This window comes from Stenotrophomonas sp. STEN023, assembly GCF_056760135.1.
In genome coordinates this window covers 57,672-113,249 of the sequence record NZ_JBRREF010000003.1, presented here as the reverse complement: position 1 = coordinate 113,249, position 55,578 = coordinate 57,672, and the positions used below count along the sequence as shown (strand labels likewise).

Here is a 55,578-nt window from a genome sequence, read left to right as displayed (position 1 = left end):
GGCAACATACCCCCGGCGGAAGCGGAGGCGGCGTACTACGCCGGCAACACGGGTCACGCCATCGCGGCGTGACTCAAACGAAATGGCCTCCGGAGAAGCCGGGGCGATTCATTTCCGGGAGATGGTCTTCATCGGAGCTCCTTTGACACCGCATGGCCTGAATGATGGAAAATCGAACTTCCCGGAATTCCACAATGTCTATGTCCAGCCGGCGGCGTTCAAGGCATACCGGGAAACCGGAAAGTGGCCGGAAGGCACGATGATGATCAAGGAACTGCAACTGGTTGACGATCCCAAAGGCGATTTCCCCGATGGCTCGCGCGTTTTGCCTTCTGGTCGCGGCTACTTCCCAGGTGCGGTTAATGGTCTGGATGTCTCCGTGAAAGACAGCAAGCGCTTCGCGGATACAAACAATTGGGGCTACTTCAACTTCAATCACGCACCCCCCCCGTATCTTGCGGAAGCAGCCGTCAAGCCGGTTGGTGAGTGCGCTGGTTGCCACATCGCCAACGCCGACGAAGACATGGTCTACGTCAAACTCTACGAATCGATCCTCGCCCCGCTACCTCTGCCTGTCGCTGCGAACTGACATGCATCGTCCATGCGAAGAGGGCTGTTATGGACTGCCCTCTTCGCGGGATGGGGAGCGCGCGGGAACGAAGTGGGGGCGAGTCGCATGAGCAGAATCGGTTTGCGGATGGCAGCGGGGAGCATTGTCGCGATCGCCGCACTGCTTTGCACAGGGGGGTGCAAACAGAGTGACCCCGTACAGGCGGAACTGGACCCGTACTCGTCTTTCGTCAGCAAAACAGGAGACATCGGGTTTCCGGCCAATTTCCCAAGCGGGTTTGTGTTCATTGGGTCCTGGGCGGTCACGGGTGATGGCGGAGTGGCAGACATCCACTCCGTCTATGCACGCCCCATTGACGTGGTTAACTTCAACGAGACCGGCAGATTCCTTGATGGCGCCGTGCTGGTTAAGGAAGTCACGTTGGCCGTTGGCTCCAAACATACAACCGGTAACGCGTTCTGGGCCAATGAGACCAAAACGTGGTTTCTGATGGTCAAGGATGCAAACGAACGCTTTCCATCGAATCCGCTGTGGGGTGATGGTTGGGGTTGGGCAGAGTTTGATCCAGCCACCAAGAAGCAGATATCGACCAATTACCAGGCGGATTGCAAAGGTTGCCACGTTCCGGCGATGCAGTCGGATTGGGTATATAGCTACGCTTACCCGGCGCTCGGCCCCAACGCCCAGGCAACGGTTCCAAAGGACATCATCGTCGGCGAGCCTGAAGCCGGTGCCGCCAGGCACGGCGGCGCCGGAGCGCAGGAGGCGGGCGGCGACGTCGTCGGCGTAGCGCAGGATACGGACAGCGACGTGGCAGCCGGCAAGGTCACGTTCGAGATTTATTGTTCCTCTTGCCACTCAATGACCCCAGGTGAAAGCGGGATAGGCCCTTCCCTGGCAGGCGTGGCGGGCCGAAAGGCCGGGACATCAGCCGGATACGCATACTCCCCTGCGATGTCGAGCTCCGAAGTGATTTGGACCGCAGAGAACCTCGCCAGTCATATCGAGAAGCCCAAGGAACTTATTCCTGGAAATCGAATGGGCGGCCTTTTCCCGCGGGGAGTTCAAGACGCGAAGAAGCGAGGGGAGATTGTCGCGTATTTGCTGGAAGCGAGGTAACTGCGCACTCCGCGCAGCGCATCTTTCCTGCACCCGCAAACTTCGGCACTGCGAAGGAAAGGGGCAGTAGGCGCCACCTTCATTCATTGGGACGAGAGATCGTGAAGACTCCAGACTTGGGCCCAGCGCCCCATGCGTTCGATCTCGAGAGTGAGACCATCAATAATCCGAACTATCGTTCGGTGAGATGGAGTGGCAGCTATCTGCAGTTGACCCTGATGTCCATTCCACCGGGAAGCGACATTGGCCTCGAGATGCACGCCGATACCGATCAGTTCCTCCGGCTCGACGGTGGACGGGGTCGGATCCAGATGGGGCCGCAGAAGGATGAACTCACCTTCGACCAAGAGGTGTCCGATGGATGGTGCGTGCTGGTGCCCGCCGGGACCTGGCACAACATCTCCAATATCGGCCAAGCGTCTATGCAGCTCTACACCATCTACGCACCGGCGCATCACAAGCCCGGGACAACGCACGCTACGGCGGACGCTGCTGGCGAAGACACGGGTCACTGACCAACCGCCTGGTCGATGCAACGGGCAGTCACTACGTGGCAAACGGGCAGCTAGTTCAGATTCCCTGCAAGACGCGCGGCTTGGGCAGCAGCTCCGCGTCCACGAGTCCTCACACGCTAAGGACAGCGCAGCGGCACATAATTGCGCGACCTCATTTCAGCGCTGCCCCTCATAGGCCATCCGCGCCGCCGCAATTTCCAAGTGCCTGACAAGCCACGCCTTGGCGCACTCATCTCGCTACGCCCTGATCTGATTCGGATCTGAAGCAAACCGTTACCCGGTTCCGCCGCGTACAGGAGGCAATGCCCCCTCCTTCCTCTTAGCAACTGGCTGCGTAATCCGCCGACCTGGTGGTCGGCCTCCCGAGGGCAGGGGGTCTGGCCAGCGCCCGTCCTCCGACGGGTCCAGTCATCGTTCGTATCTATATGCGGCGTGCATATAGTGTCTGGAGTGGATCAGGAGTCCATAGCTGATAGGCATTGCCAATACCAATCGCATCGGACGGGCTGGTCTCCGCGGGGTCACCCAACTCACTGTTTATATGCACAAAAGACAGGACGCATACGCTTAGCCCCTGTTCCCGGATGCCCTAAAAGCATCACTATTCCCTTGCAGTCTATGCGCGGTGGACATATATATGGTCTCCATGACTCAACTCCAAGATCGCAATGTCTTTGGGGCGTTCGCGCTGATGATCAGCGACGACGTCATTCGCGCCAGTTCTTCGCGTGCGCCCGAGGCAGGCCCCACCGCCTCGGCGCTGGCACTGCTAGCGCACAAGCCAGGCCTGTCAGTAGGTATGCTGGCCGCGGGCGTGGGTCTCTCCCATGCAGGAACGGTTCGACTTGTTGACCGTCTGGTCACGGAAGGCTTGATCGAGCGCCGGGAGCATCCCACTGACGGACGTACACGCGCACTTTATCTAACGGGTGCTGGCAAGGCGGTCAGCGACGACGTCTTGAACTCAAGGGACCAAATCATCGCCGAGGGACTGGCCGTTCTGACCCACGAGGAGATGAAGATCCTGGGCCAGCTCTCTGCACGTGTCCTCCGCGCTCGTCTTGAGAGTCTTGAACACTCTTACCGGATATGTCGCCTCTGCTGCCATGAGGGGTGTACGGACTGTCCCGTCGACGCAGAGTTGCTCGATCGAGGTATTGCTGCCGGTCGAGAGGTGTGAAATTGCAGTCGCGCACGTGCCCCATTGAGAAATAGGTCCAGCTAAGGAAGTACGGTAGACGCAAACTACATCCGTAACCCACTTGGCGTAAAACGGCCGTGTTAATGGACGCAGCCGGTAGGCGCTTGTTTCAGTCTGGCGCGGGTACCGCAGTCTCAGTGCCGCTTGAAAGCTCCGTCTGAACGTCAGAACCCCGGACTAGGGTCAGATCAACCGGGCATCGATCAGCGATCGCGAGAATCCGAGCACGCTGATCATCGTTCAGCGGGCCATCGAGGGTGATGGTGCGGGTAAATCGGTCGGGCGGCATCATGCCCGGCACCCTCTCGTGCTGCACAGTCGTGCTCGCCCGTTCGAGCGGAAAGCCCTTGCGAATTGCGTAGACACGCATGGTCATGACCGTACACGCCGCCAAGCCGGCAGACACAAGCTCGTAGGGAGATAGTCCGGTTCCTAGACCGCCGACCGACGCTGGCTCGTCGGCGAAGAACGTATGCTCGCCGCTACGGATCTCGAGCTGGAATTTTCCCGCAAGGGTTTCGGTGGCGACAACTCCCTTCGCAACCTCGACCTGCGGAAGATCAGTCTTGAGAAGTGGAAGGAAGCGGCTCGCCCAGGCGGCCACCATAGCCGAGGCGTAGTTCGCGTCGGCAGCACTCGTAAGCAGGTGATCCGCTGTGTCGAGCGAGAAGAAGCTCTTGGGATGTTTGGATGCGACGAAGATGCGCGACGCGTGGTCGATGCCGACCACCTGATCCAGCGGAGAATGCATGACCAGCACAGGACGCCGGAGCGATGCGATGGATTTCTCGATGTCAAACGCCTCAACCGCCTGTAGGAAGCTGCGGCGAACCACGAAGGTTCGGCCAGCAATCTCTGCTGATGCCTCGCCCTCGCTGGCGATGGTATCCAGGTCAATCGGCCGGAAAAAACGCAGGATATGCTCTAGGTCGGCGGGAGCGCCGATCGTCGCCACCGCCGCCACGCCAGGCAGCTCGGCCGCGGCCACGATCGAAGCGGTTCCACCCAGGCTGTGCCCAACAAGCAAGGAGGGCGGCATCCCCGCCTCCGTCATCGCCATTGCGGCTAAACGAATGTCCTCGACGTCCGACGCGAAGCTGACGGGCTCTACCGACCCGGCTCCAATGCCGGCGAAATCAAATCGCAGAACACCGATACCAGCACGAGACAATGCGCGAGAGATGTAAACGGCAGCGCGGCTGTCCTTTCCGCACGTAAAGCAGTGCGCGAAGATTGCCCAGCCACGCGGCGTTCCCTCCGGCGGTTCAAGATGCCCGGAAAGCTGGGAGCCGCCCACGCCAACAAACGCAAACTTAGTCTCCGCCATACCAACGAACCTCCTGCAGACGGCCGGCGGTTGCGCTCCCAAGGCACCCGAAGAGCCTCATCGGGGCGCTCGCCAAACCTGTGATGGTCAACTCAAGGTATCAGCAGCGGGCGACCTGCGGCGAACAAAAGTGAATCAGATCGCGAAGTGCTTCAATGCTATCGCCGCGATACGTTGCACGTATTGGATAAATCCAAGGCGCGCTGCGATAGTCGTCGCACTGACTAGGAACACAAACGACAGTTTGGCTGCCCCACTGGATGCGTAACGGAGGCTATCGTGAAGTTTGAAAAGTCAAAGACAGCGTTGGACCGTCTCACCCCGGAGCAGCATTGGGTCACCCAAAACGCGGGTACCGAAAGGCCATTCACGGGCGAACACAACGACAACAAGAAGCCTGGCATCTACGTCGACGTCGTGTCTGGAGAGCCGCTCTTCGCATCGACGGACAAGTTCGATTCTGGCACCGGCTGGCCCAGCTTTACCAAGCCGATCGTTCAGGCCAACGTGAACGAGGTTCAGGACGGCGCCCATGGGATGAGGCGGACGGAAGTCAGGTCGGTACATGCCGACAGTCATCTTGGCCATGTGTTCCCGGATGGTCCGTCCGACCGCGGCGGCCTTCGGTACTGCATAAATTCCGCGTCCCTTCGGTTCATCCCGCGTGACGAGATGGCCGCCCAGGGATACGGCGAGTATCTCGATCAGATCAAGGAGGCTTAACATGCATCAGCGCGCAGTTCTCGCGGGCGGATGTTTCTGGGGCATGCAAGATCTCATTCGCAAGCAGCCGGGCATCGTCTCGACACGTGTTGGTTACACCGGCGGCGATGTTCCCAACGCCACGTACCGCAATCACGGCACGCATGCCGAGGGGATCGAGATCATCTTCGACCCGGCAGTGACCAGCTACCGGAATATCCTGGAGTACTTCTTCCAGATCCATGATCCGACCACAAAGAACCGCCAGGGCAATGATCGCGGGCTCTCTTATCGGTCGGCCATCTACTACGTCGACGCGGAGCAGAAACGAGTCGCCGAGGACACGATCGCCGATGTGGATGCCTCCGGGCTATGGCATGGCAAGGTGGTCACCGATGTCGAGCCGGTGAGCGATTTCTGGGAGGCCGAGCCGGAGCACCAGAACTATTTGGAGAATCGGCCAGGCGGCTATACGTGCCACTTTCCCCGTTCCAACTGGGTTCTTCCCAAGCGCTAAAGCGGGGGGCTTGTGCGGGCATCGGCCGGGGCTGAGGCAGAACCGTCTTCGCGGGTCGCGACCTGAGCCCCCGCCCTCCTCGCAGTCATCGATAACCGCGCCCTTCTTCGGCGCGGTTATCGAACCCAGTGCTGATAGGGTTGAGTTCTCCAGTCCCCAGCCATCGCATCACCAGGATCGCAGAACCATGTCAGATCTCTCGTCCTTTCCGGTCACGAAGCGCTGGCCGGCATCTCATCCCGAGCGCATTCAACTCTACGCATCTCCCACGCCCAATGGCGTCAAGGTCTCGATCATGCTGGAGGAGACCGGCTTGCCGTACGAGCCCCACTTGGTCGATATCTCCAAAAACGAGTCAAAAGATCCGGCGTTCGTGTCCTTGAATCCGAACGGCCGGATCCCGGCAATCATCGATCCTGCAGGGCCTGGCGGGAGCCCCATTGCGGTTTGGGAGTCCGGTGCCATCCTCATCTACCTGGCCGAGAAAACCGGCCAGCTCATCCCAAATGCACCCGCCAAACGCTACGAAACTCTGACGTGGGTGTTCTTCCAGATGTCCGCCATCGGGCCGATGTTCGGCCAGCTAGGCTTCTTCCTGCGCTGGGGCGGGAAGGACTATGAAGATAAACGCCCACAACAGCGCTATATCGACGAATCCAAGCGACTCCTAGGGGTGCTTGATCGCCAGCTGGAAGGGCGCGAGTGGATCGTCGATGACTATTCGATCGCGGACATCGCAACGCTGGGCTGGGTAAATGCGCTGGTTGAAACCTACGCTGCCGGCGACATCGTCGGCCTCAGCGAATATTCGAATATCCAAGCCTGGCTCGGTCGTGGGCTAGCTCGACCAGCTGTACAGCGGGGTCTGAAGATCCCTGCGAGGCCGGCATGAGCATCGTTGCCGCCTGCTATTACAACGAAGGTAAGCGAATCAGGGACGTCGCGCTCGACGAGCACGTTCAATGGGATAAGAGTCGATCGGACTTCTGTTGGATCGCGCTACACGACCCCACTGCCGAGGAGCTTCACGCGATACAGACGACCTATCAGCTCCATCCGGTGGCCATCGATAATGCGATGCACCCGCTGTGCCCGCCCAAGCTCGAGGTCTACAACGATGAGCTGTACGTCGTCGCCCAGACCGCCGAGCTGGTAGGCGACACGATCCGCTACGGAAAGATGGCAATTTTCACCGGTCACAATCATCTCATCACCGTAAGGCACGGCCACGCCGGAGAGCTAGGTACCCTTCGAAAGCAACTCGAGGCTTCGCCGGCGCTGTTGGGAAAGGGCGTCGACTACGTGTTGCACGCGATCCTGCACCGGATTGTCGACCAGTATCTGCCCATCTTTGAAATGATCGAGGATGACGTCCTGGCAATGGAAAGGCGGTCACTTGGCGACTTTCTCGGACGAGAAGACGTCGCCCGCATCTTTGCACTGAGATGCGAGCTCACCCACTTCCAGCGTACGCTCGGAGCGATGGCCGAGTTGGTCAGAAAGCTGGTTCGCGGGCACTTTCCCTGCATCAGCGCCGATGTGAGGCCGTACTTCAACGATGTCGCGGACCACGTTGATCGCGTGCAGACCATGGTTAACGGTCTGCTTCAGGTCCTGTCATCTGTCTTTGAGTTCAGCAGTCTTCTGGAAGCGCAAAGGATGGGTAGGATCACCCGCCAGCTCGCGGCTTGGGCGGCTGTACTGGCAGTTCCGGCAGCAATCGCTGGAATATATGGCATGAACTTCACGCACATGCCCGGCCTGAATGCGACCTACGGATTCTTCGTCGTGATCGGGCTCATTGCGACGTCCTGCCTCATCCTCTTCTTGCGCTTCAAGAAGGCAAAGTGGCTTTGAATTCTGTACCCCAACATCTCCGCCGTCCTCCGGCAGTCCACAGCACGCCCCGTGCGGGCGCACGCTCCATTCAACGCGAGATGAAGGCGCCTCAATGAACACCCAAGTGACCGATGTCATAAGCGCAGTGCAGTCGTACGTCGCCAAGGGATACGACCGCGAGTATCGTGTCAAGGATGGCCATCTCGTCGATCTCGAATTCGGATCGAAACTGGATGCTTGCTCCATGCGTGTGGACGCTGCGCTGCGCCTGGAGAGTGGGGACGATGCGGAGGATGCTTCAAACATCTACGCGATCACGGACCCAAATACGGGGCACAAGGGACTGCTGATCGACGCATTCGATGTGTTCGACGAGATTTGCCATGCGGACTTTTCCGAGCAGCTTTTGGCACATCGAGAAACGGTGCCGACAGGGGACCAGGATGTGCCGAGCAAGCACGGTCTGCGCAAGGTCTACAAGCGCGAGTTTGAACAAGAACCCGAGCGTTACGTCCTTCGGGAAGGCTTCCCCGACTTTCCCGCATGTCCCTTCGGCGGTGCCTTCAGCATCCTTGGATTTGATACCGCAGAGCAAACCTATGTTTGGCTTGTCACAAGCATCATCCGGGACCCCAGGTTGATACGAGCTCCTTATCAAGGAGAGGACTTTGTCAGCGATGAATAGCCGCGTGGGCGGGGTGACAAAGCTCAATTACGCGGCGGTCCCCGGCGAGTCCTGACGGGCAGACGGCTCCAATAGCGATACAAGGCGAGGTGATTGTGAACTGGAACAAAGACCACATCAGAGAGACGATGCTGTCGTTGGAAACGGCGGCCTTGAAGAGCGCTCGAGACACGTATCTAGGCTACGTGTCGACGGCTCGGCTTGATCGAAGCGAGCCAATCGAGAATGACGAGCACGCTCAGGCGGAAATCGCGAGCGACCTCGCGGAAGGGCTTGATGACAAGCTCCATGACTATGCGGACAAAATTGAAAAGCTTGAAACAATCGATTTCGGGCCGAAGTCTACCGTCGTCGAGGGCGCTGTCGTTAAGTTGTCCGGCCGCTACTTTGTGGTTGCCGTTTCAACGAGCCAGTTCAATTGTCATGGGCAGGTGCTTATGGGCATCTCCACCATGGCGCCGATCTTCCAGGCCATTGAAGGCGCACGTGCGGGCGAGACCGTGCAGTTCAACGGCCGGAAAATCACCGTAGAAAGCGTCGAGTAGGTCGACTCCCAATCTGCTGCCTGGCTCGTGCTGAATCCGGGGCGAGCCCTCTGAGAACCAGCTATCCCAGGCCGGGGTCACACCCCGGCCTGCGGGATCCGACACGCTTGTCAGCCTTGATCATGACGCGAGGCCTGGTACTCCGCGGCACTGATGAACTGGCTGAATGATTCGCACCAGATGACGACCGTGTTGTAGTCGCGAACATCAATGCCGGTCGGCACATCCACGAGAAAGCCGTTGAACGTCTTCACATCGCCCACGCGGCGCGATACGTCTTTGACCCGGAGAAAAGCTTCCTCCGTGTCGACAAAGCGTGGGGCGAGATAGAGCTTGTAGTCGGGGCCTGGGGCTAGGCGCCCAAAGTGCGCAATGTGACTGCGCGATACACGCACCTCGCCTTCGCCCCAGTGGAGTCCATTGCTGCCTTTGAGGTCGCGCACGAAGCGCCCTGCGTAGAGCGTTTCCGCGGCGACCCGATCAAGTACCTCTTCATCCGGTGCTTCCGGAGCTGTCAGGATAGGCAGGGCATAGATGCCGCCGCCAAAACCTAGCGCGAGCACCGCTAGGTGGGTAGTGGTCAGGGTGAGCCATCGCCGCATTGACTATCCCTGCTCCAATGCCTTCACGAGTCGACCCACATCCAGGCGGAAGTCCGAGAGAATAATCCGACCACCCGCGTCGATGACCGTGAACCATGGCGTTCCTCGGGTTCGGTAGTCCTGCATGAACGTCGGATGCGTCGATCCCGCCGGGGGCTCGTCGTGACCAAATGCGACAGGAAGCGCGTACTCGACCTGGTTCGGTCGCAATCTCTCGAAGGTGTTCTCGTGCGCTCCTTCAAATACGGTTTGGATCACAGCAAATCCGACGCCCTGGTCGCTCAAGACGGCATGCAGCGCTTGGAGTGTCGGGAACCCATGAGAATGGCAGCCACCGCACCAGTCTTGGAATGCGAACAGGATCTTCGGTCCTGCACCCAGATCCGACAGTTTGAGAGGTGCGATTTTCTCTCCGTCGGCGCCAATCCATCGCTGCACTCGAAGCTCAGGTGCTTGTCGTTCGGACACGTTCATTAGATTCTCCACCGCTGATGTAGATGCCTGGCAAATGTCCGAGCGAGCAGCCCTAGCCGATCGCTCGAAGGCCCCTGCGGTTTGTCTCACGTACGCTTGATCCGCCAAGTCGGCACTTAAGCCGAGGCGTTCTCGGGAATCGTAAGAACCGCGCCTGAGACTATGAAGGTAAGCGCGAAACATTTGAAATAGCTTCGCGACATAGGCTCCATGCCTGATTGCCGCAAGGCGACGGCGCAGTTTGGTCAGCGGCGCGCCATCGAGAAATTCAGCTTTGCACGGCGCTGCATTGACCGAGCGTCCACGCCGGGGCGGAACATCAGGGGCTGTGCGGCATGAGCGACATTCCCCCGTTCCATACCGCCAAAGGAAAGGGACGCTGTCGGCTGTTAAGACGCTGACCGGGGATAGGCCACAAATCCCTGCCTAGGCTATCGAATACATAGCCCGTCGCTATTGGGCAATGGTGTCGATCGGATGCTACGGTTTCCAGGCGATGCGCGTGGCTCGCTGCGTCGGGGGAAGGTAGCTACTGATATTTGGCATCCGCTATTCTGGCCCTCACCCGGTTGCCCGTCCGGCAGCGACCTGTGCGAAGGGAATGCACAGTGGTTCGTGATGAAACCGGTTCCTTTCTGTCGTGACACGTAAGGAGGTTCGCCATGGTCACCAGAGGATTCACTGGCCGCGGTTCGGGCAGCAATCAAGCGGATCGGGTTCCGCCTGGGCAGCATCTCGAGCAAGGCTTTCCGGTCCTGTCAGCCGGACCCACGCCGCTCGTTGATACTGCCGATTGGAAATTCACCGTCAAGATCGGCCCGAAGCCCGCCAAGGTGTGGAACTGGAACCAGTTCAACGCCCTGCCGAAGACCAAGGTGACTCGGGATATTCACTGTGTCACGTCTTGGTCCAAACTCGATACCGAGTGGGAAGGCGTGCTGATCGAGGACGTTCTTGCGGACGCCGGCCTTGACCGGCCCACGGACTTCGTACTGGCGCACTGCTACGACGGGTACTCGACAAATGTTCCGTTGGTGGATCTGCTTTCGGGAAAGGCGATGGTTGCGCTCAGCTACGCCGGGAAGCCACTGCCACGCGACCATGGGGGGCCTGCGCGGCTTCTGGTGCCGCACCTTTACTTCTGGAAGTCAGCCAAGTGGGTGAATGCTCTGCAGTTCACAACGCGTGACGAGGCCGGTTTTTGGGAACTGCGCGGCTATCACATCTACGGCGATCCGTGGCGCGAGCAACGGTACAAAAATGACTGACAACGGCGATCAGCAGATACCGTGGCAGTCGTGCGTGATCGTCGGGATCGTGCAGCGAACGCCGACCATCAAGAGCTTGTTCCTTCGGCTGAGCAGATCATTTGTGCACATCGCAGGGCAGCACGTCGACGTCAAGCTGACCGCGCCCGATGGCTACAGCGCAATGCGTAGCTACTCGATCGCGTCATCTGCAAATGCAAGCTCGATCATAGAGATCGCTATTGAGCTTTTGCCCGATGGTGAGGTGTCGTCCTTTTTCCACGACGTCGCAGCCGTCGGGGACGAAATAGAACTTCGTGGTCCGCTGGGAGGCCATTTCCTTTGGCCAGAGCCTGCCGCAGACGCCGTGCTGCTGATCGGGGCAGGATCTGGCCTCGTGCCGTTGATGGCGATGATTCGTCAGCGCCGCGCACTTGCCCAAACGGTTCCGACAGCGTTGCTCCTCTCCGCGCGAACCGCAAGGGACGTTCTCTTCTCGGAAGAGCTTCATTCGATCGAGTCCAGCGATCCGGCCTTCCTTATGGCTTTGGCAATTACGCGGGAGCGACCGGCCCGCGGCTTGGACTATGGGCGACGGATCGACGGCGCCATGGTCCAGGAGACCCTGGCTCGGCTCGACCGAATGCCTACACACGTATTCGTCTGTGGATCCAACGGCTTCGTCAATATCGCGACGGATGCGGTTCTGCTGGCAGGCCTGGATGCCTCCAATGTCAGAACCGAGCGTTACGGCGGCTAGTGGGGGATCAAATTCAGGCTCTCTGGGTCTGGACGTCTAGCTCAGGATTCAGGCTGAAAGTTCTTGCCGATGGCAGATGCAGATTGCCGTTCCCATTTTGAAGAGGCTCAAACAGATTCTCCGGTGCTGGCAAATAAAGTTCAGATAAACGATCCCTGGACCCGTTGCACCCGCGTAAGCGCTTAGTACCTATCTAGTCGCACCTGATGCATCCAACCCCTCCGCAAGTTCAAGAACGTGGGAGACCAACATGACTCGCTTCGCCGGACCCGTTTTCGTAGCCGCTGGCCTTCGAACCCCCTTCGGCCGCGGTGGAGGGGCGTTGTCTGCCTATGACGCTGTCTCTCTGTCCGTTCCGGTTGTAAAGGCGATGGCAGCCCAGGCGGAGCCAGATTTGCTGGTCTGGGGGACCGTGATCCCAAACATGGGCTGGAGCAACATCGCCCGCGAGACCTGGCTTGACGCCAAGCTCAGTCCGACGGTACCGGCGTTCTCAGTCGTCCTGGCCTGCTCTACCAGCATGACGGCCACCTTCGCGGCGGCGGGGATGCTGGGCGGGGGGACGGAACTCACGATGGTCGGCGGGTCCGAAGTCATGAGCCGCCCTCAAATCGCCCTGACGGCAGATGCATCAAAGCGGCTCACGGATCTGTTTGCGCGCGATCCCGCGGCTGCACTTGGCGCCCTCCAGGCCCTTACCCCACGCGACTATCTGCTGCCCACCAAGGGCTGGGCCAACCGGATCACCGGCCGGACCATGGGCGACCATATGGAGGAGACGGCCAAGGCTTGGCAGGTCACACGCGAGGCGCAGGACGACTGGGCGCTCAAGAGTCACCAGCGCGCCGTGGCGGGATGGGAGCGTGGCTTCTTCGACGATCTCGTGATCCCGCTGCCGGAGCTGGCGCGCGATGCGAATCCCCGGGCTGATACGTCGCCCGAACGGCTTGCCGCACTCAAGCCGGTCTTTGATCGCGACAGCGGAAAGGGGAGCCTGACGGCGGGCAATAGCTCCCCGATCACCGATGGCGCTGCCGGCTGCTGGGTCGCCACCAAGGCCGGACTGGCCCGACTCCCCACGGGCACGCCCTACGCGCGGCTCGTGGACTACGAGGTGTCTGCGGTGGATTTCCATACCGAAGGTCTGCTCATGGCGCCGGCGTATGGGATCCCTCGCCTGCTCGCCCGGAATCGACTGAGCTTCGCCGACATCGGGCTCTGGGAGATCCACGAGGCCTTCGCGTCCCAGGTCCTGGCGAACGTGGCGGCTATTTCCGACCCGGAGTGGGTGCGCACAAAGGCCGGCGTCCAGGCGGCTATGGGCGATTTCAATTGGGACCGTGTCAATCCCAACGGAGGCTCGGTCGCCATTGGGCATCCGTTTGGCGCGACCGGCGCGCGTGACCTGAGCCAGGCGGTGAAGGAGCTCTGGGCCATGCCTCCTGGCTCGCGCGCGATCGTCAGCATTTGCGCCGACGGCGGTCAGGGCACGGTTGCACTCCTCGAGCGCCCATGGATGGGAGATCAGTAAATCGACCGCGCAAGCATGCTGACGACCGCCGACGTGCTGGCGGATAGCCCAAAGTGGTCCAACGGCTGAGGTGACATGCGAACGACCCGCTAGCGGCATCCCGGAGTGACTTTGGGTCTGCGAGCTGTGAGATGCCGTACGACGACTCCACGGCAGGTCTATGACTAACCCCCGGGTCTGGGCGCGACAGGCCCTGCCTCCACTATCGACTAAGGGATACGTACCGTGAAACCAGACGTTCTCGTGTACACCAAGAGCTGGTGCCCGTACTGCCGACGGGCCATGGAGCTGCTTAAGGAGAAAGGCGTGCAATGGAAATCGATCGATATCGGGTCGGATCCAACCCGCCGGCAGGCCATGGTCGAAGCATCGGGCCGAGGCACCGTGCCGCAGATCTTCATCAACGGCACTCATGTCGGTGGCTGCGACGACCTATTTGATCTTGATGCCGCGGGCGGACTTGACGAGCTCCTCGCGCGGCCGCCACCTCAAGACTGAGCAACTGCAGTCCGGGCCAAGCAGTTCGCAAAGACCGTTTCGGCTGTCCGCAGTGATGGGATAGTCCAAGGGGATGGGATGTCTGCCAGGAAGGCACGACTGCAATGGGCTTGGCCCCTGCCTCTCGGCTGGAGGGCTGCCCCCGGTTTACTCTGCTACAGCTGCCACGAGTTCCTAGAAGCAATGTGCGTTCTGACGATCAACACGAGTGAGCTGAGATGGAGCACACCGAGTTCGATGCCGCCTTCAAAGCGATGCGGGAGGGATACGCCGAGGGCGCGTACGAAGGCCGCCGTTTCGGCGTGACCGTTAAGCGATCCGAGGATGGTCGTCGCAACAGCCTCTTTGCAAGGGAGTTGGCGGGGACAGACATTGTCAGCTTCAATCTCTATCGGGTTGCGTCAGATCAGACGTCACTCAAGCCCTGCGAAATGTCCACCCAAAAGGTCGTGGCATTCGTGCTGGGGTTTCGTCCTGACCCCTGACGGGCGATAGGACGCCCAGGCCACGGGTCCGCATGAAGATGCCAGCGCACCACGGCGCCGCGTGCCGCCAAGGGTATAGAAGGCATAGACGTTGGTTATTGGACTTCGGACGGATATGAACCCATCGTCTAAACGTTGCCGTCGCTGGGCGGAGCGTCGCGTTCTGCCCCTGCAAGCCATAGTTCAGAAGGAATAAGCGATGACGCACAGGCGTCCTGCCGCCGGTCCGAGAAATGATCTGCGCAAAGCCACGCGTCGAATTGCACCGAGGTATGAACTGTGACCATCGCAAAGGCTGGCTTTGGCGGGGGATGCCATTGGTGCACCGAAGGCGTGTTCCAATCGTTGCGCGGCGTCAGTCAGGTTGACCAAGGATTTGTCCAATCAGACGCGCCGGCAGATACCTGGGCAGAGGGCGTAGTCGTCACCTTTGATCCGACAGTAATTCAGTTGGAAACGCTTTGCGAGGTGCACCTCAGAACGCACTCCGCGACGAGGGCGCGCTCCCCTCGAGGCAAGTACCGCAGCGCGATCTACCTCTTTGACGATCATCAGCGGCTTGAGGCCGAGCGAGCTATTGCCAGTTTCGCCGACCAGTCAGGCAAGCCCGTGCATACCCTCGTGATTCCGTTCAGAAGCTTCAAGGCGTCGGACGAGCGTTTCCAGAACTACTATCGAACCGATCCGAGCAGACCCTTCTGCCGCCTCTACATCGACCCCAAGCTGGATCTGATCCGCCAACACTTTTCGGAGTTGGCACTCCCTGGAGCGACCGCGCCGCAGGCCATTGAAGGTGGCGATGGCGCGTAGGTCCAAAGCGGGTATTCGGTGCGCGAAAGGCCATGAGTCTGAAGCGCAACCGAGGGAATAAACATGATTACTTCGAAACGCGCCACAGTTCTTCCTACTGCAATCGCACCTTAATCAAGCTGGAGACACCCATGAAAGCAGTCGGTTACAAGGTTCCGGGACCCATCGCCGAGAATGCCTCGCTGGTTGATATCGACTTGCCTCGGCCTGTCTCTGCGGGACACGACATCCTGGTCGAGGTGATGGCCGTCTCCGTCAACCCAGTTGACTACAAAGTTCGCGGCAGCTCACCGCCCGCGGATGGTGATTGGAAGGTGCTTGGATGGGATGCCGCCGGGATCGTGCGCGAGGTCGGCTCGGACGTGACGCAGTTCAAGGCCGGCGACGAGGTCTATTACGCCGGATCGATCACGCGGAGCGGCACCAACGCGCAGTTCCATCTCGTCGACGCCCGGATTGTCGGTAAAAAGCCCACGTCGCTGGACTGGGCAGAAGCGGCGGCGCTGCCGTTGACGACGTTGACGGCATGGGAGGCGATGTTCGATCGCCTGGATGTGGCGAAACGGGTTCCGGGTGCCGCCGCCGCGATCCTCATCATTGGCGGCGCCGGCGGCGTCGGCTCGATCGCCATCCAGATCGCCCGTCAACGCACGGACCTCACGGTCATCGCCACCGCCTCTCGGCCGGACACCCAGGCGTGGGTGAAGGGGCTCGGGGCACATCATGTCATCGACCATTCCCGACCCCTCGCGGCCCAGATTTCCGAGCTCGGCATTGGCGCTCCCGCTTTCGTCTTTTCGACGACGCATACCGAGAAGCATGCCGCCGACATCGCCGAACTGATCGCCCCGCAAGGACGGTTCGCACTGATCGACGACCCCAAGGTATTCGACATCATGTTGTTCAAGCGCAAGGCGGTGTCGATTCACCACGAGCTGATGTTCACAAGGTCGATCTATGGCACGCCCGACATGAGTGAGCAAGGCAAGATCCTCGATGCGATGGCCGTGCTGGTGGATGACGGCAAGATCCGAACGACGCTGACCCGGAAACTGTCGCCGATCAATGCCGCCAACCTGAAGACAGTTCACGCACTCATCGAAAGTAGTACGTCAATTGGCAAGATCGTCCTCGAAGGCTTCTGACGACTACCCCCAAATATCCTTCCAACCCAAATAGAGCCGGCCGGATCTCCCGCCGGCTAAGGAAATCAGATGGCCAAGTCCATTGCTACCGCATCGATCAACCGCGAAACCGCAGTCGCACTCATTGCGGCGGCGCTCGCCGCGGCACGCTCAATAGGTATCCCAGCTGCCGTTGCCGTCGTCGACGCCACCGGCAACCTGCGCGCGTTCGAGCGCACCGACGACGCACCGTTCCTCACCGTTGATGTTGCCATCGACAAGGCCTGGAGTTCCGCCTCGTTCGGGTACCCGACTCATATCTGGAACGACTACGTGACCAAGGATCCAAAGGTGGCGCCGCTGGCCTATCGCCCCCGGATGGTCGCTGTCGGCGGCGGCTATCCGATTCTGGAAGACGGGAAATTGATCGGCGGGATCGGCATCTCCGGAGGAAACTATCAGCAGGATCAAGATGCTTGCGTCGAGGCACTCAAGAAAATCGGTTTCCAGATACCTGCCTAATGACTGTGAGGCCATCGCCGGTGGCGATGGCCGACAGATCCGACCTTCAAAGTACCGGGGTCATGGCTCGCCATGGCGCTACGACTGCCCTTGAAATTGCTATGTCTCGCTCTTCGCAATCGATCTTCAACGTGGATGATGGTTCGCTGGCGCCCGGGCAACGCCCGGGATCGTCTGTGGGAGCGTAGGTCGTTGCGAAGGCCTCCCGACCGCCCCGTCGACGCGACGCCGCGAGCAAGTCGCTTGCCGTTGGCGGACACGGTTCGTGTTCAAGAGGACGCCCTGCGTGCGGCTGCGTTCGTCGAGGTCTTCGTCAATCCGGTGAGGGGTCAGATTCTCATGTTCGCAGCCCAGCACCCTGGCCTGACGATCTCGGATTTGGCCTCGCTCACCGGGGTAAGTCTGTCGACTGCTTCGCTGTACGTGACCCAGCTTCGCGCAAGTCACTGGCTGACCGTGGATGTGCTTGGTCGCGAAAAGCGCGTTCGCGTTGCCCTGGAGCATCGGCAAAAGTCCATCACGGTCCTACGGCAGATGGCGACTCGGTTCGCGTCTGAGGGTTAGCACGGGTGTCCCGAAGCGCGGTCGTGCAAATGAAGGAGCTGCCTGAAGGCGACGCCACCTATGAGCTGCGCTGGCTAGGCGCGCTGCAACTGGCTGACTCCCGTCAACGGCCCCTTGAGATCCATGCGCTGCTGGCGGCGGAGTCAGGTCAGAGGGTGAGACTTTGGCTGCCGCTGGACCGCATGCCCCTTCTGATGCTCGGTTCGCGGTGGCATCGCAAGGCCGCTGTGGCCGCGGCCGACGCGCCTCGGGATATCGAGCCTCTCTTGTCGATTGGCGCCACCTGGGTCTGCCCTGACTCGGCTGGCGACGTCGTGCCGGAGGACTGGCTTGGCGGGCGATTTCCCCACCCGTCCGGTGGCTGGCAGTTCTGGGCTGCGGACGGAGCGCAATACGTTCTCCCCGTCAGCGAGCTCATTCGCACGCACTACGTCTTCGACCCTCGATTGCTGCCCAGCATTCTGGGTGGGGTGAGCGAGAGCATGGCCCTGACGGGTCGCTCGCGCCAAGCCTGGCATCCCGATCAGTGCCGGTGGATGGATGGGCCGGGCGGCACCGCCCAGTTCCGGATCTCGCGCTTCATGAGCAATGAAGGCGCCTTTCGGCTGGCCAGACTATGGTTCTCAGAGCCGGGACGGCGCGGGCTCTCCTTGCTGTTCCACGCCTTCCGCCGATTGCGCGTCACCGGTTCGTCGCCCGCACCTGGCTCCCAGCGTACCGGCCTACCCCGGGTGGAGATTCCGTACGCCGGGACGGCGAAGTGGAAGGTGATTACCCGCGAGCTGCCGGGTGCGCCGGGAGGGCCACGGCGCTACCTCATCGTCGCGTTGACCCAGCACAGCGCCCAGCCGCCCTGGCGGGAGCTGGTAATTGACGATGGCATTGTGCGCCGCAAGCCGGCAGGCACCGAGGACCCGGGCGCGGCCGTCTCCCCGCCTTCGTCCGGCGTCCCCTTTCGGCTCGAGCCGATTCCCAAGCCGAACGTGACGGTCGCGACCTCAGCCACCGATGGTCGCTACAACCCGCTGCGCGCCAGAGACGTCCAGACCCTCGATCTGGAGGCCGATGCCTTCAGGTCCACCCGCAAGACCGCCAGCGAAGTCGGCCCGGGCGCCGCCGACCCGCGACGGCCTGGGTTTCGGCCGGTCGACAGTGGTGGGACCGATGTTCCCGGCAGCCACGCGGCCAACATTCCCGTGGTCCTGCCCGGAAATCAGATGTCTCCCCTCCCTGGGGACTACGCCGTCCCGTTCGGCCGCGATCTGCGCCCCGTCTTCGAAAAGGTCCTGACACACCTGCAGGACACGGTCGATCCCCGCTGCGTGGGGCGCTTTCTCCCCTCCCGGGAGAAAGCCCATCGTTTTGAACTCAAGGCCACCAGCGCGAAGACACCCCAACGGCCCGCCACCACGCCGGATCGGCGCATCAAACCCAGGCAGCTGCTCATCTTCGAGCTGAGGTGCCGGGACAAATGGCTGTATCTGATCGAGCCTACGCGGCGAAGCCGCAGCGAACGATTCCCCATCGGAATCGTCTATCGCACCGACTGGGTGGGCTTCCTGACTGGGGACATCGTGGACGTCGCGAGCGCCTTCGAATTCGCGATCCGGACCCGGCGCGGCTGGATCAATCATCTCTGTGAATTCCACTCTGTGCTTCGTGCCATTGGCGTTGACCATCCCCCTGCCGACCTCGGATGGGATGCCCGAGAGCCTGGTCTCGTCGACAGGCTGGTGGGAGCCATCGCCGGAGCGATCCAAGAGGACGACTAAACCTGATGACGGGCAACGCCCGCTACGGGCCGGCAGCGGCGTCCTCACGGGCGTGATCTGCCCGCTTGCGGTGCCGCTCTACTCCCCAGGAAATAAACGAGGTCATGCGAAGCAGAAGCCACGAGAGCATCAACAGCCCATTGTTATGGACGGCGTCACCGGTGAGTAAGCGATGGCTATACAGATTACGAAGGCTCAAACCGGCCTCCTCGGTCAGCCGTTGGGATTGAAGGCAGCAACCTCTCGGCGCCGGGAGTAGGGAGCACGCCCCTTGAAACGCGAATTGGGCATCCCCAAGCGATTGGGTGTCACCCCAGGCCAACGCCCCACCCCTTGGGGACGGCTGTCTCAGGCGGTGCGACGTCCGTGGGTTACCGTCATTCTGCAATTCGCCGACTCGGCCCCGGGAGGGCCCCATGAGCAGCAAACATCAGGTCATCTTCTACCCCGTCGGCAACGGCGATACCACCCAGATCGTGCTCGCCCTCGGGCGGCGCATCCTTTTCGACTTCTGCCACCGCTACAAGGCGGAGGACGAGGCAACGCCGGAGATTGATCTCAACAAACGACTCAAGGCCGACCTTGCTGCGGTCGATCGCGACTACTTCGACGTCGTTGCGTTCACCCATGCCGACGCCGACCACATCAGCGGCAGCACCGAGTTCTTCGAGTTGCAGCATGCCGCGCGATACCAAGGCGACGGGCGCATCAAGATCCGGCAGCTCTGGGTGCCGGCGGCGATGCTGTTGGAGGAAGCTACCCGGGAGCAGCAATCCGAAGAGTTCGTGCTCCTGCGACAGGAAGCCCGCCATCGCCTGCTCGAGGGACGCGACATCCTGGTGTTCTCCAAGCCCCAGGCGCTGATGGACTGGCTGGAGCCGCTGCTCAGGGCCCGGGGCGAGTCGCCCTCGGCACGCGACCACCTGTTCGTCGATGCCGGCACGCTGGTCCCGGGTTTCTCGCTCGCCGTGGACGAGGTTGAATTCTTCTGCCACTCGCCCTTCATCAAGCATTGCGACGACGGCGACATCATCCGCAACTCTGCCGCGCTCGTGTTCAACGTGCGCTTTGAGGTGGACGGCGCGTACTACGACTATCTCGAGGTGGGCGACGCCGAGTACGGCGATATGGAAGAGATCATCGAAATCAGCCGATACCACGGCAATGAAGACCGGCTTGAATGGGACCTCTTCAACATCCCCCACCACTGCAGCTACCGGGCCCTGGCGGACGAGAAAGGCGATCAGGAAACCACGCCGACGCCGCTGGTAAAGGACTTGTTGCGCAAGGGACGGGCCGATTCTTACATTGTCAGCTGCAGCAAGCCGGTGCCTGACATCGCCGAGTCGTACCACCAGACGCAGCCCCCTCACATCCAGGCGCGCAAGGCGTACGAGCGCTACCTGCGCGAAGTTGGCGGGCGTTCCTTCCTGGTGACCATGGAAGAGCCGAACGCCTACAAGCCGCAGCCCATCGTTTTTGACATCGAACGCGGCGGCATCACTTGGCAACGCGCTACGACGCTTGGCGCCGCCGCAATCATCGCCTCGCGGCCGCCGCGCGCAGGTCGCGGCTGAAGTGGAGTTCTACACGCTGGACCTAGGTAAGGTACTCGCGGGTCCGGAAGCTCTGACCTTGGCACGCGCCATCGCCCTCCAGGAAGCGATGTTGCGCCACCGCGACTTCGTACCCGTAGGCTGGTTGCGGTTCCCGCCTAAGGACCGCGTGGCCCGCGAGGCCGTGCTTGTCGACGTCCAGACCCACGGCGTGCCAAAGCACAATGCGTACGGCCTGAAGTTCCAGGAGCGACTCGCGATCGTGGTCACCGACGAACCTGGCGCGCTTCCCATGGTGTACGCATTGCGCAAGGGGTTTCCGCGCCTTGCGCACCAGCACCAGGAGCCGCAGGGCTCCCCCGCGCAGCTGTGTCTGTACTTTGAACCCCCGGAGACCGTGCTGCGCACGTGGACGCCGCAGCAGTTCCTCCGCCGCATCCAGTGGTGGATGGAAAAGAACGCACGCGGCGAACTGCACTTGGCGGACCAGCCGCTTGACCGTCTGTTTTTCACCTCGAAGTACGAGCTGGTGTTGCCGTGGAACTTCGATGCACTTGTCAGCCAGGGCACGAAGTTCATGCTGGTTCGTGCCGCCAGCCGGCCCGACGGCGGCGACACCCTGCGCCTGACCCCCAAGACTTCCGAAGCGCGTGCGACCGGCCTGCTGGTGGATCTCACCTTGTCGCCGATCGTCGGCGGCGCCGTCGAGTTGAATCCGGCTACGCTCGGTCAACTTGAGGACTTGGTCGTGATGCGCGGGGCATCGCTGCTTTCGGCGTTGACACCTCAGCTCCAAGCCTTGGTCGATGCGCAGGGGGTCGTCACTCCCACCGAGAACGCATTCACCGTCATCTTGCTCCATGTTCCTTTGTGCCGCGAGGAAGGTGCCGCTCCAGAGCGCATCGATCATCGCGCATTCGTGCTGACGGAGGATGCGCTGGAAATCGGCCTAGCCACCGGAGCGTTGATGCGCCACGAGGGCAAGATCTTCAGCGCCATCGGTGTTCTCGGCCAACAGCCGCCAACGACCTGGCGTGACCTGCTCGTGCAGCCCCTGGAGGTCCTCAACGAGAACACGCCCCACCTTGCCCGCGCCCAGTCTGGCTTGGCCTCCAACGACGATCCCTCGGGCGTACTCGTCGGTGCGGGATCGCTGGGAAGCGCGCTCGCGATGCTGTGGGGCCGCGCGGGATACGGCCTGTGGACGGTCGTAGATAAGGATCACATTCGTCCTCACAACTTGTCGCGTCATACCGCGGAAGCAGATCAAATCGGCCAATCGAAGGCCGCGGCCGTCGCCCTGTTGCAGGCGTGGGCCGACCATGGAGCCGGTCCGATGACTTCGCTGGTGGCGAGCGCCAGCGATCCGCAGCGCAAGGACGTCCTTGGGGCCCTGCGGACGGCCGACTGGGTCGTCGATGCATCGGCGTCGCTGGATTACCCCCGGTACGCGAGCACCCTGGAAGGTGTGGCGCGACATGTGTCTGCCTTCTTCACGCCCAGCGCCGGCAGCGCGATTGCCTTGGTAGAAGATGTGGCGAGATCGATCCGCTTGCGAACCCTTGAGGCGCAGTACTACCGCGCCATCATTCAAAGCGACTGGGGTCGCGAGCATCTGGGAGGCCACCTCGGTGCATTCTGGAGCGGCGCGGGGTGTCGTGATATATCCATGGTGCTGCCCTATTCGCGGGTGATGCTCATGGCAAGCCTACTGGCCGACGATCTGCCCCGCTTCAGGGCGCAAGAGGGCGCGGCGATCCGGGTTTGGAACCGCCGGGCGGATGGCGGCGTGGACGTCCACGACGTCCCGACCTTCCAGGAGCGATCGTTTGAGGTCGGAGACCTGCAGGTTTATCTGGATGCCGGCCTGGAGCAGGAACTTCGCACTTTGCGCATTGGTGCCCTACCGAACGAGACTGGCGGGGTACTGCTGGGCTACTACGACTTCACCGTCCGGGCGCTGGTCCTGGTGGCCGCGCTTCCGGCGCCGGCCGACAGCACCAGTACGGCAGGATCGTTCGAACGTGGTGTCGACGGTCTGAAGGAGGCCGTCGGGGAGGCATCGCGCCGCACAGCCGGGGTCGTCGGGTATGTCGGTGAATGGCACAGCCACCCTCGGGGCCACTCGGCGGCGCCCAGCTCGGACGACGTGTACCAACTGATCCACCTGGCATTGGGCATGGATGCAGATGGCCTGCCCGGGGTGCAGCTGATCGTCGGCGAGAACGACATCCGGGTGCTCTCGGGAGCCGTCGGCTAATGCGGTGGCCTCCGACGAAAGACATCGCCCTCGTGCTCTCTGGCGGAGGGATCCGCGCCATGGCCTTTCACCTCGGCGTGCTGCGTCGCATGGCAGAGCAGGGCCTCCTCGAGCGCGTCTCGCATCTGTCGAGCGTGTCTGGCGGCAGCCTCATCGTCGGCCTGGTGCTGTTGGAGAACGACCTCAAATGGCCGAGCTCGCAGGCGTTTCTCGATGAGATTCTGCCTAGGTTGCGAGTCAGTCTCTCTCGACGAAGCTTGCAGTGGGGCGCCCTCCGGCAATTGGTCCGACCGCGGAACTGGCGCTTCATCGCCTCGCGCGCCAACCTGCTCGCGGCGGCGCTAAAGCACGAGTGGGGCGCCAAGATGCCCCTAGGGGACCTGCCCGCATGCCCGGAATGGTCCATCAACGGCACCAATGCCGAGAATGGTCGTCGATTCCGCTTTAAACGCCATGATCTCGGCGACTATCTCACCGGCTACGCGGATGCGCGGCGCTATCCGTTCGCGGACGCGATGGCGGTTTCCGCGGCGTTCCCGGGCGGCTTCGGCCCGCTGAGTATTGAGACGAGCAAGTTCACCTGGAACAAGCGCGAATGGGATGCCCCGAAGGGGAGCGAAGCCCCGGTGCCACCGCTCTTTCAAACGATCCATCTATACGACGGCGGGGTCTACGACAACCTCGGCCTTGAGCCGTACTTCGATGCCGGACGTAACGCCGCCAAGGTGGAAGACCTTTACATCCTGGTCTCCGATGCCGGGCTTCCCCTTGGTAGCAATGCCCTCGGCCGCGCAATCAATCCTTTCCGTCTCAAGCGCGTGGCCGACATCATGTCTGACCAAGCTCGCGCACTGCGGGTGCGAACGTTCGTAAATTACATACAGCAAGCCCCCGAGCGAGGGGGCTTCGTATTCATTGGCTGCCAAGTACAGGGGATGGACGCGGCCCTGGCGGATCGCGCCAAGGCCTTCCCCACGACGCTTCGTCGCCTCAACTTGACGGAGTTCGACGACTTGGTGCGCCACGGCGCAGAAGCCGCCGAAAACGGCCTGGGGGCTTAGTGGGCTGGGGCGGAATAACCACTGCGTGCCTGCACGGACGAACATCCGACACAGGTGCGCACAGGACTGGAAAGTCTAGTCCCGGGGTCGGACACGTGGGAACCGAGGATCGCAACCATTGCTGCGACCGGCCTACTGCCTAACCCGGGGTGACACTTGAGGGATTCCCCAACTGTTCGTTGGATTGGCCCCGATAGCCTGCTCTAAAGGACAAACCTGGGATTCAGGGAGGAACCGATTTGCTTCCGAATTAGCAGATAGGCGGCAAGTGGAACTCACATGGCCGGAATTGCCGCGGAAGCCGTAACTTGAAAGTGGGAGGTCACAGACCCGAAGCTCCGCAGCAGTTGTGCCTAAAGTCGATGCCTGAGCTGCGCACACAACTGACGCACGGACTGATTGAACCATCGAAGCAGGGGAAAGGGATGGACTTTGAGATTGACTTCTTGCCCGTAGGGGAAGGGTCTGGGGATGCCATCGTAATTAGGTACGGCGAGGCTGGTACCGGATATTGGCTACATGTTGTCGATGGCGGTAGCACAAAAACTGCTCAGACAATCATCAATCACATAGACACGTACTATCCAGGCTATCGCATCAACCACATGGTGCTTTCGCATGCGGACAACGATCACGCAGCTGGCCTGGTGGGGGTGATGGAGAGGTTTGAAGTCGAGCATTTGTGGATGAACCGACCATGGCTCTACGCTGACCAGATTCTTCACCATTTCCACGGAAACTTCACGCTCCAAGGGCTGATTGACGACATCAAAGAGCGGCATCCATACCTGGTTGAAATTGAGACGCTAGCAACTCGCAAGGGCACCGTCATTCACGAAGTGTTTCAGGGGCAAGTGATCGGAGCGTTCACAGTCCTTTCGCCGACCAAGGACCGCTATGTCAACTCGATACCAGATTTCGGGAAGACACCGGACAGATACACAACCGAAGCGACGGCTTCACTCTCCGTGCCACTGCTTAAGTCCTTGCTCGCCCAAGCCAAGAGAGTTCTTGAGACCTGGGACATTGAAACACTTGCGAACAACTCGGTGACAAGTGCATCCAACGAAAGTAGCGTTGTGCAGTACTCCGCGCTCGATGGAGATGCTGTCCTGCTAACGGCCGACGTCGGCCCCTTGGGGTTAACGGAAGCCGCCGATTACGGTCATCAGCTTGGCCTCGCTAGGCCAGTATTCGTGCAGGTCCCACACCATGGAAGCAGGCGCAACGTTACCCCTTCTGTCCTGGATCGGTGGCTCGGACCAAAGCGGACCAAGGGGACAATCATCGGGTCCGCAATTTGCTCAGTGGGGTCAAGCAAGACTGAATATCCCCGAGCTCAAGTCACAAACGCATTCATGCGGCGAGGATTCGCGGTTTTCTCGACTCGAGAAAAATGGCTGTCATGGTCAAAAGGCGGCGGCCATGCTGGTGCAGTTCCGGCAACTGCGGAACCCTTCGCTGATGAAGTGGAAGCGCCTTGATGGAGCCAACTAAGTTCTTTGACGCGTACTCCATCCGTGCACGGCTTTTCCCGGCCGTCATCGCGGCAGCTCCGGCGCTTGCAGCCATTGCATTGCTGGTTTCATGGAGCACACTTGGATTATCTAACGCCATCGCGTCTATTGGCATGCTTGCGCTCATGTTCGCGATCGCGGACCTTTCGCGCGCACGCGGCCGAAAGCTCGAGCGCCGACTATATGCTGACCATGGCGGCCTGCCATCGATCACCATGTTTCGGAGAAGTGACAAAACCATAGATTCTGGTTTGAAGGATCGGTACCGAACATTCTTGGCCGACCAGCTCGGGGTACAAGCGCCCGATGCAGAGGTTGAGCTGCTGGATAAGTCGGCCGCAGATGGCTTCTACGATCAGTGTGGGGCGTGGCTCCGCCAGAACACTCGCGATTCGAAGCGGTTCTCCATCCTATTCGCGGAAAACATTACGTATGGGTTTCGCAGGAATCTTCTTGGCGTCAAAACTATCGCGCTATGGCTAAACGCCATCGTCGTCGGCGTTTGCCTGCTGTTTCTCTGGCGATTGGGATTCGATACAGCTGGCCCTGTAGGTAGCAGGGTGGGCTTGGTTTTGATCGTTGCGGTCGCACACGCTGGCTATATGCTTCTTGCCGTCACACGAGGGGCTGTCTGGGATGCTTCTCAAGCTTATGGCCGGGAACTGATACTTAGCTGCGAGTCCTTTCTTGCTCAACCTAAGGATGCACGTTAGGCGAGTTGATAACGATCTCGTGCAGGCCAAATCATTCGTTACGTCAGCACGCGCACACGCTGTATTGATACTGCGTTTGTGGAGGTCCATTTCATGCCAAAGAACATCTTGATTTTTGCGGATGGTACCGGACAAGCCGGCGGAGTCCGTCCGGACCAGCAACTGAGCAACATCTACAAGCTGTATCGCGCTACTCGTGTGGGGCCGGACAGTCCAATTGACCCCGCCGAACAGGTGGCGTTCTACGACCCGGGGCTCGGTACAGCCATGGCGGGTGGCGATATTCGCCTGAGCCTGTGGCAGAGGCTGAAATCGATTGCAGGTTTGGCCGTAGGACTCGGCTTCAGCAGCAACGTTATCGAATGCTATGAGGCCATCCTGAAGCGATATGAGCCTGGAGACAGGATTTTTCTTTTCGGATTCAGCCGAGGCGGCTACACCGTGCGCTCTCTGGCAAATGTACTCAATCTGTGTGGCGTACCGACGACAGACGGGCAAGGGAGGCCGCTGCCTCGAGCAGGGCGGAAGCTTCGCGCAATAGCCAAGGAGGCCGTCGTACGCGTATATGAGCATGGCGCCGGAAGACCGCGGAATAAGTATGAGGCCCAGCGAGAGGCATTGGCGCATCGCTTCCGCCTGAAGTACCAGGCTGGAGAGAACTCCGCCCGAGGCGACGTGTATCCGGAGTTCATCGGCGTGTTTGATGCGGTTGCGGCACTCGGGTTGCCTTGGCCGGCACGGATTGCCTTGGGATCTGCAGGCATGATCGCGATGGCCGTTGTCACAGCCGCCCTCAGCTGGATCAGCTCTGCGTGGTTGGAGTGGAACTTCGAGGCTGTCTTTGGCGCTCTTCTGGGTGCCGGCTTGCTCGGCGTAGCGTTTACCTACATCCACTCCACAATCCGATGGCTGCCATCAGACGTCCATGGAATGGGCTCTCGTTGGCATTTTGCGTTGTGGAACTCGGATAACTACGATCGATTCCTCGATCCTCGAATACCGCAAGTCCGACACGCCTTGGCGATCGATGAGACGCGGTCGCAGTTCGGGCGCGTGACGTGGGGCGGAACGCTCAATAGGCAACAAGCTGAAGAGAAGAGGTTCAAGCAACGATGGTTTGCCGGCAATCACTCTGACGTCGGCGGAAGCTATCCGGAGGACGAGTCGCGGCTGTCGGATGTTGCGCTGATGTGGATGGCTAGCGAGGCAGTAGCACTGACTCATCCGCTACTGGTCGATTGGAGCAAGCTCCATCTGCACCCAGATCCGCACGGCACCCAGCACTCCGAGATATTTTCCCAGCAGCAAGGTCCTTGGTGGGCGCGAATAGTTCCCTGGCCCAACGAGCCTCGCCAGATCAACCCCGAGGCAGAACTGGATCCGTCGGTATATGAGCGTTTTAATGCCACCTGCATACTAGATTGCGATCGAAAGATCCCCTATCGCCCGGAAGCGTTGCGCCATCATCTCAGCGTGCAGCACTACTACCCATAGCCGGCAGCAGCACAGGCAGAACAGTGCTGGCCATGGACTTGTCTATACATTGCATCTTGACCAAAAAGTGACCCGATGAAGAAGTCGTTGGCGCCAAGGAGATTCGAGTGAGCGTAATAAAGAGCTTTGCCGTGGGTAATGGGGACATGTTCTACATCATCCATGGGTCAGACAACTTTACGGTCATCGACTGTGACCTTAGTGACCAGAACGCTGCGACGATTATTGATGAGATCAAGACTCAGTCTGCAAGCAAAGGTATCTATCGCTTCATCTGTACGCATCCGGATGAGGACCATTTCGGCGGCCTTCATTTACTTGATGACGCCTGGCCGATACGGAACTTCTACGTGGTAAAAAATCAAGCGGTCAAGGACACAGATACGAAATCCTTCAAGCGCTATTGCCAACTGCGCGACGACGCCAAGAAGGCCTTCTATATTTCGAAGGGATGCGTGCGCAAGTGGATGAATCAAGGTGACGATTCAAGGGGGTCGTCAGGGATCAGTGTGCTCTGGCCGGATCTTGACAATGCTTGGTTCAAAGAGGCGCTTGCGGCCTGTGACGCGGGCGAAAGCTACAACAACACCTCGGCAGTGCTTCGATACTCCATCGGCAATACCAGTGTGATGTGGCTGGGCGACCTGGAGACTGAGTTCATGGAGGACATTACCGAGGACATCGATCTAAAGAAGACAACTGTCGTCTTCGCTGCTCATCATGGGCGTGACTCGGGAAAGATTCCGCATTCGTGGCTTGAAAAGCTCGATCCGCAGATAATCATTCTCGGAGAAGCTCCGTCGCGCCACCTCAATTACTACACTGGCTATCAGACCATTACACAGAATTCGGCCGGTGATATCACTATGGAATGCGATGCCGATCAGATCCACTTCTTCGTGAGCAATCCCAACTATGAAGGACCCGAGCTCGACGATCGGAAGGTCGATGGTCCCGATAACTATTTGGGGAGCCTCACGGCTGAGACCAAGTACACGCTGTGAACCCGACGTCCCGCGGCCCGCGGGCAGGTGACGCGGATGCTGGACGTCCGGCCCCACCTAAGGGTGACCATGTGCTTCCCGTCCGAGAGCCGAATTCTAGCCGCTCTATCTCTACTCCCCAGCGCAAATATGTCTGGTCGAAAGGGGGGAGGTAGCGCCGTTCCAGCAGGCTGCGGCGTAACACTCCAGCCGCCGTCCGTGCCAACACCGCGCCCCCCGAGGAGCCACCATGGCCCGCCTTACGCTTCAAGAGAAAATTGACACGGTCACTCGGCTGCACACCGTCCATGAGTCCCTGGGCGAAGTGGATCCGGACGTGATCCAGCTCCAGCATGATGTCGATGAGCTGCTAGCGCGAGGACTCTGGCTGCTGTCTACGGAAGCTAATGGCCCGTGACGACGAACGAGGGCTCTCGTAAGGATCAGCGCCCGCCACACCGGGATTGGCATGGGTCACACCAGGAGTGGGGCTATCGACCCCAGGCATTCCGTTGGGAAGGCCATAAACTGGTCGGCATCAACTTCATTCCGCTGGCGCGGGAGATGCGGGCTTGGCTGAAGCAGGAAGGTCAACTGCCGCTGCTGTCGAATGCGGACGTCACGACCAAAGGCGGGTACACCAACCCCTTCACGTTTAGCGGCGGGTCGATAGCCCTGATCCTAGCCCGGGTTGTGAACGCCTACTATGATTACTGCACGGTGCCCTCGGCGCAGGACGACCCGATCGATGCCGAAATCGAGCGGCTCAGGCTGTACAACGAGGTGGTCCTCTACACCGCACGAATGTGCGAAACCACGATCAAGCAGCTGCTCTACTGCACCCAGTTTCCCGAATCTAGATACATGAAGAAGGCACTGGGACAACTGCTGGAGGCGCCTTGCACCACGTGCAAAAAAGAGAACGGTAAGAAGCCGCACTTGATCTCCCTGGTAGGCTCACTGGCGCACCCCTTCCATCTGTGCCTAGAGTTCGATCATTGCGCCATGGACCACATGGCGCTCGTCAACACGTTGAGGAACTCACAGGCCGCGCATTCGGGTATTCAAACCTTGAACATCCGATCCGCTGATGCGTCCAAGGCGGACCTTCGTGAGGGTTGCGACGAGGTTATGCAGGGATTCATCCACATGCTGTCGCACTTGGAAAAGGTCGAGGAGGCGATGTTGGACGACCTGGCAAAAAAGGGGGCGGCGATAGAACTCCTGCGGCGCAACGGTCTTCCCGCGGAGGAGGCCAACTTTCGCCTGATGCCTGGCGAACCCTTCCACCATGATGCCAGGGCAGAACCACCTCCGCCCTAGGACCGCGTGCTGGCAGCCGGCGATCTGCCGTGGTCAGCTCATTCGTCCCGCCCGGCTCGGCGATTGCTCAATGGGGCAAGGAACAACTGGATCGCTGCGAGTTCGTCTACTGTCTGATGTTTCTCCTTAACTATGCGTTCCAACTCTGCTCGGAGCCAGTTCGTATCGAAGAGGTCGAAGTTGTTGCCGACGTGCGCAACTCCTCATGTGAATGCCTTGCCACCCGGGCCGTTCCCAGATTGACTGGAAAAGTACAGGGTTGCGGCAGCGCCCACCCGTAGGGGCGCGAAGCCGGCAATGGGGTCCTCAAAACTGCTTGAGAACTCTTCAACTAATCTGATCCCGGGCACATGCATTCTGAGCGCTCAGTGAATACGACGGACACCCAGGAGCGCAGCATGGCGGCAACGCTAGTCACCCACGACCTCACCCCCCCCTGGCAGAGGCATGCGGATCTCCTGGAGTTCCTGAAGAAGAACTTTGGCTGGGCCTGACTTTCGGAATCGCCCTATGCCATCTCGACCAACAAGACGCAGGCGCAGGGGTGCGCGCAACTTTGGACTGCGCCACCACCGTCCCGTCGTGCGGTCGCTAATCTTCGAGCGTCCGGGCGGTGCTCGAACTGCCGTTGACCTGGAAAGGCCCTAACCAATTTGCGAGGACGTGGGATGGAAGTAGCAACATCGTCGGTGCGCTCAAGGCTTTCGGCATCCCTTCGCGCGTGGTGGGAAACCGCATCGCGACCGCTGCGCATCTTTACCGTCGGTGGGAGCACGGTGGGGGTCTCAGCACTCCTGATCCAGGTCTCGGGCCCGGACCGGCTGATCTTTGGGCTGATGGCCGCGGGCGGGATTATGTTGACGGCAGCGTTCCTGCTCGACCTCTACCACGCGGCGCTACGTGCCTGGGAGTGGCCGCTGGGCAAGATCGTCGGCACCTTGGGCGCGACCATGGTTGTTGCGGTCTCCATGGCGCTAGCTTCTGTGACGGTGAAAGAAGCGACAGGCATTGATCCCGAGCACCTGAGTTATGCCGTCACTTTCCTGGCGCCATTGATGGCTGGGTTCCTGCTTACCGCGGGAACCATGCTGGTGGTCGTGGGCGTGTTCGTTTGGTTTGTCATCGAGAGCGTTTGGGGCGTACTGCGCTGGCGGTTTGGCTCGGGAACCGACGCCAAACCGGTGAACACGGACAAGGTGCTCATCCGCCTGGTCGGTGTCTTTGCGTTGGCGCTGACCACCGCAGTTATTTTCGACATCGGCCAGCACTCCTACAACGGGGTGTTGACCACGACCGCCCGCCGCTTCACGTACCATTTTGAAATGTATCCCAACGATGCCTGCGCCTTCGGTGGCGAGCGCGTCCGTCGTCTCACGGACGACATGGTTGCGGTCGGCCGGAGCACGGATCAGGGGTTGGTGTTTGAGCAGCGACCCTGTGCGTTGGGAGAGACCGCCCAAGGCACCTTGGGCCGGGAGTCGGCTGGAACCGACCCTGCGCCCGAGGCGGCGACGAACCCGCCCGATGGCCGCGTCGACGGTGATGAGGCGTTGTAACTGAGAAGTGCCCCGGGCCGCCCTCGATGGGTGGGCGGGCCTAGGCTCATTTGGAGGAAGTCGACATGACGGGATCGAGCGGGAGTGGTTACGGGGGCGGATTTCGCGACACGGCCGTGGCCTGCGACGCCTTGGTGATCGAAACACAGATCAGCTCGCCCAAGGCCGACGTGATCAAGGATCTGGTCCGGGGCGCCATCCTCAACGTCGCATTGGCCCAAGTCGGTGGCGTCAGCACGGTGGTGCTCACACACCAGGGCCAGGTGGCCGGCGGCATCGCCGATCCGAGCGTCCAGCGGCTGCGCGAATGCCTGACACAGGGCACCCAGTACACCGCGACCGTGCGCACCGTGAACGGCGGCTTGGTGACGGTGCGCATCGCCCCGGTCCCGGGCACCTGAGCGCGCTTCCGGTGATCGAGGTCGTCGGCGGCGTCTACCGCGAGCTTTGCATGCACCCCCGCTGGGACCGCTACCTGGGTTCCGCGGGCCGAGGCGCCAGCGTCATCGCCGCACTGGGCGGGGAGACACGACTGCATTGCTGCCTGTGTGACCTGTCTGGTCCCATCATCGAAGGCGCCGCAGCCCTCGAGGGGTTCGAGTTGCGGGCCACGGCCGTAGCCGATGTCGCCGGATTCCACTACACCCATTGGCTCTCCAGGCCCGTTATCCACCGGCCTCCCACGCCGCCACCAACACTCCTGGTGGAGGCCGAGCGGGTCCTGCAGTTCGGTATGCTGGAGACGCAGGCCACGGTGCACGCCAAACAGGTTGTCTACGACCCGCAGAACGTCGAGCACCCGGAATCGTTCCGTGCCTCGGGCTCCACCGCCGAGCGTCTTGCCTTGGTGATCAATCGCCACGAGGCAACGGCGCTGCTGGGGCGTGCCGATACCCCGGAGCGAATGGCCGAGGCCTTGGCCCAGCAAGAGAATGCCGAGGTGGTGGTGATCAAGCGCGGCCCCTTGGGGGCCTTGGTGTGGGATCAGGGGCGGGTTCACCATGTTCCGGCCTACGACACGCTGGGCGTGTGGAAGATCGGCAGCGGCGACGTGTTCGCGGCGACGTTCGCTCACGCCTGGATGGCATTGGGGCTGGACCCCGTCGGCGCCGCGGACCAAGCCTCTCGTGCCACGGCCTACTACTGTGAGAACCGCATCTTTGCGACGGCCCCCACGCTGGCCAAGTTCAGCCCGATGGCGCTGACGGCATCCGAACGGTTCCGAGACGGGTGGCGACCGACCGTGTACCTTGCCGGCCCGTTCTTCACCCTCGCCCAGCTCTGGGTGGTGACCCAAGCGCGTGAGGCGCTGCAGCAGATGGGCCTGAAGGTGTTCTCGCCGTACCACGACGTCGGCCACGGCTCGGCGGAAGACGTGGTCGACAAGGATCTTCAGGCGATCAAGGACTGCGACCTGGTGTTGGCCATCGTGGATGGCCTGGATGCGGGCACGCTGTACGAGATCGGTTACGCCCGGGCCCTCGACCGGCCCGTCGTTGTGTACTGCGAGCAGGAGAAGCGCGAGGACCTGAAGATGATGGAAGGTTCGGCGTGTCACCTAGTCGCCGATTTCACGTCCGCCATCTATCGCACGGTCTGGGTGGGAGCGGCGTTGTGACGCAAGCGCTGCTTCTCTCGGGAGGTATGGACTCCATTTCTGTGGCGTGGTGGCTTCGGCCCGCTCTGGCGTTGACGATCGACTACGGCCAACTCGCCGCGGCCGCGGAGATCCAGGCCGCGCGGGCGGTCTGTCTCCAACTGGAGATACCCCACGAGGTCATCACCGTGGATTGCCGTGCCCTGGGTTCGGGCGATATGGCCGGACAGCCCGCCGATGAATTGGCCCCGGCCAGCGACTGGTGGCCCTACCGCAACCAGTTGCTGATCACCCTGGCCGGCATGCGCGCGGTATCGCGCGGCGCCGAAGCGTTGCTCGTGGGCGCCGTGGCCTCTGACGGTACACATCAAGACGGCACTCCCGCTTTTATGGCGGCCATGGATCAGGTCATGCGGGTGCAAGAGGGCGGACTGACCGTGCGCGCACCAGCCATCGGCCTGACCACTGTGGAGCTGGTGCGGCAATCGGGCATTCCACGCTCGCTGCTCGCTTGGGCGCACAGCTGTCATCGCTCGCACGTTGCCTGCGGCCAGTGCCGCGGTTGCAACAAGTACTTCGAGGTATGGCGGGAGCTCGGCGATGACGTGGACTCCACTGCCTGAGCCGCGGCCACGGCCGCAGGTCCAGCCTTACACGCCGTATGTGTGGCCCCATGGCACCTTCGTGGCCCTCCCGCAGCCTGCCGAAGGCGGCGGCCCCCCGATGTTTGAGGCGCTGGCGCAGCGGCGCAGTGTCCGGGAGCTCAAGGCCTTGCCGGTCGAATCACTCGGAGCGCTGCTCTGGCACAGCCAGCGCCGTCTCGCGTGGGCCCCGTCTCCCTTGGGGTTCGAGCTCGAGCGTCGGCCCGCACCGTCGGGAGGAGCAATCCATCCCATCCACGTGCTCGCATTTGATCCGCAGACCGGCGCGTGGGGGCGGTACGACGGTGTCCGTCATGGTCTGCACGATCTCGCGGACCAGATGCCGATGCTAGAAGGCCTCGTCGAGCAGGCGCGATCGATCGTGGCTGACCCGGAGGCGACGCTGCTCTGGTTGGTGGCAGAGCCGGGCAAGACGGAAGCCAAGTACGAGAATGCGCAGAGCGTCGTGTGGCGAGACGCTGGGGTGCTCCAGGGCTATCTGGTGGCGGTCGCCGCCGGCTTGGGCCTGGGCACGTGCCTGCTCGGCATGACCGGCCAGGCCTGGGCAGCGCGCTTAGCGGATCAGGGCCAGCTGGCGGGCGTGGGGGTGCTCTGGGTTGGCCGGCGGCCGTGACGGCGCGTGCCGAGCCTTGAAGGCGCTCTCCGGCATCGCAGAGAGGATCTGCGCAACTGAGTTCCGCGACGCCATCATCTCGTACCACATCAACGCATCGAGCTCAGAGGCGCGGACGCCCAGCCCCGCGCTGAACGCCAGGAACTGATCCTCCAGTTCGCGGTAGTGACGCTCGACCGTCAGCTCGGCATCGAAAAACCCGGCAAGCACGCCGGCGCGCAGGATATGGATGTCCAGGATCGCCACATCATCAGCGTCCAGCCAATTGCGGGCGACCCACGATGCGGTCTTGAAACCGATGCCGGGAATCTTGGTGAGCCAGTCGCGCAGGATGCGCCCAGACTGCTGAGGCGCGGCCTCCGCGGCCAAGGTCTCCAGGGCGGCCGACAGGTACCGGGCCTTCTGGCCGGCGAAGCGGTAGCGGATGGAGCGGTCTTCCATCGGCATGGGCTCGGAGAGCCACGCGAGGAGTGTCTCCGCCGGCGGCGGCTGGTCAGCGAAGGCGCCGCGGCGGCGCAGGTGCTCGAAGGCCACAACACCGACTTTGGCAGGTATGCCGTGCCCGCCTAGCAGGCAGGCGCCGACTTCTTCCTTGAGGCTGGTCCCCAGGCGATAGCGGATGGCATTGCGCTCAATGCGGCGAGCCATGACCTGGTAGGCCCAGTAGGCCGGAGTGGGGAAGGCGGCGACGTCGCCCCAACGGACGCCCGGCATCACTTCAGCCTCCGGCTCCGGAAGCTCGATGTTGACGTTCACCGATCCCAGCATCACGCAAGCGCGCTGCATGGCTTCTCCCCACACCTTCCGGCAATTCCGTTGCCTCTCACCGCCCGGCCATCACAACGCGCGGGCGGCGCCAGGACCATCCTCGCATGCCGAATCGAGTCCGGCAGCGGAGGGCTCTTTCGCTCTTGCACAGTCTATTGCAAGTTTGCACAATGTCAACATGAATCGAGACCGTTACCTGCAGCTCATTGCGCGACTTTTGTCAGCCCGAGTCATCACGCAAACCGCCATTGGCGAGGCTTTGGACATCCATCCGTCCCAGGTCAGCCGCATCTGCGCAGGCGACTTCAAGCGGCTGGACGGCAATGCACTGCGGGTATGCAAATATGCACAGCAAGTTGCAGCCAGGACCCAGGCGGGGCGCGGACCCGGCAGGGTGGCCGGGGAGCTGGAGGGAAAGCTCACCCAACTGCTCGTGGCCAGTCCCGATGCCGCATTGGCGGTCGGCGCCCTCATTGATGCTCTGCTGGCGACCTCCCCTGCGGATACCGCCGCGGCTGGCGCCTGAGGCGCGTCGCGCCCTGCATCGGCGCCGCCAGCGCTAGCTCTCGCTTGGGGTCCGCCGATAGAAGGGCGCAGGGTTCAGCGCCAGCTTCCAGTCGGGAACCGGGTTCTCGGGAAGCAAGGCCATTAGGCTCAACGGGACGGTGGTCAACTGGGGCTGGGACTGCAGTTCAGCCAGGATCGCCCGACAGGCGCGGTCTGCCTGGGCCTTGGACGTTGTGACGGCGACCACCCAGTTGGGGTGATCCAGATGGGGCTCAAGCCGCATGTCGACCAGGTAGGCCTCTTCCACGTAGGGAAGCTTGGCCAGGATCTGCCGAAAGGTAGCGAGCAGCGCGTCGGGAACATCCACGGGATGATCCACGGCAATCTTCGGCCCACCCGCGTAGTCGTCAGTCTCCACGACGGCCATTGTCCCGTTCGCGAGGAGCACGCGAACCTCTTCGGGGTAGAGCTTGCACCAGTGGTTGTTGGGATTGAGGATGAGGGTGGCGCCGAGCGAGAGCTCGAAGAGCTGTCGACCACTCAACTCCACGATCCGGACGCGACCACGGCCTGCGGCCTTGGCCTTTCCCATGTCGGAAAAGAAGGGAAGTAACAGCTCTCCGTCCGGGGCATTGAACTGGATGAGCCGAAGACGACCGGTCGTGTCAGCCAACGGCGCGTGGGCAAACACGCGCGCGTCGAGCAGTGCTCGGAAGAACTCCGGCTCCAATCGCTTGTCTGCGATCGATGCCTCGAGCAAACGATTGAGTTGCGACGAAGGAGTGCGCATACGCCGAGCACGAGCAAGCAACTAGGGGCCCATATTTTCGCGCAACCTGTCCAGCTGCGGGAGTGGTCCGCTGCATTACCCAGTCGCACGCACTTGTGACTTCGCGCCTTGATCTTTTCTTTGTGTTCAGTTTCATTCACGACTACGCCAACGGATTGCTGCGGCAGTACCTGCCGCACGGAACGGACCTGTCGGTCCATTCCCAAGCCGCGCTAAACAAGATTGCATTAAGCTCGTATCAGCGTCCCAGGGAAACCTTGGGCTTCAGAACGCCGGCCTATCGGCTGAGCGAGTGTGTTGCGTCGACCGATTGAGACTGCCGTCTGTTGAAAACAACAAAGTCCGTTGGTGTCTATGAAGCCCGGGGCGATTCAGGGATGGCACGGCTTTGCGTCTTCTTGCTGCTTATGCTGGCCGGCTGCAGCCAGACGACGAGGCCCGATTTTGCGCGGCTCTACGCTGATACAGGCAGCCAACAGCCCCCCGTGGTCGTCATACATGGCGTGCTTGGCGCGCGCCTGGCCGATTCCGAAGGCCGCGAGCGCTGGCCGGGTGGCGTGGGTCGGCTAGCCCTGTCGGACTACGACGATCTCGCCCTGCCGATCGACCCGGTAAGCCTGCGGCCGCGCGACGATGGCCTGCGGCCCACCGACATCTTCGAGGGTGCCGCCGGGCTCGATTTCTACGGAGCCCTGCTGCGCACCCTTGAACAGGGTGGCGGTTACCGCCGCGCCAAGGTTGGCGCGCCGCCGCCGGCCGGCCGGCACTACTACGTCTTCACCTACGATTGGCGGCAGGACAACATCGACAGCGTCCGTGCGCTGGATGCGCTGCTTGCGCGGATTCGCGCCGACCACGGCGATCCTGGCCTGCAGGTCGACCTGATCGCACATTCCAACGGCGGATTGATCGCCCGCTACTACGCCCGCTATGGCGCCGTCGACCTGCTGGACGGCAATCAGTTCGTCGTCACGCAGGCCGGAGCCCTGCGGATTCGCAGGATGGTCCTGCTCGGCACGCCGAACTTCGGTTCGGTCGGTGCGCTGCACGGCATGATCGTAGGCCGGAAAGTGGTCTTCGGGAGCATGATGCCCGAAGTCCTCATGACCATGCCGTCGCTCTACCAGCTGTTCCCGCATGCGCTCAACACTTGGCTGATTGGCCACGACGGCCGGCCACTGGACAGGGATCTTTTCGATGTCACGATCTGGCGCCGGTTCGAATGGGCGGTGTTCGACCCCGAGGTGCGCGCGCGCATCCGCAAGCATCATTCCGGGGACGATCCCGAACGGTACCTTGCCACGCTGGAGCGATATCTGGGCCACCACCTCGAGCGCGCGCGCCGCTTTACCTGGGCGCTTTCGGTTCCCGAGCCGACGCCAGGTATTGAACCCATCGTGTTCGGTGGAGACTGCGAACTGACGCCGGCGCGAATGCTGGCCGAAGAAGTGGCGGGAGAAACCGTGCTGCGGCTCGATCCAGGCGAAATAAGGAGGCCGCTGCCTGGCGTTGATTACGACCGGCTGATGCTGGAGCCCGGTGACGGTACGGTCACCAAGGCCTCGCTGCTGGCGCGCGATGTGCTTGACCCGTCCCGTCAGCGCCATGCGTACAGCCACTTCCCCCATGACTACGCGTTTTTCCTCTGCGTCGCCCACGACCAGCTGACCGGCAACACCAGCTTCCAGGACAACCTGCTGCACGCCCTGCTCAGCATCGACCGGTGATCAAGACCCGTGGGGGTCCGGCTACTTCCTGGCGAGCGCCCGGCCAGCAGGATCGCCACGACGACATGCGGCGCGGCCGCAGGCCACCACAGAATCCCGACGGATCCATGCGTGATGCCGACGAAATCCATGTAAACCGCGGCGAGCGCGCTGTAGAGCGTCATTCCCTGCAGCCCTCGCCCGGTGCTGCCGGGCCGGCACGCCGACACGCCCGACCAGGTCGTGCCCAGCGAGACCTCGGCCAGAGGGGACTGCAGGCGGGAAACCACGGGCATCCCTTGCAAGGCGGGAAGCGACGGGGTGCCGCTGTGCCTTTGGCCTGGCCGGCAGGGTTCCTGGATCGGTTCTGGGGCCGGGGCGTGTACCCGAGCGTCCGCTGGCCGCGGTCAGCCTCGAACCGCTGGGTGGGCGGGCATTCGCAGGGACTTCTGGTTGGTCGCACTCACTTCTGAATCTGTCAGCTGCTTCCAAGTCGCGGAAGTCCGGCTCTACGCCGGTGAAGCTCACATTGAAGGTGTCGTATCCGTTGAACATGGTCTTCAGGTCTTGGAACAGCTGGTCCACCCAAAGCTGCATGCGCAGCCTAGTGCAGCGGTGTAGGCGCGCACCGTCTGTCAGCTCCACCCCATCAATCAGGAAGGTGGTTTCAACAGTGAAAGGATTGTGGATGATGTCTACTTGGGTCATGGCACTCACGGGTGGGCAAGGCAGTGGTGAATGATGTCTTCCATCGCGCTGATACCGCTGGCAATGACCGAAGCGGCAAGCAGGGAACGGGGAAGTTGCCGAAGTGGCGGGCTTTCATGAAAGGCGTTCCAGTGCGGAGCCTGCACCTGCTGCAGCAGACGCGAACGCGCGCGCTCCGGCACGTGGGCAGCGGCCGCCAGGGCCTGTGCACTCGCCGGGAGTAGCGGCACCATAGTCTGGTAGTGCATGGACTGGCGCGCAGACACGGCAGCGCCAGCCATCTTCATCCGTGCCACTAGCCCAACCCGCGCCATGGTGGGTACCACCCAGGGGGCATCAAACCCCAACCGTGACAGCCGCTGTCGGGCATTGTGAACTACGGTTTCCAGCGGCCCATCACTGTTGGGGTCCACTTCATCAACCTTGTTAAGGAGGAACAACAACCTGCCCTGGGGGCGTGAAGCGGAAATGGCGTGGACGTGCTGTAGAAGCGCATGCTCGTCGGTAGTCCCCGGTGCGGTGGCGTCCAGCACGAAGCAGAGCAGTCGCCATGGCACGGTGGCTAGGGCTCCAGTCGCAAGGTGCCAGTGCTCGCTGTCCAGGCTGTTATTGGCCCCGGGAAGGTCGTGCAGATCCAGCTTGCCGCGAGCACCGGCTACATACCCAAGATTGCCGGATACATGGATGCGTGCCACCTGGGCGTGCGCATTCCATCGCCGGTAAAGCGCGGCATTCATGCCACGATGGAAGTCGACCAGTGCGCCATTGCGGCTGTAACTACCGCAGACCACGCGAGGTGCGTGGGGCCGGTGACGAAGAACGGTGTGGCTGGCCGTAGCCGGCTCATTGCTTGAGTGCAGTAGCTCACGCCCAAGTAGTGCATTGAGCACCGTTGTCTTGCCTGCACTGACCGTACCGGCTACCGCTAGCGTGAACACATCACCCGCTGGTACCCCAGCGTTTGCAGCTGTTTTGTTACGCATGCGCACAACACATCCTTGTTGATTGTCCGACCCAGCGGCACAACACGGGCCTTAGCTCGGTTCCCGCTGGTTGTATTATCGGCCAAAAAAGTGGAAACCTTTAGAAGGTCGCCCGGGCATTTGCTACATCCTTGCAACCCTCTGTCTCTCTGGAAGAGATTGCGGAGCGGCTCTGCCTTAGAAGTCGAAGCCGTCAAATGCCTCCAGTCACGTCAATTCGGCCCGGTGCTTCAGCTCTATCAGTCGCAACAACCACCAGCGTGATAACAGTTCTTACGAGTTCGAGGTAGTGCACAACTGTCGCCGAAGGTTGATCAAGGAAGCGCGGGTTTGATCTTCGTGGGCTTTCCGGAGGCATTGCTCCGGATCAGGTCTTGACGTGAAGATGGCGCTGGACCGCTTCACAGCAGAACAGGGGTGCCCTGCGCTGATTGGCGGTCTCAATAGTTCTCTTTGGCAAGGCCTTCGCATAGCGAACCTCTATGCGAAGGGTTGGACGAGCCCCCTTTTGCTGGAGCCCGCCCATAAACCCATTTGATCAGGTTGATTCGCAGCGCTCTTCGATTACCGCGAAAAGTTGAGCAGCCTCTTCTTCTGCGCGCCTATTTTCCGTTCCTGAGATGGGTGCCAATCTGATTCCGTCAAAACCCCCGACATACATTGGCCCGCCGACATCATCGTCATAAGGTGTTCCGTCATCGTTGATTGCTTCATGTCTGTCTTGGCTCAGGTCCTGATCTAGCATCCGTGATAGGTGCATCCAGACCCAAGCACGGAAGGGGGACTCTTCCCGGTGTTCGATAAGCGTGCGCATGGCAGATACATTGCCGTCGCGTGCGAGAACAGTTAACCATTGATAGGCCAGTTCGGGTCGACCGTGCGTATCGGCCAAGTCAACCATGGCGTACGGATCCATTTCATCCGATGGCTCAAGTTCGAGCGCACCAGGATCGCCGTAACGTTCTGCGGTGAGCAGCAACGCATGTCTAACCCCGCCCCTTGCCGCGGCCAGAAGGTGGTACCGATGTTTGGCCACAACCTGAACAAATCTGTCTGTGCCTGCGGCGATTTCGGCGAAGCGCACTGGCTCGACCGACCACTGGCCATGCCTACGCAGTTCGCGACCGAAGCGGCGGTCATCCTCCTCTGGCAGCCGTCCATATGCCTCAAGTATGTAGGCGGTCGCTAGATGTGCAGCACCTATGCCGCGTGAGGTGGCCGCCTCCAATCCCCTTAGCAGCAAGGGAAGCTCGCTTAGCAATGCATCAAAGCCTTGCGACATGCGATGGACCAAGTCGGTCGACACCCATCTGGCGACGACCGCCGAACCTGGCTTGTCAGTATCCAGCCAGTCGTCTTCTTCGCTCGCAAGCGCATCAATCAGCTCCTCGAAGCGAATCGGCGCATAGCCGGATGTATCGAGGAAGCTAGTCAAGCCCTGGGCTGTGCGCTCCGCCTCATCGGGTGACATGCCAAAGTCCAGACATCGCTGGATGATCCGGTCCTTATGCGGCGTGAGACCGGTGTCGCGCCAGTCCACATCGCACCAGACGGCTTGGTGAAGGAAGGCTGCATGGGTAGCAAATCCGGCGGCTGCCGCCAACAGCTCATGGACCTGGCTGCGGGTGAGTGAGGCAAAAGCCTGCGCCCGAAGGTGTCCATGGAGGTGAAACGCATATTGCTTTATGGTCATGACTCGTCCTCGATGGCCAAGCCGATCCGGGTCAGGCGCACACGTTTAAGTCCCCGGCAGCTGGCCAGAAGAAGAATCGATCAGGGGATACGGCCGGTTTTTGCTCGTGTGCAAGCAAGGCGGGCGCCGTGGGTAGTGTATGCCCTCTGCTACCAGGATTCCAAGTGCGCTGAAACTGCGTGCAATCGTTCACAGCGTCATCGTTCCTGTTATGGCGGACCGCGGGACAGTACCGGTCATAAAGACCCGATTCTGAACGAAAGCGAGATTTGCATGAGGCTGCGTCCAGTTGTGACCGATCAACCTCTCTCCGCCGACTAGCCGACAACGCTTTCGGGCGGTTTGGAGTCCCCTCAGAGCTGAGACTCCGCAAGGGCAGGCGGCAAACGAGGGAGTCTTCATCCATCGCGTACCGGAGTGTCTGCAGATATCCGAGGGCGTCGGCAGCGGCGCGGTTGAGGTAGTTGAGTTCTAGCAATTCATTCAAGCCGAAGCCGCTTCGCCGGTCGGCTTAGGACGTCCGTTATTGGCCGTCAACGACTGGGAGCGAACGATCCGAGGCGGACCTCGGATCGTTCGATACGCAGGCGGTGACCAAGAGCCTGACTGGGGTCAACGCGGTCTACTAGGCGCTATTGCCGACTCTCCAACTTCCTGCTTTCTATCGCCGCGCTCCAGTCGACTTGTTTCGGAACCCCTGAAGGACAATAGAGACCCTGCACTGAACTGCCAAAATAGTAGTGACAGAGCTCATTCATTAGTTCGATGAATTCATCCACCTGATAAGTGGCTGAAATTCTGTGCTCTTTTACAGCCTCTTTTGGCCATTTCTTCTTCTGAATTTGAAGGCAGAAGTCCAAAAATTCGGCTGCACTATTGAGCCTGCTGAGCCGGATGAAGTAAGGCGAAAATTCTCCTTCAAAGCACACGACTTGGGAGTCGGGATAGAAAAACCAGTCGCCTTTCATCGCCGTTGGACTGCCAAACTCTTTGGGCAATGGAGTTCCGCCGTCTTGCCGACGTGAAATAACCTTCTCTGACGCCCGTACCGCCTCCTCATAACTGGAGACTCCCAAGAACGCGTGAGAACAGAGGTTCAGAAGTTCCGTGTGTGTGAGGTTGCCGCCGGGCAGGCTTTTTCCTAGACGGCGCGCGGCGATCTTGATCTGTTCGATTGCTCGCGGAGTGACTTCAGTTGCCATTTCCATTTCCTCGAAAAATTGATGAAGCCGTCGCCCGCAAACAGCAACTTTCCGAAGGTATGGAATGCAAACCTCTAACGAAATTCCGTAGTGCACTAGGCTTCGCCGATGCGGGCGGCACGTCTCTACCAACGTTGTAGAGATCGTGCATCAAGTTCGACAGTGGCGTCAAGCCAGTGCTCGTTTTACCTCTTGAGTCGGCGCGCACTCCCTCAGCACCGACGGCACATTAGCCATGCTCATTGGCTTCTCCCGCGACTCCGCCCCCAATGACTGAGTGGACTCCCGCGAGGGGCGCAGTTGCATTGCGACCGCTTCTGGCCGCAGGGCGTCATGCGACTCAAAGCGGACCTCCCTTCGGGGAGGTTAGAGCTATATGGGCTTGGAACCTTTGCACTGGTAGAGAGATTGGAAGCGACCGGGCAGGTAGCACCTAGATAAGCTGAGCTTAGCCATACAGACTACCGGCGCCACCGTGGTCCCTGGTTGAGCTTAGTGGCCGAGCGTAGGTGCAGCCGTTCATCCTGGCGCTCACAGATGGCGAACCGTATGTCGGTACATGTACTGCATCTATTGCAGATGAGTCGCCCGCAAGCGCAGGTCTCCTTCGCGCCAAATACCAGCGGGCGGTTTCCACACTCGATGCCATTCTCGAGGCGGCCGCAGCAGTGCGCCAGCAGCGTCTTACGCTGACCATCCGGGAATGTACCGACCAAGACGCCGTTGTTGGAGAGCGTGATGTCCGACAGCGTCAAGAACTGGCCCTGGGACAAATGCATTTCGAGTACAGCCAGCGACTCTATGAGGTCTGAAAGCGTGTTTGCCGGATCGACAAGTCCACTTCCGGCAATTGCCGATGGAGTGTTCACTGACCCCGCCGAGGTCCGGAAAATTTGTGGGATATCATCGGTGTCGAACTCACGGAAGTAGTATGAGCGGGCTCTGATATCCGCAGCTGCCTGCGCAGCATCACTGATTGAGTGTGCATGCCATTGGAACAGCCGCAGTAGACTCCGACTGTCCGCCAAAGCGCTCCTAGTGCGCCAGCTCGCCCAAAGGTGCAGGATGAAGAGGTGAAGCCACGGGAGGCGTGGAACGCAGGCTTCCGGCCGGGCCGACTGCTCCTCGGATAGGGAGGTGCGCAGTTGTTCCAGAAAGTCGCGCTGTTGTGGATTGAACTGTTCCACGTTGGGCGCCGCAAGGTCCCAGAAGCTAAAGAACACCGGCGGCAGCGCAGCGAGACAGCGCCGGCCGAGCACTGTGGCATTAAGCGAACCAACAGCCTCCTTAAGCACTGTCATGGACTGATTGCGCGTCTGGTATTGAGCGTGTGGGTAGTCCCACGCCCATGCTGGTAGCTCTATCAGCTTCGACACGGGGTTCATCCGTAGCGCAAATATCGAGTTAAATCTTCGTGCCAATGACTTGATCTCGGTGGCCGTGGTTACGCCTAGTACCCGCATGTCCTCGCCCCCCTTGCAGGTCAGACTGCCGAGGTTAAAACGTGTGTGTGGGCTGCTAACGCCGCAAAGCGTGACCTTGTTTCCAGCAGCGTCCGCCTTGAAAGCCTTGACCTTCCAGCGACTTGATTGCATACCACCATGGATGGTCCGCCGGAGGTTCTTGACGTCAATGCCGTGGTGCCCATTGATCCGAAGATCCATTTGCTGCCAATCGCCGCTGTCTGCACTCAATTGCTCACTAGCAATGTCTTCAACCGACAATCCGAGCTGCATAAGGTACGCGCCGGCGCATTTTTCAGCCGCCCGTGCAGTCCACATCTGGGCACGGACCGCATCTATCCTCTCCCTGCTGTTCTCACCTTCCAGTCGCGGAGCCCATAGCTCCGCGAGCCGGCGGTCACGCTCGTTCAATGCCGCCAGCTGTTCACCTGCGCTCATGCGCCCGACGTACACAGAACGAGCTGTTGCTTCCTCAAGCGCTGCTATCGCGTTCAGCACATCGGTCGCACCTTTCGAATCCCAGCGCTTGAGCGCGAGCTTGGCCAGCATCCAGTTGGCCTGTCCCCATCCGCTCCACTCCCGCCAGCTGGTGTCGAGGGTAAGACTGTCATCCATGGCCTTTCCCAAGACGCGCCACCAGCCGGCGACTGTTGCGGAACTAGTGGATTTACCGATCAGAGCGTTGTGGTCTATCGCCATTCGAGCCCATGTTGCTGCCTGCAGGGCGGTGAGCTTGCTGCTCGCGGCGTACGCAACCTCGAGCACATCGCTGCGCTGCGTGGGCAATGCATCCCACAGCTGCTCCAACCATGTCGAGGGACAGTGCCTTTCGGTGGTGCGGTAGACCTCTCGTTGCAATGCACTCAGGGCCCGCGCCGGCTCTGCCGAAATGTGATGCGGGAACGCTCTCAGCCAGGCGGCAGGTGGGCACAGCTCTATGGCGTCGAGTAGGGACGACGAGCACCACGCATCATCCGGCAGCGCTAGGGCAATCGGGACAAGCTGGCGATCGATTGCCGGATCAATTCCCCATAGTAACTGCAGTAAGGGTGCCGACACTGCAGCCGCTTCCGCCGCTCCAAGCTGGCGAGCCAAGTGGCTACGCGCGAGATCTCTGGTTCTGGGGGCGGCAAGATCGAGCCGCATAGCATGGGTCGCATGCCACCTGCCGTCGGCTTGTTGTACTGTGCGCATTTGGATGAGCAGCCCACTAGATTGGGATGATGAGATGCCAAGGTGCGCGATCCGAGTTTCGTTCAGGAACACATCGCGTGTCCTGTCACCTGTGAGGCTCGAGGCAAAGCCAAAGCCTCTGGGGGTAATCACTCGCAGAATACCTATATCGTCCAACTTGGCGTTGCTGCTTCCTTTCGTAGTATCCGCTGAGCTGGTGTGCATGCTTGATTACGCCCTGAGTGCCTAAGCGTAATTCTACGGTGCGTCCGACGGGAATCACGATCTGGAGTTTCCGGTATTTCCTAGACGAGCATGTGCAGATTTTCGTGCAGTCGGATTTTTGAATTGCACTCGTTCTTGTCGGCGGCCAGTGGTCGGGAGCATGGCAGCTCTTGGCCGCTGGGCGTTATGCTGCCCATATTGGCCGTTCGTGTTTCGGTGGGCAATGCCTTCTGCACCGTGATTGCCGTCGTCCGGACTCGAGTATCGAACGCGTGTTATCGGCCAAGAGCGGTTGCTGGCATGTGACCGCTTTGGCATGTGCCAAAGCGCTAACCGGGAGTTTGTGTATCCTGACGTTGTGGACAAATGCACCGGTCAGCAGCTCGCATGGGACTGACAGCGAGGTCGTTCTCTTTCATCTTTCCTGCCCCCAGATTTCAGACTCATCGCTACGCTGGGCACAGCCGCCGGAGCTGGTAAGTGTTTGCGAAGACAACTAGGAATTCGCGCCATGGCTCCAGATTCAGCTGCTGAGGTATGCTAAGCGTCGGAACAAATTCCTATTCGACAAGTTCGGTCTGCATAAGCACTAACAGCACAACACGATGGCTCATCTTACAGATCAAGAGGAATTGCTCGCGACGATTCCTGGTAGCGAAATTCGAGACTACATGCGCGAAGCCATGAATTGCTATATGGCAGGTGCCTACAGAGGTACCGTGGTGCTGAGCTACATTGCCTTGTTCGACGACCTCCTTTTCAAGCTGGGCGAACTGGCAAACGTGAACTCGGCAGCAAAGGCTATCTATACCGAGGCGTTGAAGAAGAAGGGCGACCAAGACGTCTATGAGAGCTATCTAATTGATCAGCTGACGTCAAAGAGCCTTATCACAGGGCTCGACGGATCGTTTCTGAACACATTGCGAACGCTACGCAATAAGTCGGCACATCCGTCCGGACATAAGCCATCGGCGGAGGAGGCGCGTTTCATCTTTTACGAGACCGTCAGTCGCTTTCTTGCTAAATCGCTGCTTTCTACGACGCACCTTGTCGATCAGCTGATCGATAGGCTGAAGAACAGCAACTTTTTCCCAAGCAAGGCGGTCACAGAAATTGCTTCTGTGGTCTCTGATGAGACGACTAGCCTTCACGATGAAGCGATTCCGCAGCTTATAGCGAAGCTTTGCGTAGCGGTCAAATCTGCTGACACGACAATAAAGACCAATGCAAGCTACTTTCTGATCGGTCTTGCCAAACTAGACAAACCGCACATCACAACGGCGCTCCAGTCGAAGCTGATTGCGACGAAGGCTGATGACAATGCTTTTGCTGGTCTGATCACCCAGACGATATCGGCCAATGGAAAGCTTGCGGCGGGATTGAATTCAACCACCTTGATTCGAGTCCGAGCTGTCATCGCGCAGAAAATCGAAGAGACTACTGGCGCGGTTTCAGAGTCAAAGCTTATTCATCCGACTTCAGCATTGAGTTCCATCGCTGCCGCCCTTCCAATTGCTGACTTGTTGCCCACGTATCAGCCAGAGTTCGAGGCCCTATTCGAAAAACGGGCGCATTCAACGTTTGTAGTCAAGCTGGTCAAAGACAATCCGGAATTGCTGCAACTCTACTTTCCACATGCAATAGCCAGGGCGGGCTCTTCAACGTTCGACATCTCCAGGTCATTTGCGAGCGCGATTGAATCCTTGGACGTCCCGCTCGGTGAGCTTCTGACCGACATGCAGGCGTTCCAGATCATAGTGGCCGTGGTCCGTGCTGCCGACAACGGCACTTGGGCAGCCACTGGCGTCGCGAACTCCAAGTTCTCCGACGCGCCCATGCTGCGCTCGAAGGCCCTGAAATACGTCTGCGCATCGAAGAGTGAAGCTGAGACCTATGCAAAAAATGAGCTCTACAAGTCGATTGGCGCTGAGCAGTTTGTCGCCGACTACTTGAGTCCAGATGATTCTGGGTCGTCGTCCTAGGAGACTGGAGTCGGTCGATAACCGCCAGCCGCCCAGTCGCCACCTAAGTCTGCATTCAGTCTGGAACTGCCGGTCGCGGCCACACCTTGGACGACAGCTCGTGGCCGGTAAGCGCCAGTCCGATGGAGCCGGGACAGGCGCACTTGGCTTCTTTGATGGAGGGCGACAAATCTTTGTGAAGAAAGGATTCGAGTGACACAAAGGTCTGCGCGCGCTCCCGTCCCAGTTCGGGGGGAGAAGGGAGCCGAAAGCCTGAGCCTTTCTCACCTTTTTAAAAATGCGTTCCCAAGCGGATCAGCCGTACCTCCGTCCGACTGAGTCCAAGAACATCCGATTAAAGAGGGGGTATAAGCGGGGGTATTTTTTTACTCAATTTCAATATTTAATCAGTAAAAACATATGGTTGTATCGACTATTTGGATCAGATAAACGCACCATCGTCTGATCTTGGTGCGTCCTGGCAAGTGCCGAATTCATGCCAAACCCGCAGAAATGCGGGCTTTCTCGTGCGTACAAGCGGGGGCATCTCGTCAGCGCCGCTGCGCCAAACTTCGGCTTCTCAACCCAGGCGTCGGTGACTACTTCCTGTGCTTTTCAAACCGGACGTCGCCTTCCGGCAGGTCCGCCACGGGTTGCCAGCCGAGTGCTCTGTAGAAGCCGCTGGCACGACTGGCTTCTGCTGTCTCCAGCCAGATCGTCTGGTGGTGCTGGAACAGGAACTCCTCTGCCTTGTCCATCAGGCTACGGCCCAGTCCCAGTCCTTCGAACTCCGGCAGGACGAAGGCGGCAAACACGCATGCGTCCCCGACATCCGCCATCGAGAAGCCAACCGGTACGCCATCTGCTTCGGCGACCCAGGCGCATGGAGCCTCCACGATCGCCTGTTGTATCGCTTCGTGGGTAATCCCCATTCCAGCAAGTTGCTCAAGGGACAGGTGATTCTCTTGAACGCTGGTACGGATGTGGAAAATGGCGTCGATGTCGGCGGGGGTGGCCAGCCTGATTGTTCTTCCCTTCACGAAATGCTCCTTCAACTTCGGCGGACATGATGCAACGCTTCGTGTATGTCTGGCCAACCACTCGCATCCCGGTCCGTATCGCAAGAGCGGAACGATCCAAGGCACGCCGCATGCTGGCTGGCCTGCAGACAGTCGCGTTATACCTTCGCCGGGCTTGATGGCGGTACGTGGCAAACTTGGCACCGGTGGTCACGAGCGCACTTGTTGCGCGCTTACTTGGGGAGGCGTGGCGTTGAAAGACTTGTCCGTCGAGGAGCAGATCGCCAGGTTTCGGCCTGGGCTGGCGAATGGAGTCATTGCTCGTTTCCACTACTGGTTGTTGGCCATCGCCGTGCTATGTGCGATCGCCTCGCTGCTGCTCCGGCATCCACTGCCGCTGCTGTTCACCGTCTTCTTGTGCGTCGTCGCGCTGTCTGATCGCGGCGCGGGTCGCAATATTGCCGCCGCGGTCACTGCCTATGATATGGGCACGCCGACGCAATGCGAGGTGGTCATTGAGCTGCGGGAATGGAGCGACGTGGTGACCTGCCACGCCAGGATCGTGCAGGGCGAATCGGTTGCCTGGACCTTTGCGTTCGTTCCGCAGGGCTGGCGTCCGCTTGCAGGCCGGTATGCCGGTAGGGTTTGGAGCAAGGGCAGCAGTGGTGCGCCGCTGCTCGCGACCATTGACGGCGGTGTGCTTATCCCGCGACGCGGACCGGTTCGTCGATGAGTTCGCCTAAACATCTGCAGGGCGGAGAACTGGATTCTCCGTAGTAACGACAAAGCCGTCGCCGTTTGCAGAATCGCCTCGCTGGTAGCTCCTGCGCACTTCATCGTAGCGATAGTGGAACTAGCGGCAACTTGGCTACGTTGCGGGTCTCCAGTTCGTTGGCGGCGTCCCAAATGTCGGGTCGAGCGGTGCAACGCATCGATCGATCTGGTGTCGCGACGTGACGCGGTGAAAGCCTTCAATGGAAAACGGCCGGGGGTGCCGGCCGTTCCAAATGCTCAAAGCGTGGAGCTGGTCTGATCAGAATCAGCGTGCGGACGAATCGCCGTAACGCACCTGCAAGCCAATGCTGTTGTTCCTTAGCTGGTTGCCTCCCTGCTCATGCCCAAGCAGCAAAGAGAACAACCAAGCCCTGCTCAGCTGAAGATCCAGTCCGCCCCTGACTGACAGCACGTTTTCGCTGTAGCCGGGCATTGAGAGTAGATAGTCACCAACGGTGGGACGCTGCACGTAGTTCATCGTCACATCAACGCGTTGCACGTCATTCTGGCGGTACTCGAAACTCCAGAACGGACGCCAGCGAGCCTTGGGGCCTTGAAGCAGGTGGCTTCCCTCGACGCCCAGTGCCAATGCATTGTTCCGGACGTTCTGGCGGCCGTAGGAGAGTGCGTACAGTGCCATGCCGTGCTCGCGATACCCATCCAATTGCGCACGCTGGCCATCGTAGCGCCCATAACCCGTCAAGGTCATGCTGTCGCCGAATTGCTTCTCATAGCCGAAGGTCAATGAGCCGAACCATTGGCTACCCTGGCGGCTGGCGTGCATTACGTCATCTGCAGGCGAACTCCAGCGTGCGATATCGAAGTCCAGTTTACCGCTCGCCAACAAGGCGTCGACGAACACATGCTCACCGGCACGCCACAAACCGTAGAGTGCAAGTGAGCGCTGGTCAGCGTCACTGTGCGATGACGCGTCATCAAGCTCGGTGTCCTGGCGACCCAGGCTGCCGACCATGCCAAGCAAAACTCGTTCACCGATAGCGCGGTCGGCACCGATACTCAATCCGCCGGTATCGAAGTCGAAGCCACCGCGATTGCGGCCTGCTTTACCGAACGTTGCAGTTCCCGCGGCCCATATGCCCCATCCCTCGGGCATGCGCGGCAACGTCTTTGCCATGCCATCGCTGGCCTGGCTCAATGGCACCGCAAGGCCGGGCATTCCGTCGTTGCCTGCATAAGCCAGGGCAACGTTGAAGCTGACCGGGTTGCTACCGCTGCGCAACTGGCGCAGTCGATCGCGGATGTTGCTGCTCTGTACCTGCGCAAAGCGCATGCTGGCGTCACTTTGCGCCTGGATGGACGTCACAACCGATGCTTCGGTTGTTGGATCCGGACGCGGGGCGACGGTCAACTGAATGGTCTGCCGTGCTGTGGTGTAGTTGCCGGCAGCAGCCTGTACTGCGGTGATGTTGGCACGGCCCTCACCAACCACTGTGACCGAACGCCCTTTGACTGTAGCTACAGCTGGGTTGTTGCTGACGAAGGTGAACTCACCAAGACTGTTGCTTTGCGGCAATGGCAGCTCGAAATCGTCCTCACCCAGAATGCGTTGAAGTCCGCCTCCAACATCCCAGCTGATGCTTGGGTTGCCCGGAAGCACCTGCATGACCTGCTGAACGTTGCCTTCAAAGCCATAGGCATCCTTGATCACTACGCTAAGGGTGTACGTGCCGACAGCAGTTGGCGTACCAGAGAAGAGGCCGGCACTGTCCATGGCGATGCCCGGGGGCAAGCCGCCTTGCGACAGGCGGTATTGGTACGGTGCACTTCCCCCTTCAATTTGCAGGCCGCCCGCGTATGCAGCTCCATAGGTGGGGTTGCGGAGAGGTGACGCCGCTCGGAAAGTTGGGGCAATCATCGAGTACCAGATGGAAGCCGGTTGCGAAGTACCACCAGGGCCGGTGGCGGTGTAGTAGTAGACGTCAGTCCCCAAATAACCGGGGGCTGGGGTGTAGATCATTTCAAGCCCTCTTACCACGACAACACCATGGTTTGGCTGCGTCGTGATCTGCAGGCTTGTGACTTCACCGCTATATACATTCGCAGGAGACGCGCTGGGCACATTGCTGGATTCGCGTGTCCAACCAATTGTGCCCACAGATGGCGGCGGCTCTACCGGCACCGGGACCGCCATGACGCCTGTTGATGGTAGCCAAAGCAGTGCAACCGACAGAACGCCTATCATCAAGCGTGGCAAGCAAGAAATCGTCGGGTGTTTCATTGAGTTTCCTAATACGCAATCTTCGCGCGAACTGGTCGATGGGGCAGGTTGTCCCTAGGACAGGAGCGGTCCATGGAAACTTTGACTGCATGGAGCGAGAGCACGGGTAAGCGAGGAATATGTGAATCGCATCCGGTTATCGGCCCTTCGCTGAAAATCTGAAAGCGGATCAGCAGATGACGTCGAACTCAGATACCTCAAAAGGACCGACCTCCTGCGCTCGGGTCTGGGTGCGCTTTTGTAGGTATTGAAATCAGCACTTTCGCGAGTGTTGCCTGCATTTCAGGGTGAACCTGGCGGTCCTTTTGGCTGCGGTTCGCCATCTACATCCGCAGTCGTCGCGGCATCAAAGAGCTGGGTCGCGCAAACAGGCTAAGCATCCGTATTGCGCGCAAGGCTTGATCGTAAGAGTGGTTTGATCGTAAGAGCGGGCCGAGTGGCAACGGGCGTGTCACTCCGCCCGAAGCAGGCTTTCGATTCGCCCCGTACATCGCGTCGGGATTTGAGGCTGCTCAGACCGGATTTGCATCTGATGACGCTCCTCATGGAACGCCTCTCAGCTATCAGGAATCCATCCTCTGATGGTCCGCGTTAGCGAGCGAGCCCGTGCAGCTGCAGTTGGTTTGGAGTTGCTGGTCGCAGCCTTGTCCAGCCCACAACTGCATATCTTCGCTACAACCTGGCGCAGCGCGATGGCGATGCAGTTGCCCGGCACGCGTGCCGGGCTGTCGTGGCACATCTGGTGCAGCGGGAAGTATGCCGGGGCGTACGGCAAGCCCGGTCTCGACGGCTGCCTTTCTACAGATGATTGCTGTGACTGCTTCAGATGAATGAACATCGAATGATGGAAATGCTCGGCGCGAACAGGATCTGCGAGCGGCAGTTCCGATTGTGCCGGTTCGAGAGAAGCCGGAATGGATTGACGCAGCCAAGGCAGCGGTAGCGATTGCGCCGTAGACGGCCGTCACGATGCGCGCTATCCGTGCATCACCGCTGCGACTGCGGCACCCGCCGCAACTTGCTTACGTCATAACCCATGGACTTGATGCGCTCCACCGCACGTTGGTAATCCGCCGCCGAGACCTGCGGGGTGCGCGCCATGTACCAGACGTAATCGCGTTTGCTGCGGGCGACGATGGTCTGGCCGTAGTCCTCGTCCAGCCAGGCGATGATGTATTCGGCCTGGATCGGCCAGATGAACTGCATGCCCCAGACCGCACCGTTGCCTTCGGCTTCGACCTTGCCGATCGGGTGCATGGTTTTCAGTGGCGCCTGGAAGCTCCCCTTGCGGTAGGTGAAGGTGGTCTGGATGCGGCCGTCAGGGCGAGGTGCGTAGCTTTCCACCGCATCGTAGGCCTCGCGCTCCGGCCGCGACGGGATATGCGCGATCACATACCAGTCGCCCATGAAGCGGGGCACATCCACCGATGCCGGGCGCGGGATAGGGCGGGTGTCCAGGTTGCTGCACCCTGCGCTGAACAAGGCGATGGACAGCAGCGACAGCAGCGGCAGGGTTCGCATGCGCGTGGCCTTCTTCAGCGGGGACGGAACAGGTAATGCGCCACCAGCCATTGCTGGCCATCGTCGTAACCGAACAGCTCCGCGCAGGCCATCCAGAACATCCGCCAGCGCTGCCACCAGATGCGCGCAGCAGCGTCGCTGCCATAGGTTTGCACCAACAGCGGCATGATCTGTTCGCGTGCGGCGTCCTGGCGCTGCAGCCAATGGTTGGCGGTGCGCTGGTAATGGCGTCCGTCCAGCAGCCAACGCTGCTGCAGCTGCAGGTCGCGCTGGAAATGCAGCAGGGTGTCGGCTGCAGGCATCAGGCCGCCGGTGAAGAAATGGCGGCCCATCCAGTTGTCTTCGCCGATCGTTTCAAACGGGTACATATGCGTGCGATGGGCGAATATGTGCACGAACAGGGCGCCGTCAGGCTTCAGCCATTGCGAGATATTGCCAAGCAGTCGCTCGTAGTTGCGGATGTGCTCGAACATCTCCACTGATACGCAGCGGTCGAAGGCAGCCGAAGGGAGTTGCAGCTGGTTGACGTCGATGGTCTGCACGTTGACGTTGCCAAGACCGCGCGCGGCACACTCGGCCTGGATGTACTCGCGCTGGCTGCGTGAGTTGGAGATCGCAGTGATGCGCGCATCGGGGTAGCGCGCCGCCATCCACAAGGTCAGCGAGCCCCAGCCACAGCCCAGCTCGAGGATATCCTGCCCATTGGCGAGCCCTGCGCGTTGCCCATACAGCTCCAGCATTGCGTCTTCCGCCTGATCCAACGTCTCGCTGCCGGTGCGGTAATAGCAGCTGCTGTACTTCAAGCGATGACCAAGACAGGCCTGGAAGAACGCAGCAGGCACTTCATAGTGCTGGCGGTTCGCAGCATCCACATGCAACGCCAGCGGACTGTTGGCCAGTTCGGCGATGCGTCTACCGAAGCGATCGGACTGCGCTTCCATGCCTTCTTCTGATTCTTCCTCCAGGCGCTGTGCGCATAAGCGGCGGATGCCCCAGCGCAGGGCTGCGTCCGGCAGCCAGCCGCGCTCGGCCCAGCCGGTCAGGCCGGCTTCGGCATCGGCAACAGGATCCAGCGGCGTGACAGCGCTCATGGCGAATGCTCCTTGGCGGGGCGGGGGAACCAGGGGAAGAACATCGATGTGCTGCGCTGGTAGGCGCGGTAGTCTTCGCCGCGGCTGCGCAGCGCTTGTTGCTCGGTGAACGGCACGCCACTCAGGTAACGCAGGAACAGGTACATCAGCACCGGTCCGGCCCAGGCCAGCCACCACAGTGGTGAGCCAACGGCGAGCAGTACATAGGTGAACCAGTGCAGCCATTCAAAGAAGTAATTGGGGTGGCGCGAATAGCGCCATAGACCTTGTCGGCAGGTATGGCCCTTGTTGGCCGGGTTGGCGCGGAAACGTGCAAGCTGGCGGTCGGCCATCGATTCGCCGATCACGCTCAATAGCCACACTGCGATTGCAGCGATCACCCAAGCATGGCCATCGGCGCGCGGATTGCTGGACACCGCGACGAATGGCAGTGCGAACAGCACCACCAGCAGTGCCTGCGCCATGAAGAAGCCGAAGATCTTGCCTTGATGACTGTGCCAGTGTTCGCGCAGGTACTTGTAGCGGCCATCTTCGGCCTCGTGCCTGACCCGCTGCCATAGATGCAGTGCAAGCCGGCTTGCCCAGAACGCAGCCAACACCGCGAGACTGATACGTGGCAAGAACGCGCCGGCACCAAGCCATGCAAGCAGCAGGGCGGCAGCAGCAAGTCCCTTGGCCCAGAGCACATCGACAATGCCGATATTGCGATGGCGGCGCTGCCACGCCCAACCAGCCGTCATCACCACGACGGCGTATAGCAGCACCCACAGTAGATTGCTCATGGCGATGCACCTGCAAGCGTCTTCTGCTCAGCGCTGCATGACCAACGCCGTGCACATAGGCTCAGCAGCGTCAGTGCCACGGCCCAGCCAACACCGAGCATCAAGACGCCCTGCCACGCTGGTGCGGCGAAATGCACTGCATCGAAACCCCGCGCGGCGGAAAGGTAGGCCAGCGGCGCCAGCAACAGCCCGAACGTCACCGGTAACAGCCAATGTCGCTGCAGGAAA

Annotated in this window: 52 protein-coding genes and 1 pseudogene (1 of these 53 cut by a window edge); 38 read left to right on the top strand and 15 right to left on the bottom strand. The window is 60.6% G+C overall.

Going from position 1 to position 55,578, the window contains the following annotated elements; genetic code table 11:
- The 4 genes from ACVOLV_RS01430 to ACVOLV_RS01415 form a co-directional block, all read left to right on the top strand.
- Positions 1 to 589 (top strand): cytochrome P460 family protein (locus ACVOLV_RS01430; protein WP_481552794.1); only part of this gene is annotated, 589 nt, incomplete at its 5' end.
- 87 nt (positions 590 to 676) lie between these two features.
- Complete coding sequence (locus ACVOLV_RS01425; protein WP_481528110.1) at positions 677 to 1,690, top strand: cytochrome P460 family protein; 1,014 nt, start codon at positions 677 to 679, stop codon at positions 1,688 to 1,690.
- A 101-nt stretch (positions 1,691 to 1,791) separates the two neighbouring features.
- Positions 1,792 to 2,205 (top strand): cupin domain-containing protein, encoded by a 414-nt coding sequence (locus tag ACVOLV_RS01420; protein ID WP_279704280.1) that lies wholly within the window; start codon positions 1,792 to 1,794, stop codon positions 2,203 to 2,205.
- A gap of 637 nt (positions 2,206 to 2,842) precedes the next feature.
- Positions 2,843 to 3,385: a MarR family winged helix-turn-helix transcriptional regulator gene (locus ACVOLV_RS01415; RefSeq protein ID WP_481509472.1), complete on the top strand. Its 543-nt coding sequence runs from the start codon at positions 2,843 to 2,845 to the stop codon at positions 3,383 to 3,385.
- A gap of 130 nt (positions 3,386 to 3,515) precedes the next feature.
- Here the strand turns inward: ACVOLV_RS01415 and ACVOLV_RS01410 are convergent, their stop codons facing one another.
- A complete protein-coding gene (locus tag ACVOLV_RS01410; protein ID WP_279704282.1) occupies positions 3,516 to 4,733 on the bottom strand; it encodes a bifunctional alpha/beta hydrolase/OsmC family protein in 1,218 nt (405 codons plus the stop codon).
- A 279-nt stretch (positions 4,734 to 5,012) separates the two neighbouring features.
- Here ACVOLV_RS01410 and msrB point away from each other — a divergent pair, with 279 nt between their 5' ends.
- The 6 genes from msrB (at position 5,013) to ACVOLV_RS01380 (ending at position 9,021) form a co-directional block, all read left to right on the top strand.
- A complete protein-coding gene (gene msrB / locus ACVOLV_RS01405; protein ID WP_481528109.1) occupies positions 5,013 to 5,456 on the top strand; it encodes a peptide-methionine (R)-S-oxide reductase MsrB in 444 nt (147 codons plus the stop codon).
- 1 nt (position 5,457) lies between these two features.
- Entirely contained in the window at positions 5,458 to 5,952 is a 495-nt protein-coding gene (gene msrA, locus ACVOLV_RS01400) for a peptide-methionine (S)-S-oxide reductase MsrA (protein ID WP_005411419.1), read from the top strand.
- Between the two features lie 187 nt (positions 5,953 to 6,139).
- On the top strand, positions 6,140 to 6,844 hold the full coding sequence (locus ACVOLV_RS01395; protein WP_454259017.1) for a glutathione S-transferase N-terminal domain-containing protein: 705 nt from the start codon (positions 6,140 to 6,142) through the stop codon (positions 6,842 to 6,844).
- Entirely contained in the window at positions 6,841 to 7,809 is a 969-nt protein-coding gene (locus ACVOLV_RS01390; RefSeq protein WP_481528108.1) for a magnesium and cobalt transport protein CorA, read from the top strand. The genes ACVOLV_RS01395 and ACVOLV_RS01390 overlap by 4 nt, the downstream gene beginning before the upstream one ends.
- 94 nt (positions 7,810 to 7,903) lie before the next feature.
- Complete coding sequence (locus ACVOLV_RS01385) at positions 7,904 to 8,476, top strand: hypothetical protein (protein WP_481528107.1); 573 nt, start codon at positions 7,904 to 7,906, stop codon at positions 8,474 to 8,476.
- A gap of 95 nt (positions 8,477 to 8,571) precedes the next feature.
- Positions 8,572 to 9,021, top strand: coding sequence for a hypothetical protein (locus tag ACVOLV_RS01380; RefSeq protein ID WP_481528106.1), 450 nt, complete (start codon positions 8,572 to 8,574; stop codon positions 9,019 to 9,021).
- Positions 9,022 to 9,131: 110 nt separating this feature from the next.
- Here ACVOLV_RS01380 and ACVOLV_RS01375 read toward each other — a convergent pair whose 3' ends face one another.
- Together ACVOLV_RS01375 and ACVOLV_RS01370 are read right to left on the bottom strand one after the other, a co-directional pair.
- Positions 9,132 to 9,623 (bottom strand): DM13 domain-containing protein, encoded by a 492-nt coding sequence (locus ACVOLV_RS01375; protein ID WP_481528105.1) that lies wholly within the window; start codon positions 9,621 to 9,623, stop codon positions 9,132 to 9,134.
- Between the two features lie 3 nt (positions 9,624 to 9,626).
- Complete coding sequence (locus ACVOLV_RS01370) at positions 9,627 to 10,097, bottom strand: peroxiredoxin family protein (protein ID WP_054662478.1); 471 nt, start codon at positions 10,095 to 10,097, stop codon at positions 9,627 to 9,629.
- 662 nt (positions 10,098 to 10,759) lie between these two features.
- Between ACVOLV_RS01370 and ACVOLV_RS01365 the strand changes: the two genes are divergently transcribed.
- The 23 genes from ACVOLV_RS01365 to ACVOLV_RS01255 all read left to right on the top strand — a co-directional run bounded on the left by ACVOLV_RS01365 (position 10,760) and on the right by ACVOLV_RS01255 (position 34,745).
- Positions 10,760 to 11,365, top strand: coding sequence for a sulfite oxidase-like oxidoreductase (locus ACVOLV_RS01365; protein ID WP_481528104.1), 606 nt, complete (start codon positions 10,760 to 10,762; stop codon positions 11,363 to 11,365).
- On the top strand, positions 11,358 to 12,104 hold the full coding sequence (locus ACVOLV_RS01360) for an FAD-binding oxidoreductase (RefSeq protein WP_481528103.1): 747 nt from the start codon (positions 11,358 to 11,360) through the stop codon (positions 12,102 to 12,104). The genes ACVOLV_RS01365 and ACVOLV_RS01360 overlap by 8 nt, the downstream gene beginning before the upstream one ends.
- Positions 12,105 to 12,354: 250 nt before the next feature.
- On the top strand, positions 12,355 to 13,635 hold the full coding sequence (locus ACVOLV_RS01355) for a thiolase family protein (protein WP_481528102.1): 1,281 nt from the start codon (positions 12,355 to 12,357) through the stop codon (positions 13,633 to 13,635).
- A 225-nt stretch (positions 13,636 to 13,860) separates the two neighbouring features.
- Positions 13,861 to 14,133, top strand: coding sequence for a glutaredoxin 3 (grxC, locus tag ACVOLV_RS01350; protein WP_082393812.1), 273 nt, complete (start codon positions 13,861 to 13,863; stop codon positions 14,131 to 14,133).
- A 218-nt stretch (positions 14,134 to 14,351) separates the two neighbouring features.
- Positions 14,352 to 14,618 (top strand): hypothetical protein, encoded by a 267-nt coding sequence (locus ACVOLV_RS01345; RefSeq protein ID WP_435751812.1) that lies wholly within the window; start codon positions 14,352 to 14,354, stop codon positions 14,616 to 14,618.
- 279 nt (positions 14,619 to 14,897) lie between these two features.
- Positions 14,898 to 15,428 (top strand): peptide-methionine (S)-S-oxide reductase, encoded by a 531-nt coding sequence (locus ACVOLV_RS01340; RefSeq protein WP_435751813.1) that lies wholly within the window; start codon positions 14,898 to 14,900, stop codon positions 15,426 to 15,428.
- Positions 15,429 to 15,559: 131 nt separating this feature from the next.
- The gene (locus tag ACVOLV_RS01335) at positions 15,560 to 16,573 is read left to right on the top strand and encodes a zinc-binding alcohol dehydrogenase family protein (RefSeq protein WP_481528113.1); all 1,014 of its coding nucleotides are present in this window, start codon (positions 15,560 to 15,562) and stop codon (positions 16,571 to 16,573) included.
- A gap of 69 nt (positions 16,574 to 16,642) precedes the next feature.
- Entirely contained in the window at positions 16,643 to 17,074 is a 432-nt protein-coding gene (locus ACVOLV_RS01330; protein WP_481528101.1) for a GlcG/HbpS family heme-binding protein, read from the top strand.
- A 593-nt stretch (positions 17,075 to 17,667) separates the two neighbouring features.
- Complete coding sequence (locus tag ACVOLV_RS01325; RefSeq protein WP_481528100.1) at positions 17,668 to 19,410, top strand: hypothetical protein; 1,743 nt, start codon at positions 17,668 to 17,670, stop codon at positions 19,408 to 19,410.
- 416 nt (positions 19,411 to 19,826) lie between these two features.
- The gene (locus tag ACVOLV_RS01320; protein ID WP_481528099.1) at positions 19,827 to 20,987 is read left to right on the top strand and encodes a ComEC/Rec2 family competence protein; all 1,161 of its coding nucleotides are present in this window, start codon (positions 19,827 to 19,829) and stop codon (positions 20,985 to 20,987) included.
- A gap of 58 nt (positions 20,988 to 21,045) precedes the next feature.
- Positions 21,046 to 23,226 carry a ThiF family adenylyltransferase gene (locus tag ACVOLV_RS01315; RefSeq protein ID WP_481528098.1) on the top strand — a complete coding sequence of 727 codons (2,181 nt, stop codon included), beginning with the start codon at positions 21,046 to 21,048 and terminating at the stop codon, positions 23,224 to 23,226.
- Positions 23,226 to 24,287: a patatin-like phospholipase family protein gene (locus ACVOLV_RS01310; RefSeq protein WP_481528097.1), complete on the top strand. Its 1,062-nt coding sequence runs from the start codon at positions 23,226 to 23,228 to the stop codon at positions 24,285 to 24,287. Before ACVOLV_RS01315 ends, ACVOLV_RS01310 begins: the two co-directional genes overlap by 1 nt.
- A 425-nt stretch (positions 24,288 to 24,712) precedes the next feature.
- Complete coding sequence (locus tag ACVOLV_RS01305) at positions 24,713 to 25,771, top strand: ComEC/Rec2 family competence protein (protein WP_481528096.1); 1,059 nt, start codon at positions 24,713 to 24,715, stop codon at positions 25,769 to 25,771.
- Positions 25,768 to 26,517: a hypothetical protein gene (locus ACVOLV_RS01300; protein ID WP_454259260.1), complete on the top strand. Its 750-nt coding sequence runs from the start codon at positions 25,768 to 25,770 to the stop codon at positions 26,515 to 26,517. The genes ACVOLV_RS01305 and ACVOLV_RS01300 overlap by 4 nt, the downstream gene beginning before the upstream one ends.
- A gap of 93 nt (positions 26,518 to 26,610) precedes the next feature.
- Entirely contained in the window at positions 26,611 to 28,011 is a 1,401-nt protein-coding gene (locus tag ACVOLV_RS01295) for a phospholipase effector Tle1 domain-containing protein (RefSeq protein ID WP_481528095.1), read from the top strand.
- 107 nt (positions 28,012 to 28,118) lie between these two features.
- On the top strand, positions 28,119 to 29,015 hold the full coding sequence (locus ACVOLV_RS01290) for a ComEC/Rec2 family competence protein (RefSeq protein WP_481528094.1): 897 nt from the start codon (positions 28,119 to 28,121) through the stop codon (positions 29,013 to 29,015).
- 229 nt (positions 29,016 to 29,244) lie between these two features.
- Positions 29,245 to 29,412: a hypothetical protein gene (locus tag ACVOLV_RS01285; RefSeq protein WP_481528093.1), complete on the top strand. Its 168-nt coding sequence runs from the start codon at positions 29,245 to 29,247 to the stop codon at positions 29,410 to 29,412.
- On the top strand, positions 29,409 to 30,317 hold the full coding sequence (locus ACVOLV_RS01280; RefSeq protein ID WP_481528092.1) for a hypothetical protein: 909 nt from the start codon (positions 29,409 to 29,411) through the stop codon (positions 30,315 to 30,317). Before ACVOLV_RS01285 ends, ACVOLV_RS01280 begins: the two co-directional genes overlap by 4 nt.
- A 668-nt stretch (positions 30,318 to 30,985) precedes the next feature.
- Entirely contained in the window at positions 30,986 to 31,873 is an 888-nt protein-coding gene (locus ACVOLV_RS01275) for a hypothetical protein (protein ID WP_481528091.1), read from the top strand.
- Between the two features lie 65 nt (positions 31,874 to 31,938).
- Positions 31,939 to 32,274 carry a hypothetical protein gene (locus ACVOLV_RS01270; protein WP_290889879.1) on the top strand — a complete coding sequence of 112 codons (336 nt, stop codon included), beginning with the start codon at positions 31,939 to 31,941 and terminating at the stop codon, positions 32,272 to 32,274.
- A gap of 11 nt (positions 32,275 to 32,285) precedes the next feature.
- A complete protein-coding gene (locus ACVOLV_RS01265) occupies positions 32,286 to 33,491 on the top strand; it encodes a PfkB family carbohydrate kinase (RefSeq protein WP_481528090.1) in 1,206 nt (401 codons plus the stop codon).
- Positions 33,488 to 34,093: a 7-cyano-7-deazaguanine synthase gene (locus ACVOLV_RS01260; protein WP_481528089.1), complete on the top strand. Its 606-nt coding sequence runs from the start codon at positions 33,488 to 33,490 to the stop codon at positions 34,091 to 34,093. Before ACVOLV_RS01265 ends, ACVOLV_RS01260 begins: the two co-directional genes overlap by 4 nt.
- Before the next feature lie 100 nt (positions 34,094 to 34,193).
- The gene (locus ACVOLV_RS01255; protein ID WP_481528088.1) at positions 34,194 to 34,745 is read left to right on the top strand and encodes a nitroreductase family protein; all 552 of its coding nucleotides are present in this window, start codon (positions 34,194 to 34,196) and stop codon (positions 34,743 to 34,745) included.
- On the opposite strand, the gene ACVOLV_RS01250 is transcribed toward ACVOLV_RS01255, so the two are convergent.
- Positions 34,686 to 35,531, bottom strand: a complete 846-nt coding sequence (locus ACVOLV_RS01250; RefSeq protein WP_481528087.1) for an 8-oxoguanine DNA glycosylase — start codon at positions 35,529 to 35,531, stop codon at positions 34,686 to 34,688. The genes ACVOLV_RS01255 and ACVOLV_RS01250 overlap by 60 nt on opposite strands.
- 160 nt (positions 35,532 to 35,691) lie before the next feature.
- On the opposite strand from ACVOLV_RS01250, the gene ACVOLV_RS01245 reads away from it, so the two are divergent.
- The gene (locus ACVOLV_RS01245; protein WP_481528086.1) at positions 35,692 to 36,039 is read left to right on the top strand and encodes a hypothetical protein; all 348 of its coding nucleotides are present in this window, start codon (positions 35,692 to 35,694) and stop codon (positions 36,037 to 36,039) included.
- A 33-nt stretch (positions 36,040 to 36,072) separates the two neighbouring features.
- Here the strand turns inward: ACVOLV_RS01245 and ACVOLV_RS01240 are convergent, their stop codons facing one another.
- Positions 36,073 to 36,810 carry an enhanced serine sensitivity protein SseB C-terminal domain-containing protein gene (locus tag ACVOLV_RS01240; RefSeq protein WP_481528085.1) on the bottom strand — a complete coding sequence of 246 codons (738 nt, stop codon included), beginning with the start codon at positions 36,808 to 36,810 and terminating at the stop codon, positions 36,073 to 36,075.
- A gap of 137 nt (positions 36,811 to 36,947) precedes the next feature.
- On the opposite strand from ACVOLV_RS01240, the pseudogene ACVOLV_RS01235 reads away from it, so the two are divergent.
- Both ACVOLV_RS01235 and ACVOLV_RS01230 read left to right on the top strand, forming a co-directional pair.
- Positions 36,948 to 37,124 (top strand): annotated as a pseudogene (locus ACVOLV_RS01235) (IS30 family transposase); the annotation flags it as partial.
- Between the two features lie 12 nt (positions 37,125 to 37,136).
- Positions 37,137 to 38,537: an esterase/lipase family protein gene (locus ACVOLV_RS01230; RefSeq protein WP_481528084.1), complete on the top strand. Its 1,401-nt coding sequence runs from the start codon at positions 37,137 to 37,139 to the stop codon at positions 38,535 to 38,537.
- A 692-nt stretch (positions 38,538 to 39,229) separates the two neighbouring features.
- On the opposite strand, the gene ACVOLV_RS01225 is transcribed toward ACVOLV_RS01230, so the two are convergent.
- The 4 genes from ACVOLV_RS01225 to ACVOLV_RS01210 form a co-directional block, all read right to left on the bottom strand.
- Positions 39,230 to 40,207 carry a dynamin family protein gene (locus ACVOLV_RS01225; RefSeq protein ID WP_481528083.1) on the bottom strand — a complete coding sequence of 326 codons (978 nt, stop codon included), beginning with the start codon at positions 40,205 to 40,207 and terminating at the stop codon, positions 39,230 to 39,232.
- A gap of 538 nt (positions 40,208 to 40,745) precedes the next feature.
- Complete coding sequence (locus ACVOLV_RS01220; RefSeq protein WP_481528082.1) at positions 40,746 to 41,900, bottom strand: hypothetical protein; 1,155 nt, start codon at positions 41,898 to 41,900, stop codon at positions 40,746 to 40,748.
- Between the two features lie 632 nt (positions 41,901 to 42,532).
- Complete coding sequence (locus ACVOLV_RS01215; RefSeq protein WP_481528081.1) at positions 42,533 to 43,102, bottom strand: hypothetical protein; 570 nt, start codon at positions 43,100 to 43,102, stop codon at positions 42,533 to 42,535.
- Between the two features lie 461 nt (positions 43,103 to 43,563).
- Positions 43,564 to 45,915, bottom strand: coding sequence for a hypothetical protein (locus tag ACVOLV_RS01210; RefSeq protein ID WP_481528080.1), 2,352 nt, complete (start codon positions 45,913 to 45,915; stop codon positions 43,564 to 43,566).
- Between the two features lie 653 nt (positions 45,916 to 46,568).
- On the opposite strand from ACVOLV_RS01210, the gene ACVOLV_RS01205 reads away from it, so the two are divergent.
- Positions 46,569 to 47,945: a hypothetical protein gene (locus ACVOLV_RS01205; RefSeq protein ID WP_481528079.1), complete on the top strand. Its 1,377-nt coding sequence runs from the start codon at positions 46,569 to 46,571 to the stop codon at positions 47,943 to 47,945.
- A gap of 578 nt (positions 47,946 to 48,523) precedes the next feature.
- Here the strand turns inward: ACVOLV_RS01205 and ACVOLV_RS01200 are convergent.
- Positions 48,524 to 48,964: a GNAT family N-acetyltransferase gene (locus ACVOLV_RS01200; protein WP_481552793.1), complete on the bottom strand. Its 441-nt coding sequence runs from the start codon at positions 48,962 to 48,964 to the stop codon at positions 48,524 to 48,526.
- A gap of 232 nt (positions 48,965 to 49,196) precedes the next feature.
- Here ACVOLV_RS01200 and ACVOLV_RS01195 point away from each other — a divergent pair, with 232 nt between their 5' ends.
- Positions 49,197 to 49,676 carry a hypothetical protein gene (locus ACVOLV_RS01195; RefSeq protein WP_481552792.1) on the top strand — a complete coding sequence of 160 codons (480 nt, stop codon included), beginning with the start codon at positions 49,197 to 49,199 and terminating at the stop codon, positions 49,674 to 49,676.
- 306 nt (positions 49,677 to 49,982) lie between these two features.
- Here the strand turns inward: ACVOLV_RS01195 and ACVOLV_RS01190 are convergent, their stop codons facing one another.
- From ACVOLV_RS01190 to ACVOLV_RS01170, 5 genes are all read right to left on the bottom strand, one after another.
- Positions 49,983 to 51,956 carry an autotransporter domain-containing protein gene (locus ACVOLV_RS01190; RefSeq protein ID WP_481552791.1) on the bottom strand — a complete coding sequence of 658 codons (1,974 nt, stop codon included), beginning with the start codon at positions 51,954 to 51,956 and terminating at the stop codon, positions 49,983 to 49,985.
- A gap of 987 nt (positions 51,957 to 52,943) precedes the next feature.
- Positions 52,944 to 53,477, bottom strand: a complete 534-nt coding sequence (locus ACVOLV_RS01185; protein WP_481552790.1) for a lipocalin family protein — start codon at positions 53,475 to 53,477, stop codon at positions 52,944 to 52,946.
- Between the two features lie 14 nt (positions 53,478 to 53,491).
- A complete protein-coding gene (locus ACVOLV_RS01180) occupies positions 53,492 to 54,568 on the bottom strand; it encodes an SAM-dependent methyltransferase (protein WP_481552789.1) in 1,077 nt (358 codons plus the stop codon).
- On the bottom strand, positions 54,565 to 55,350 hold the full coding sequence (locus ACVOLV_RS01175; protein WP_481552788.1) for a DUF1295 domain-containing protein: 786 nt from the start codon (positions 55,348 to 55,350) through the stop codon (positions 54,565 to 54,567). The genes ACVOLV_RS01180 and ACVOLV_RS01175 overlap by 4 nt, the downstream gene beginning before the upstream one ends.
- Positions 55,347 to 55,578 carry the 3' portion of a DUF2878 domain-containing protein gene (locus ACVOLV_RS01170; protein ID WP_481552787.1) on the bottom strand. Its footprint extends 317 nt past the window's final position, so only the last 232 of its 549 coding nucleotides appear in the window; its start codon lies beyond the right edge, outside the window; it ends in the stop codon at positions 55,347 to 55,349. The genes ACVOLV_RS01175 and ACVOLV_RS01170 overlap by 4 nt, the downstream gene beginning before the upstream one ends.

Excerpts from the sequence above, each read along its gene's own strand:
- ACVOLV_RS01425 (WP_481528110.1), top strand. The coding sequence starts at position 677 with ATGAGCAGAATCGGTTTGCGGATGGCAGCGGGGAGCATTGTCGCGATC.
- ACVOLV_RS01415 (WP_481509472.1), top strand. The coding sequence starts at position 2,843 with ATGGTCTCCATGACTCAACTCCAAGATCGCAATGTCTTTGGGGCGTTC.
- ACVOLV_RS01410 (WP_279704282.1), bottom strand. The coding sequence starts at position 4,733 with ATGGCGGAGACTAAGTTTGCGTTTGTTGGCGTGGGCGGCTCCCAGCTT.
- msrA (WP_005411419.1), top strand. The coding sequence starts at position 5,458 with ATGCATCAGCGCGCAGTTCTCGCGGGCGGATGTTTCTGGGGCATGCAA.
- ACVOLV_RS01395 (WP_454259017.1), top strand. The coding sequence starts at position 6,140 with ATGTCAGATCTCTCGTCCTTTCCGGTCACGAAGCGCTGGCCGGCATCT.
- ACVOLV_RS01390 (WP_481528108.1), top strand. The coding sequence starts at position 6,841 with ATGAGCATCGTTGCCGCCTGCTATTACAACGAAGGTAAGCGAATCAGG.
- ACVOLV_RS01385 (WP_481528107.1), top strand. The coding sequence starts at position 7,904 with ATGAACACCCAAGTGACCGATGTCATAAGCGCAGTGCAGTCGTACGTC.
- ACVOLV_RS01375 (WP_481528105.1), bottom strand. The coding sequence starts at position 9,623 with ATGCGGCGATGGCTCACCCTGACCACTACCCACCTAGCGGTGCTCGCG.
- ACVOLV_RS01370 (WP_054662478.1), bottom strand. The coding sequence starts at position 10,097 with ATGAACGTGTCCGAACGACAAGCACCTGAGCTTCGAGTGCAGCGATGG.
- ACVOLV_RS01365 (WP_481528104.1), top strand. The coding sequence starts at position 10,760 with ATGGTCACCAGAGGATTCACTGGCCGCGGTTCGGGCAGCAATCAAGCG.
- ACVOLV_RS01360 (WP_481528103.1), top strand. The coding sequence starts at position 11,358 with ATGACTGACAACGGCGATCAGCAGATACCGTGGCAGTCGTGCGTGATC.
- ACVOLV_RS01355 (WP_481528102.1), top strand. The coding sequence starts at position 12,355 with ATGACTCGCTTCGCCGGACCCGTTTTCGTAGCCGCTGGCCTTCGAACC.
- ACVOLV_RS01345 (WP_435751812.1), top strand. The coding sequence starts at position 14,352 with ATGGAGCACACCGAGTTCGATGCCGCCTTCAAAGCGATGCGGGAGGGA.
- ACVOLV_RS01335 (WP_481528113.1), top strand. The coding sequence starts at position 15,560 with ATGAAAGCAGTCGGTTACAAGGTTCCGGGACCCATCGCCGAGAATGCC.
- ACVOLV_RS01330 (WP_481528101.1), top strand. The coding sequence starts at position 16,643 with ATGGCCAAGTCCATTGCTACCGCATCGATCAACCGCGAAACCGCAGTC.
- ACVOLV_RS01325 (WP_481528100.1), top strand. The coding sequence starts at position 17,668 with ATGAAGGAGCTGCCTGAAGGCGACGCCACCTATGAGCTGCGCTGGCTA.
- ACVOLV_RS01320 (WP_481528099.1), top strand. The coding sequence starts at position 19,827 with ATGAGCAGCAAACATCAGGTCATCTTCTACCCCGTCGGCAACGGCGAT.
- ACVOLV_RS01310 (WP_481528097.1), top strand. The coding sequence starts at position 23,226 with ATGCGGTGGCCTCCGACGAAAGACATCGCCCTCGTGCTCTCTGGCGGA.
- ACVOLV_RS01305 (WP_481528096.1), top strand. The coding sequence starts at position 24,713 with ATGGACTTTGAGATTGACTTCTTGCCCGTAGGGGAAGGGTCTGGGGAT.
- ACVOLV_RS01295 (WP_481528095.1), top strand. The coding sequence starts at position 26,611 with ATGCCAAAGAACATCTTGATTTTTGCGGATGGTACCGGACAAGCCGGC.
- ACVOLV_RS01285 (WP_481528093.1), top strand. The coding sequence starts at position 29,245 with ATGGCCCGCCTTACGCTTCAAGAGAAAATTGACACGGTCACTCGGCTG.
- ACVOLV_RS01275 (WP_481528091.1), top strand. The coding sequence starts at position 30,986 with ATGGAAGTAGCAACATCGTCGGTGCGCTCAAGGCTTTCGGCATCCCTT.
- ACVOLV_RS01270 (WP_290889879.1), top strand. The coding sequence starts at position 31,939 with ATGACGGGATCGAGCGGGAGTGGTTACGGGGGCGGATTTCGCGACACG.
- ACVOLV_RS01255 (WP_481528088.1), top strand. The coding sequence starts at position 34,194 with ATGTTTGAGGCGCTGGCGCAGCGGCGCAGTGTCCGGGAGCTCAAGGCC.
- ACVOLV_RS01250 (WP_481528087.1), bottom strand. The coding sequence starts at position 35,531 with ATGCAGCGCGCTTGCGTGATGCTGGGATCGGTGAACGTCAACATCGAG.
- ACVOLV_RS01245 (WP_481528086.1), top strand. The coding sequence starts at position 35,692 with ATGAATCGAGACCGTTACCTGCAGCTCATTGCGCGACTTTTGTCAGCC.
- ACVOLV_RS01240 (WP_481528085.1), bottom strand. The coding sequence starts at position 36,810 with ATGCGCACTCCTTCGTCGCAACTCAATCGTTTGCTCGAGGCATCGATC.
- ACVOLV_RS01225 (WP_481528083.1), bottom strand. The coding sequence starts at position 40,207 with ATGCGTAACAAAACAGCTGCAAACGCTGGGGTACCAGCGGGTGATGTG.
- ACVOLV_RS01220 (WP_481528082.1), bottom strand. The coding sequence starts at position 41,900 with ATGACCATAAAGCAATATGCGTTTCACCTCCATGGACACCTTCGGGCG.
- ACVOLV_RS01215 (WP_481528081.1), bottom strand. The coding sequence starts at position 43,102 with ATGGCAACTGAAGTCACTCCGCGAGCAATCGAACAGATCAAGATCGCC.
- ACVOLV_RS01205 (WP_481528079.1), top strand. The coding sequence starts at position 46,569 with ATGGCTCATCTTACAGATCAAGAGGAATTGCTCGCGACGATTCCTGGT.
- ACVOLV_RS01190 (WP_481552791.1), bottom strand. The coding sequence starts at position 51,956 with ATGAAACACCCGACGATTTCTTGCTTGCCACGCTTGATGATAGGCGTT.
- ACVOLV_RS01185 (WP_481552790.1), bottom strand. The coding sequence starts at position 53,477 with ATGCGAACCCTGCCGCTGCTGTCGCTGCTGTCCATCGCCTTGTTCAGC.
- ACVOLV_RS01180 (WP_481552789.1), bottom strand. The coding sequence starts at position 54,568 with ATGAGCGCTGTCACGCCGCTGGATCCTGTTGCCGATGCCGAAGCCGGC.
- ACVOLV_RS01175 (WP_481552788.1), bottom strand. The coding sequence starts at position 55,350 with ATGAGCAATCTACTGTGGGTGCTGCTATACGCCGTCGTGGTGATGACG.